Origin of the sequence: Acrocarpospora pleiomorpha, from assembly GCF_009687885.1 — a bacterium.
GTDB classification, from domain to species: Bacteria; Actinomycetota; Actinomycetes; order Streptosporangiales; family Streptosporangiaceae; genus Acrocarpospora; species Acrocarpospora pleiomorpha.
Window position 1 is genome coordinate 55,143 of the sequence record NZ_BLAF01000051.1, and the last position, 46,049, is coordinate 101,191.

General features: G+C 66.9%; 42 protein-coding genes (1 of these 42 only partly in view). 22 read left to right on the plus strand and 20 right to left on the minus strand.

Annotation, left to right across the window (positions count from 1 at the left end; translation table 11 throughout):
- Positions 1 to 1,744: the 5' portion of a xanthine dehydrogenase family protein molybdopterin-binding subunit gene (locus Aple_RS36025; RefSeq protein WP_155349226.1), read on the minus strand. The gene continues 632 nt to the left of window position 1, outside the view; the window shows 1,744 of its 2,376 coding nt (coding positions 1–1,744); the start codon lies at positions 1,742 to 1,744; its stop codon lies off the left edge, out of view.
- The gene (locus Aple_RS36030) at positions 1,741 to 2,361 is read right to left on the minus strand and encodes a TetR/AcrR family transcriptional regulator (RefSeq protein WP_155349227.1); all 621 of its coding nucleotides are present in this window, start codon (positions 2,359 to 2,361) and stop codon (positions 1,741 to 1,743) included. The genes Aple_RS36025 and Aple_RS36030 overlap by 4 nt, the downstream gene beginning before the upstream one ends.
- A gap of 59 nt (positions 2,362 to 2,420) precedes the next feature.
- Here Aple_RS36030 and Aple_RS36035 point away from each other — a divergent pair, with 59 nt between their 5' ends.
- The 7 genes from Aple_RS36035 to Aple_RS36065 are packed head-to-tail and all read left to right on the plus strand — an operon-like array spanning position 2,421 to position 8,854.
- Entirely contained in the window at positions 2,421 to 3,125 is a 705-nt protein-coding gene (locus Aple_RS36035; protein ID WP_155349228.1) for an ABC transporter ATP-binding protein, read from the plus strand.
- Position 3,126: 1 nt separating this feature from the next.
- Positions 3,127 to 3,855, plus strand: a complete 729-nt coding sequence (locus Aple_RS36040) for an ABC transporter ATP-binding protein (protein ID WP_155349229.1) — start codon at positions 3,127 to 3,129, stop codon at positions 3,853 to 3,855.
- Between the two features lie 10 nt (positions 3,856 to 3,865).
- On the plus strand, positions 3,866 to 4,744 hold the full coding sequence (locus Aple_RS36045; protein ID WP_155349230.1) for a branched-chain amino acid ABC transporter permease: 879 nt from the start codon (positions 3,866 to 3,868) through the stop codon (positions 4,742 to 4,744).
- Positions 4,737 to 5,789 carry a branched-chain amino acid ABC transporter permease gene (locus Aple_RS36050; protein ID WP_155349231.1) on the plus strand — a complete coding sequence of 351 codons (1,053 nt, stop codon included), beginning with the start codon at positions 4,737 to 4,739 and terminating at the stop codon, positions 5,787 to 5,789. Before Aple_RS36045 ends, Aple_RS36050 begins: the two co-directional genes overlap by 8 nt.
- 31 nt (positions 5,790 to 5,820) lie before the next feature.
- On the plus strand, positions 5,821 to 7,131 hold the full coding sequence (locus Aple_RS36055) for an ABC transporter substrate-binding protein (protein WP_170321834.1): 1,311 nt from the start codon (positions 5,821 to 5,823) through the stop codon (positions 7,129 to 7,131).
- Positions 7,128 to 8,318, plus strand: coding sequence for a fumarylacetoacetate hydrolase family protein (locus Aple_RS36060; protein WP_155349233.1), 1,191 nt, complete (start codon positions 7,128 to 7,130; stop codon positions 8,316 to 8,318). Before Aple_RS36055 ends, Aple_RS36060 begins: the two co-directional genes overlap by 4 nt.
- 5 nt (positions 8,319 to 8,323) lie before the next feature.
- The gene (locus tag Aple_RS36065) at positions 8,324 to 8,854 is read left to right on the plus strand and encodes a cupin domain-containing protein (RefSeq protein WP_155349234.1); all 531 of its coding nucleotides are present in this window, start codon (positions 8,324 to 8,326) and stop codon (positions 8,852 to 8,854) included.
- A 7-nt stretch (positions 8,855 to 8,861) separates the two neighbouring features.
- On the opposite strand, the gene Aple_RS36070 is transcribed toward Aple_RS36065, so the two are convergent.
- Positions 8,862 to 9,314, minus strand: a complete 453-nt coding sequence (locus Aple_RS36070; RefSeq protein ID WP_155349235.1) for a winged helix-turn-helix transcriptional regulator — start codon at positions 9,312 to 9,314, stop codon at positions 8,862 to 8,864.
- 109 nt (positions 9,315 to 9,423) lie between these two features.
- Between Aple_RS36070 and Aple_RS36075 the strand changes: the two genes are divergently transcribed.
- On the plus strand, positions 9,424 to 9,744 hold the full coding sequence (locus tag Aple_RS36075; RefSeq protein ID WP_155349236.1) for a plasmid stabilization protein: 321 nt from the start codon (positions 9,424 to 9,426) through the stop codon (positions 9,742 to 9,744).
- A gap of 242 nt (positions 9,745 to 9,986) precedes the next feature.
- On the opposite strand, the gene Aple_RS36080 is transcribed toward Aple_RS36075, so the two are convergent.
- Both Aple_RS36080 and Aple_RS36085 read right to left on the minus strand, forming a co-directional pair.
- The gene (locus Aple_RS36080) at positions 9,987 to 11,048 is read right to left on the minus strand and encodes a DUF6461 domain-containing protein (protein WP_155349237.1); all 1,062 of its coding nucleotides are present in this window, start codon (positions 11,046 to 11,048) and stop codon (positions 9,987 to 9,989) included.
- A 127-nt stretch (positions 11,049 to 11,175) separates the two neighbouring features.
- Positions 11,176 to 11,559, minus strand: a complete 384-nt coding sequence (locus Aple_RS36085) for a hypothetical protein (protein WP_155349238.1) — start codon at positions 11,557 to 11,559, stop codon at positions 11,176 to 11,178.
- A 123-nt stretch (positions 11,560 to 11,682) separates the two neighbouring features.
- Here Aple_RS36085 and Aple_RS36090 point away from each other — a divergent pair, with 123 nt between their 5' ends.
- On the plus strand, positions 11,683 to 12,297 hold the full coding sequence (locus Aple_RS36090; RefSeq protein WP_155349239.1) for a DUF6461 domain-containing protein: 615 nt from the start codon (positions 11,683 to 11,685) through the stop codon (positions 12,295 to 12,297).
- 262 nt (positions 12,298 to 12,559) lie between these two features.
- On the opposite strand, the gene Aple_RS36095 is transcribed toward Aple_RS36090, so the two are convergent.
- Positions 12,560 to 13,090, minus strand: coding sequence for a hypothetical protein (locus Aple_RS36095; protein WP_155349240.1), 531 nt, complete (start codon positions 13,088 to 13,090; stop codon positions 12,560 to 12,562).
- Positions 13,091 to 13,406: 316 nt separating this feature from the next.
- Positions 13,407 to 14,030, minus strand: coding sequence for a TetR/AcrR family transcriptional regulator (locus Aple_RS36100; protein WP_155349241.1), 624 nt, complete (start codon positions 14,028 to 14,030; stop codon positions 13,407 to 13,409).
- Between the two features lie 48 nt (positions 14,031 to 14,078).
- Here Aple_RS36100 and Aple_RS36105 point away from each other — a divergent pair, with 48 nt between their 5' ends.
- Positions 14,079 to 14,480, plus strand: coding sequence for a VOC family protein (locus Aple_RS36105; protein WP_155349242.1), 402 nt, complete (start codon positions 14,079 to 14,081; stop codon positions 14,478 to 14,480).
- Positions 14,481 to 14,684: 204 nt separating this feature from the next.
- Here Aple_RS36105 and Aple_RS36110 read toward each other — a convergent pair whose 3' ends face one another.
- Positions 14,685 to 14,975 (minus strand): hypothetical protein, encoded by a 291-nt coding sequence (locus Aple_RS36110; RefSeq protein WP_155349243.1) that lies wholly within the window; start codon positions 14,973 to 14,975, stop codon positions 14,685 to 14,687.
- Between the two features lie 47 nt (positions 14,976 to 15,022).
- Between Aple_RS36110 and Aple_RS36115 the strand changes: the two genes are divergently transcribed.
- From Aple_RS36115 to Aple_RS36125, 3 genes are all read left to right on the plus strand, one after another.
- Positions 15,023 to 15,448 (plus strand): hypothetical protein, encoded by a 426-nt coding sequence (locus Aple_RS36115; RefSeq protein ID WP_155349244.1) that lies wholly within the window; start codon positions 15,023 to 15,025, stop codon positions 15,446 to 15,448.
- Between the two features lie 157 nt (positions 15,449 to 15,605).
- Entirely contained in the window at positions 15,606 to 16,178 is a 573-nt protein-coding gene (locus Aple_RS36120; protein WP_155349245.1) for an SMI1/KNR4 family protein, read from the plus strand.
- Positions 16,179 to 16,279: 101 nt separating this feature from the next.
- Positions 16,280 to 16,771 (plus strand): DUF6461 domain-containing protein, encoded by a 492-nt coding sequence (locus Aple_RS36125; protein WP_155349246.1) that lies wholly within the window; start codon positions 16,280 to 16,282, stop codon positions 16,769 to 16,771.
- A gap of 273 nt (positions 16,772 to 17,044) precedes the next feature.
- Here the strand turns inward: Aple_RS36125 and Aple_RS36130 are convergent, their stop codons facing one another.
- The 4 genes from Aple_RS36130 to Aple_RS36145 all read right to left on the minus strand — a co-directional run bounded on the left by Aple_RS36130 (position 17,045) and on the right by Aple_RS36145 (position 25,250).
- Complete coding sequence (locus Aple_RS36130) at positions 17,045 to 19,867, minus strand: hypothetical protein (protein ID WP_155349247.1); 2,823 nt, start codon at positions 19,865 to 19,867, stop codon at positions 17,045 to 17,047.
- Positions 19,864 to 23,037 (minus strand): DUF7824 domain-containing protein, encoded by a 3,174-nt coding sequence (locus tag Aple_RS36135; RefSeq protein WP_155349248.1) that lies wholly within the window; start codon positions 23,035 to 23,037, stop codon positions 19,864 to 19,866. The genes Aple_RS36130 and Aple_RS36135 overlap by 4 nt, the downstream gene beginning before the upstream one ends.
- The gene (locus Aple_RS36140; protein ID WP_155349249.1) at positions 23,034 to 24,362 is read right to left on the minus strand and encodes an SWIM zinc finger family protein; all 1,329 of its coding nucleotides are present in this window, start codon (positions 24,360 to 24,362) and stop codon (positions 23,034 to 23,036) included. Before Aple_RS36140 ends, Aple_RS36135 begins: the two co-directional genes overlap by 4 nt.
- 147 nt (positions 24,363 to 24,509) lie before the next feature.
- Complete coding sequence (locus Aple_RS36145) at positions 24,510 to 25,250, minus strand: hypothetical protein (protein ID WP_155349250.1); 741 nt, start codon at positions 25,248 to 25,250, stop codon at positions 24,510 to 24,512.
- A 405-nt stretch (positions 25,251 to 25,655) separates the two neighbouring features.
- Between Aple_RS36145 and Aple_RS36150 the strand changes: the two genes are divergently transcribed.
- The 3 genes from Aple_RS36150 (at position 25,656) to Aple_RS36160 (ending at position 27,990) form a co-directional block, all read left to right on the plus strand.
- On the plus strand, positions 25,656 to 26,099 hold the full coding sequence (locus tag Aple_RS36150; RefSeq protein ID WP_155349251.1) for an RrF2 family transcriptional regulator: 444 nt from the start codon (positions 25,656 to 25,658) through the stop codon (positions 26,097 to 26,099).
- 78 nt (positions 26,100 to 26,177) lie between these two features.
- Positions 26,178 to 27,389: a globin domain-containing protein gene (locus Aple_RS36155; protein ID WP_155349252.1), complete on the plus strand. Its 1,212-nt coding sequence runs from the start codon at positions 26,178 to 26,180 to the stop codon at positions 27,387 to 27,389.
- Positions 27,376 to 27,990 carry a hypothetical protein gene (locus Aple_RS36160; RefSeq protein ID WP_155349253.1) on the plus strand — a complete coding sequence of 205 codons (615 nt, stop codon included), beginning with the start codon at positions 27,376 to 27,378 and terminating at the stop codon, positions 27,988 to 27,990. The genes Aple_RS36155 and Aple_RS36160 overlap by 14 nt, the downstream gene beginning before the upstream one ends.
- Positions 27,991 to 28,055: 65 nt before the next feature.
- On the opposite strand, the gene Aple_RS36165 is transcribed toward Aple_RS36160, so the two are convergent.
- Both Aple_RS36165 and Aple_RS36170 read right to left on the minus strand, forming a co-directional pair.
- On the minus strand, positions 28,056 to 29,834 hold the full coding sequence (locus Aple_RS36165) for a GH25 family lysozyme (RefSeq protein ID WP_170321835.1): 1,779 nt from the start codon (positions 29,832 to 29,834) through the stop codon (positions 28,056 to 28,058).
- 95 nt (positions 29,835 to 29,929) lie between these two features.
- The gene (locus tag Aple_RS36170) at positions 29,930 to 31,585 is read right to left on the minus strand and encodes an FG-GAP-like repeat-containing protein (protein ID WP_155349255.1); all 1,656 of its coding nucleotides are present in this window, start codon (positions 31,583 to 31,585) and stop codon (positions 29,930 to 29,932) included.
- 351 nt (positions 31,586 to 31,936) lie between these two features.
- On the opposite strand from Aple_RS36170, the gene Aple_RS36175 reads away from it, so the two are divergent.
- Positions 31,937 to 32,929: a cellulose binding domain-containing protein gene (locus Aple_RS36175; protein WP_170321836.1), complete on the plus strand. Its 993-nt coding sequence runs from the start codon at positions 31,937 to 31,939 to the stop codon at positions 32,927 to 32,929.
- 212 nt (positions 32,930 to 33,141) lie between these two features.
- On the opposite strand, the gene Aple_RS36180 is transcribed toward Aple_RS36175, so the two are convergent.
- On the minus strand, positions 33,142 to 33,519 hold the full coding sequence (locus Aple_RS36180) for a VOC family protein (protein WP_155349257.1): 378 nt from the start codon (positions 33,517 to 33,519) through the stop codon (positions 33,142 to 33,144).
- Positions 33,520 to 33,768: 249 nt separating this feature from the next.
- Positions 33,769 to 34,377 carry a TetR/AcrR family transcriptional regulator gene (locus Aple_RS36185; RefSeq protein ID WP_155349258.1) on the minus strand — a complete coding sequence of 203 codons (609 nt, stop codon included), beginning with the start codon at positions 34,375 to 34,377 and terminating at the stop codon, positions 33,769 to 33,771.
- A 310-nt stretch (positions 34,378 to 34,687) separates the two neighbouring features.
- Between Aple_RS36185 and Aple_RS36190 the strand changes: the two genes are divergently transcribed.
- The 4 genes from Aple_RS36190 (at position 34,688) to Aple_RS36210 (ending at position 37,126) form a co-directional block, all read left to right on the plus strand.
- Positions 34,688 to 35,248 carry a hypothetical protein gene (locus tag Aple_RS36190; protein WP_155349259.1) on the plus strand — a complete coding sequence of 187 codons (561 nt, stop codon included), beginning with the start codon at positions 34,688 to 34,690 and terminating at the stop codon, positions 35,246 to 35,248.
- Between the two features lie 36 nt (positions 35,249 to 35,284).
- Positions 35,285 to 35,449, plus strand: a complete 165-nt coding sequence (locus Aple_RS53765) for a hypothetical protein (protein ID WP_218038675.1) — start codon at positions 35,285 to 35,287, stop codon at positions 35,447 to 35,449.
- A 78-nt stretch (positions 35,450 to 35,527) separates the two neighbouring features.
- Positions 35,528 to 36,472: an immunity 51 family protein gene (locus Aple_RS54940; protein WP_246264994.1), complete on the plus strand. Its 945-nt coding sequence runs from the start codon at positions 35,528 to 35,530 to the stop codon at positions 36,470 to 36,472.
- A gap of 255 nt (positions 36,473 to 36,727) precedes the next feature.
- A complete protein-coding gene (locus Aple_RS36210) occupies positions 36,728 to 37,126 on the plus strand; it encodes a hypothetical protein (RefSeq protein ID WP_155349260.1) in 399 nt (132 codons plus the stop codon).
- Between the two features lie 901 nt (positions 37,127 to 38,027).
- Here the strand turns inward: Aple_RS36210 and Aple_RS36215 are convergent.
- On the minus strand, positions 38,028 to 38,237 hold the full coding sequence (locus tag Aple_RS36215) for a type II toxin-antitoxin system VapC family toxin (protein ID WP_155349261.1): 210 nt from the start codon (positions 38,235 to 38,237) through the stop codon (positions 38,028 to 38,030).
- 128 nt (positions 38,238 to 38,365) lie between these two features.
- Between Aple_RS36215 and Aple_RS56740 the strand changes: the two genes are divergently transcribed.
- The gene (locus Aple_RS56740; RefSeq protein WP_486303366.1) at positions 38,366 to 38,557 is read left to right on the plus strand and encodes a transposase; all 192 of its coding nucleotides are present in this window, start codon (positions 38,366 to 38,368) and stop codon (positions 38,555 to 38,557) included.
- A 168-nt stretch (positions 38,558 to 38,725) separates the two neighbouring features.
- On the opposite strand, the gene Aple_RS36220 is transcribed toward Aple_RS56740, so the two are convergent.
- The 3 genes from Aple_RS36220 to Aple_RS36230 are packed head-to-tail and all read right to left on the minus strand — an operon-like array spanning position 38,726 to position 45,919.
- Complete coding sequence (locus Aple_RS36220) at positions 38,726 to 41,422, minus strand: pPIWI_RE module domain-containing protein (protein ID WP_155349262.1); 2,697 nt, start codon at positions 41,420 to 41,422, stop codon at positions 38,726 to 38,728.
- Positions 41,407 to 44,832 (minus strand): pPIWI_RE_Z domain-containing protein, encoded by a 3,426-nt coding sequence (locus tag Aple_RS36225; RefSeq protein ID WP_170321837.1) that lies wholly within the window; start codon positions 44,830 to 44,832, stop codon positions 41,407 to 41,409. The genes Aple_RS36220 and Aple_RS36225 overlap by 16 nt, the downstream gene beginning before the upstream one ends.
- Positions 44,825 to 45,919, minus strand: a complete 1,095-nt coding sequence (locus tag Aple_RS36230) for a pPIWI_RE_Y domain-containing protein (RefSeq protein WP_155349263.1) — start codon at positions 45,917 to 45,919, stop codon at positions 44,825 to 44,827. The genes Aple_RS36225 and Aple_RS36230 overlap by 8 nt, the downstream gene beginning before the upstream one ends.
- Between the last annotated feature and the right edge of the window lie 130 nt (positions 45,920 to 46,049).

Below are 46,049 nucleotides of genomic sequence, written 5' to 3' on the forward strand. Positions count from 1 at the left end.
GGGAGCGTATGCGGTGTCGCGTCACCTCCAGGTCCGCCCGGTCCGCGTTGAGCATCCGCTCTGCCACGATCTCGAGTTTCTCGCGAATCACCAGGGCGGCGAGTCGCGCGGACGATCCACCGAAGGTCAGGCTTCGCGAGCTGTAGTTGCCGTTGCCGTGCGGCGCCGACTGGGTGTCCCCTTGCAGCACCCGTACCCGATCGAGGTCGGCACCGAGACATTCGGCGACGATCTGCGCGATGCCGGTCTCGTTTCCGCTGCCGGGGGAGGTGACTCCCGTCAGCACCGTGACGTCGCCGCGAGGGGTCATCTTCACGGTCGCCGAATCGGTGCCGTTGAGCAGGGCGTCAGGTCGTGAACTGCCTTCCGGGGTGAGCTCGTGGCCGATACCGATGCCGAGATAGCGGCCATCCGTGCGTGCCGCCGTTTGGCGCGCCGGGAAGTCGTCCCAGCCGATCAGCTCCTTCACCGCCTCCAGCGTGCCCTGGTAGTCGCCGGAGTCGGTCACCCAGCCTGAGGGCTGGATGTACGGGAAGTGACTGGGGGAGATGAAGTTGCGGGTGCGTACGGCATCACGACCGAGTCCACATGCCCGGGCCACATCATCGAGAATGCGCTCCATGAAGAACGCGGCGACTTCCTTGCCGTAGCCCCGATAGGCCTGCCATGGACCCCGATTGCTGACCACGGCGCGCAGCCGGATCGAGACGTGGTCCACGACGTAGGAGCCCGGCATGCACGCCGCGCTCACGATCGCCATCAACCACCCCAGAAACGTGGACTGGGCGCCGATGTCGGCGAGGAGGTCGGCTTTGAGCGCCGTGATCCTGCCGTCGGGCTCGAATCCCACCTCGTAGTCGCAGCGCATGTCACGGGAATGGCCGCCCGCCGAGAGGTACTCGTGGCGTTGTTCGATCCATTTCACCGGCCGGCCGAGCCGCCTCGACGCGTACGCCGTGATCACATCCTCGGGGAACATCGGGATCTTGCCCCCGAAAGCGCCGCCCACCTGAGGCTGAATGACGCGAAGATTCCCCTCCGGAAATGACAGGGCCGCTGACAGGAGCGCGCGCAGCACGTGGGGCGCCTGGGTCGATGCCCAGCAGGTCATGGTCTCGTCGTAGGGGTTGTAGTCGGCGATGATGCCGCGACCCTCCAGCGGAGTCGCGGCGACACGGTTGCATACCAGAGTGCCCGAGGTCCGGCCGCTCGGCGGGGTGGCCGCGAGCACCGCGTCGGCGTCTCCTCGCGCGATCGGGTAGTCGACCATGACATTGTCCGGCCAGCTCTCCTCGACGAGCACCGCGTCGGGTTTCAGCGCCGCGCGGGCGTCGCCCAGGGCCGGGAGTGTCTCGTACGCGACGAGCACGGCCTGGACGGCGGCGTGAGCAGTCACGTAGTCGCGTGCCACGACTGCCACGACGGGCTCGCCGACATAGCGAACCTTGTCCACGGCCAGGACGTAGCGTACGGCGGTCCGAGGCGTGAAGTTGACGTTTGTGCCGCTCGGCTGGATCGCGACGCCGGCGTCCCGGAGTTCGTCGCCGGTGAGGACGAGTGCGACGCCGTCGAGACCATGAACGGCGCTCGTGTCCACCGACCGGATACGGGCGTGGGCGTGCGGGCTTCGCACGACGGCCATGGCCAGGCAGCCCTCGGGTCGGATGTCGTCGATGTAGGTGGCCGCGCCCGCGGCTGAACGACGGTTGTTGCGCCCGGGGATCGACGCGCCGACGTAGGTCATCGCGCTTCCGTCGCCCTGCGGACGAGATCAACGCACCGATCCGGCCAGTCGGCGGGCTGGGGCTCGCCGCCGATGTAGCTTGCGTAGTAGTAGCCGAACATCATGTTCAGCACGAGGTTGACGTCGATGTCCTCGGGGAACTGACCCTCCCTGATACCCCGATCGAGCACGGCTCGCACGCGATTGCGGCGCGCTCGGACGACCTGTTCCCGGTAGAGGGCGATCATCCCAGGCTGCTGTTCCTCGTGCGCGAGCAGCGTGCCGATGATGCTCATGCCGTGGTCCCGGCTGACCGCGCGTTCGAACAGCCGCAGCTCCGTGAGGAGTGCCTTCCACGCATCCGCCTCGGTGGTGGGTGGATCATCGTTCGACATCGTGGCGATCGCTGCGGTCGCCAGTTCGATCTTGGTGGACCACCGACGGTAGATGCTCGGCTTGCTCACCCCAGATCGTTCGGCGACGGCGTCCATGCTCATCGAGGCGAACCCCTCGCGCGAGAGCACGTGCAGGGCCGCTCGCAGGATACGGGCATCGGCGTCGATATCTCGTGGCCGGCCGCGGCCTCGAGGTGCGCTCTCTCGAGGCTCCAATGTCGGCCTTGACCCAGGGATCGTCATGTCCCTACTCTAAGACATCATTTACGATACCGTAACGTAAAGATAATAGGAGCCTCCAAATGCTCAGGGTCGAGCACCTGTCACTCGCTTTCCGAGGCGTGCAGGCCTTACGCGACGTCACGTTCGAAGTCGCCGCCGGAGGCGTCACTGCCCTGATCGGACCCAACGGGGCGGGCAAGACGACGATGTTCAACTGCATCAGCCGCATCCTCACCCCCGACAGCGGAACGCTCAGCCTCGACGGAATCGATCTGATCGGAGTCCGAGCGTCCCGCCTCCCAGAACTGGGAGTCGCCCGTACCTTCCAGCACGCCGCCCTGTTCCCGTCCCTCGACGTGCGCGGCAACGTCCGGATCGGGGCTGATGTCGCACGCCACGCGTCGCGCCCGGCGCTGTCGGTCGACGAGACCTTGGACCTGCTGCAGCTTTCCGCCGACGCCTCTCGAAACACCGAAGGACTCCCGCTCGGCACCAAGAAGCGCGTCGAGTTGGCCCGCGCGCTGGCAAGCGGTCCGCACCTCCTGCTGCTCGACGAGCCCGCGGGGGGCCTGACCCACGAGGAGGTCGGCGAGATGCGCGACACCCTTCTCTCCGTGAAGGAGCGACTCGGCCTCACCATCCTGCTCGTCGAACACCACGTCCAGATGGTCATGAGCATGAGCAGCCACGTGGTCGTGATGTCGTCAGGCGAGGTCATCGCCGACGGAGCACCGTCCGACGTGCAATCCGACCCGCGCGTCATCAGCGCCTACCTGGGGAGCTGAGATGTCCGATCCTCTCGTACCACTGCTCGACGTGGACAACCTTTACGCCCGCTACGGTCAGGCGCGCGTTCTGCACGGCGTCAGCCTGACGGTCCTGCCGGGCGAGGTGGTCGTCCTCCTCGGCGCGAACGGGGCGGGCAAGACGACGCTGCTCCGCGCCATCACCGGTCATGTCGAGCGGACTGGATCGATAAAGTTCGTCGGCACGGACATCACGAGAGCATCGCCGGCGACAATCGTGTCCCTCGGACTCGTCCAGGTTCCGGAAGGACGTGGCACGTTCGCCGACCTGACGGTCCAGGAGAACCTCCGGCTCGGCGCCTACACGCGCCGCGTCACCGCTGCGGCGCTCGCGCTCGAGATCTCCGAGATCGTCGAGCGGTACCCCATCCTCGGCGAACGCGCAGGCCAGCGGGCCGGGCTGCTCAGTGGGGGAGAGCAGCAGATGCTCGCGATCGCACGGGCGCTGCTTGCCCGGCCACGGCTCCTCGTGCTGGACGAACCCTCGCTCGGACTCGCCCCGGCCATGACGCGCGCCGTCTTCGACACGTTGCGTGAACTGCACGACGAGCAAGGGCTCAGCCTGCTCATAGTCGAGCAGAACGCTGACCTGAGCCTCGGCATCGCCGACCGCGCGTACGTGCTCGAAGCGGGAGAGATCCAGGTTGCCGGTCCGGCCGCAGCCATCCGCGACGACGCCGGTCTCCGCCGGGCGTACCTGGGATATTAGGAGCGACACGATGCTGGCTCTCCAGTTACTCGTTGACGGCGTCGGCAAGGGGGCGATCTACGCCGCTCTCGCCCTGGCGATTGTCGTCGCCCACCGGAGCACTGGGCTGGTCAACTTCGCGCAGGGCGAGTTCGCCACGCTGTCGGCGATGTTGACGGTCGCGCTCACCGGCCTCGGCCTCGACGTCTGGCTCGCACTCGCCGTCGCGGCCGCGGCCTCCTTCGCCGGAGGCGCGCTCATCCAGGTGGTGATCGTGCGCCCTACGATGCGCCGTGACCTCGTCCCCGTGGTCATCATGATCGGTCTCTATGTCTGCGCCAATGCCATCGGTCAGCTGACCTTCGGCCAGAACCCGCGCCCCCTCGAAGGGCTCTTTCCCGCCGGAGGGCTCATGCTCGGCGGGATCCGCATCCAATGGTCGCTGATCGGGGTGATTCTCCTGCAAGCGGTGGTGATCACGGCGCTCACCCTCTTCTTCGTCCGGACCAAGATCGGGCTCGGGTTCCGCGCGGTCGCGACCGCCCCCGAGGCGAGCCGGGTCGCGGGGATACCCGTCGAACGAATGCACATGATCGGCTGGGGCATCGCCGCAGCGCTCGGGGCCGTGGCCGGTGTCAGCCTCACCAACCTCGGCGTCTACGTCGAGCCGCACATGATGACGACGGTCCTGGTCTACTCGCTCGCCGCGGTCACGATCGGAGGATTCGACAGCGCACTCGGCGCGATCGTCGGCGGCACGATCATGGGAATCGTGGAGAGCCTGGTCACCGGCCTCGTACCGGGTGTCTCAGGAGATGCCGGAATCCTGGTCTCACTCGCGATCATCACCCTGATCCTGCTGTCGCGACCACAGGGACTCTTCGGCCGAGAGCGGGTGACCCGTGTCTGAGTCACGCTCGGTACGCGCGGCCCAAGCGGGCAACGCCGCACTTGTCCTCGCCCTCGTGCTCGTCCCGCTCTTCTTCGAGCCTTTCAGGGTCACCCAGTTCACCCAGATCCTCGTCGTCGCCATCGCGGTGGCCGGGCTCAACCTCCTGACCGGCTTCACCGGGCAGGTCTCCGTCGGGCACTCGGCCTTCTTCGGGATCGGCGCCTACGTGACCGGTGTCCTCATCGTCCATGCCGCCGTTCCGATGACCGCCGCGATCATCGCAGGCACCCTCTCCGGCGGCATCGCCGGAGCACTGTTCGGCGTTCCTTCCCTGCGGATCAAAGGCACCCACCTCGCGATTGTGACGTTGGTGCTGGCAGCATCCCTCCCCGCCGTGCTGAGCACGTTCTCCGAGATCACCGGCGGCACGGAAGGGCTGCGCGTACCCCGCATCACACCACCGCGCGGATCGTTCCTCGCCGCCGACCAAACCCGCTACTACGTCGTACTCGGTGTGCTGCTCCTCATTGTCCTCGGCGTCTTCATGCTCGACCGCAGCCGGACCGGGCGTGCACTACGCGCCCTCGGCGACAACGAGATCGCCGCGGTTACGTACGGCGTACGCCCCATGCGGCTGCGGATCGGCGTATTCGCGGCGAGTTCGACGATCACGGCCCTAGCGGGCGCCCTTTTCGCCGTCACGAGCGGCTTCATCTCCTCGACCACGAGCTACATGACGATCGTCGGATCGATCGTGTTCCTCACCGCACTCGTGATCGGGGGACGCGCGCTACTCGCGGGACCGCTCGCCGGTGCGGCGATCGCGGAGCTCCTACCAGCCCAGATCAGCCGGCAATCCCCGGAATGGGCGAACTTCGCCTATGGCGCGATCCTGATCGCCCTCCTGCTCCTCGCGCCCGAAGGCATCTCCAGCCTCCGCCCCAGGCGCTGGCTGTCACGCACGGCTCCTGATGTCCTCCCCACCCCCCTTCAACAGGAGGAAGCACCTCATGACACCGACAACACCCACGACCAAGCGACGTCCACGACGCATATTGGCTAGCACAGGATCACTCCTCGCCACTGTCCTCCTCGTGACAGCTTGTACGGCGCGAGTCGGCGACGGCGGCGACCCCGCAGCATCAACCGACGGCAGCCTCAATCTGACCGCCGACTGCCTCCACTACGACCCGACGGCAGGCGTCACCGCCAGCGCGATCAAGCTCGGAACCAGTCTGCCGCTCACCGGGCCACTGGCCATCCCTGGCACGTTCCACTTCGGCCTCGAAGCCCATCTCGCAAAGATAAACGCAGAAGGCGGCATCGACGGCAGAAAGATCGAGCTCACCGTACTCGACGATGGCTACGACCCCGCCAAGACCGCCACGAATGTCAACGAACTTGTCAACCGGGACAAAGTCTTCGGCATCGTCGGAATCCTCGGCACCGCCACCGCGCTCGCGGTACAGCAGGATCTGCAGGACAGTTGCGTACCCAACCTGTTCATCCAGACCGGGGCCCCCGTGGTCGCCGACCCCGCGCAGACCTGGTCGCAGATCCAGTTCCCGACCTACACCCTGGAGGCGCAGGCGCTCGCCCAGCGCGCCATCAACGCGGGCGTCAAATCAGTGTCGATCATCAGCCAGAACGACGCCTTCGGAAAGGCGTACGTGGACGCCCTCGTCGGCCCGCTCCAAGACGCCGGTGTCAAGGTGGGCACCCGGGCGACCTACGACCCCGGCGCCCCCAGCGTCGAAACCCAGATCACCCAACTCGCCGCTGATGGTGCCGACGCGGTGTTCATCGCCGCGCTCGGCACCAAGTGCCCACAGATCCTCAATGGCATCAAGTCGTCTCGCTGGAACCCGCTGCTGCTCAGCGTCAACTTCTGCACGTCTCGTGGACTGCTCGGGCTCCTTGAGAACGGCGCAGGAGACGACATGATCGGTACGACCTGGTACAAGAGCCCCACCGACCCGCAGTTCGCGGACGACGCTGCTCTTGCGGCCTACCGCGAGGCGCTCGCAAAGTACGCACCCACCGCCGATCCCGATGAGGATTTCGTGCTCGACGGTTGGCTGGTAGGCCAACTCCTCATCAAGGTCCTCAAATCGGCCGAGACACTCGATCGCGCGTCGGTGATGCGGGCCGCGCACGATGCCAACCTGCACGTGGACACCATGCTCGACGGCGTGCAGTTCGCCGCCGCGGGGACTACGGAGCCGATCGGTCAAGTTCAGCTGCGCCGCTACGACAGCGCAAGCAAGACGTTCCTCTTCATCGATCCCAAGTCGGGCGACGACCTGCCGGCCGGAAAGACGAGACTGATCATCCGCAGGACGAACCTGCCCCCGAGCGCTGACGTCCGAGAGACGACGGCAGCTCCATCTGAAGGCAAGCCATGACCTCAACCGATGACGCGCTCTACGGACTCGACGCCCTCCCCTACGGTGTCTTCGATCCAGGTCAAGGCCCTCGGGTGGGCGTTCGATTCGGGCCGGGAGTCGTTGATCTCGCAGCTCTGTCCGCTGCTGCTCACTCACCGCTGGTGGAACTGTTCGACCAACCCTCCCTCGACGCTTTCCTTGCGGCGGGCAGGACGGTGTGGTCGCAGGCTCGGTCGAAAGTCCAGGAATGGCTGTCGACGACACCGAGCGAGCACGGCCATCGCCTCGCGGACGTCGACCTTCATCAGCCCTTCACCGTCGCCGACTACGTGGATTTCTACTCCTCTCGAGTGCATGCGGAGAACCTGAGTCAGATCTTCCGGCCTGGTCAGCCGCCGTTGCAGCAAAACTGGCTGAGCCTTCCCGTCGGCTACCACGGTCGGGCCGGCACGATCGTGCCATCCGGTACGCCGGTCGTTCGGCCAAACGGCCAGCGGGCGGGAGCCGGTGCCGGCCCTTCGGAATTCGGTCCAACCCGAAAGCTCGACCTGGAGGTCGAGCTCGGTTTTGTGGTAGGCCGCGGGTCCACGCTCGGAACTCCTGTCCCGGGCGGGGACGCCCGCGAGCACATCTTCGGCGTCGTGCTGGTTGACGACTGGTCCGCTCGCGACATCCAAGCGTTCGAGTACGTCCCCCTGGGACCGATGCTCGGGAAGTCGTTCGCCACCTCGATCGGGCACTGGGTACTGCCGATCGAGGCGCTCGACGCCGCGCGCATCCCGCCACCACCGAGAGAACAGGCGCTTCACCCCTACCTGACCGGCTGGAACGATATGGGACTCGACATCGACTTCGAGGTCCGCCTCAATGGGCACCTGATCAGCGCGCCACGCTACCGCGACGTCTACTGGACGCCCGAGCAACAGCTCGCGCACCTGACCATCAGCGGCGCCTCGCTCCGATCTGGTGATCTGTTCGCGTCCGGAACGGTCTCGTCGATTGGGAATCCCGGTTCGTTGATCGAACTCACCCTGGACGGCCGTCGGCAATTGGCGCTCCCGGACGGCCGGCAACGGACCTACCTCGAAGACGGCGACGAGGTCGTCATCACCGCGACGGCGCCTGGTCCCGGCGTCGCACGCATCGGCCTCGGAGAAGTGCGCGGAACGATCTACCCGTCACCGATCGAACAGGAAGACAACTAATCGCTATGCAGGACATCAAACGCGTTCGTGTGGTCGTCACGGGCGATCGCGACGGCAGGTCGTATATCAGCTCGGATGCTCCCGCGCTGGGCGCTCTCGTGCAGCCGGGGCGACCGACGGCCCTCACGGATGTGTGGCACGTGGCGGGAGTACCCGCCGACCCGACGGACTCTGGGGAACCGCCGACTGACCGGCCGTTCACCCTGGCACCGCCGGCGAGCGGAATCGTGTTCCGAGTCGTGCAGTTCGATCCGGTGAGCGCCGACGAAATCGCCGCGATGGACGGTCGGGAAATCTTCGCGGCGATGAATGCCAGTGCTGACCATGTGGGTGGAGAGACCAGCCCGTTCATGCACAGGACAAGAAGTCTGGATTTCGGTCTGGTCCTCGAAGGGTCACTCACGATGCTGCTCGACGACGATGTCACCGAGGTATCCGCAGGCGACATCATCATCCAGCGGGCAACCAGTCACGCTTGGGAGAACCGTGGCTCGCAGCGCGCCTTGGTGGCGTTCGTCCTTGTCTCCGCGATGTAGTACCAAGTCACACGGCTGCGCCGGGGCCTGGCAGCGGGTCGACGTCGTTTGCGTGCATCGGCTCGCCGCAGTGGGCGCAGCGCAGGTCGACACGGCTGATCTCGCCGCACGCGTGGTGGCGGTAGAGCACTGGTGGGCCGGCCTCGCCCGCGAGCCATTTGTCTCCCCAGCCGGCCATGACCATGAGCAGGTCGACCAGCTCGGCGCCCTTCTCCGTCAGAACGTACTCGTAGCGCGGTCGCCGGTCATAGGGACGGCGCTCGAGCACGCCCTGGTCGACGAGGTGGTTCAGCCGCTCGGTCAGGACCTTACGCGAGATCCCGAGGTCGGCCTGAAGCTGCTCGAACCGGGTGAGCCCGACCCATACGTCACGCAGAACCAGCGGCGACCAGGGCTCCCCGATGACATCGAGCGTACGCGCGATCGAGCACGCCATCTTGCCGAAGTCCGTGCGCTGCATGGCACCAGTCTACCAACCAGAGTTCCCTTAGGAAACTGAAGCTGCCACCCTGCCTGTGTCAGCAGGGACATTGTGGGTATGCGGCAAGAAAGACGGTGAGGTGAGGACAATGCCACAGGGTTCCAGCCGTAAACGGGAACGCCAGTACGAGCACATCAAGGACAGTGCCAGGAAACGCGGCGAGAGCGAGAAGCGCGCCAAGGAGATCGCCGCCCGCACGGTGAACAAGGAGCGCGCCCGCTCAGGCGAGGCCAAGACCAAGAGCCGCACCTCCCTCGACGACATCTCCTCCTATCGCCGCGGCGGACTCCGCTCACATTCGGGCGCCGGCGGCCGCACCAAGCAACAGCTGTACGCCGAAGCCCAGCGCCGCAACATCAAGGGCCGCTCTTCCATGACAAAGGCGCAACTGGAGAAAGCACTCGGGTGAGATGCCCTGTCAGCGCTCATCCGGGTGGCGTGGGCCCCGGCTGATGCCACCCGGATGAGCGCGGTCCAACGCCGTTCGGAGCCCAGCTGAGATGGACCTGGACGGCAACCGGACCGCGCCCGTCGAAGTGGCGGTAGGCGTCCAGGACCCGCCCGGCATCCGGGCCGCCGACGGTGATCAGACCGTCCGTCTGCCACTTACGGCCATGAAGACGGCCGACCCCGTTCAAGCCGATGGCTGTTCTAATCCCCTTCCAGAAAAACGGCGACCTCCCCGAGTGCGTGGTGTCGGGCAATGTCACCGTTCTCCTCGCTGAGGTAGGTCCCACCGGCCGTGTTCACGACCTCCAGGGCCATCGCGGGCAGGTCGGCGTGCGGGTCCAGCGTCAGGCCCAGCGCCTGCGCCGCAACCGACTTGATCACCCACCGGCCGTACGTGGTGTCATGACCCGGCCCGATAGAGTCGTCACGGGTCTCAGGAGGCGAGGCGTGGTAGGCCTCCCACGCCCGCGCGGTGAAGCCTTTCTCCAAGTCGCGCAGCCGTAAGACCACCTCCCTGGAACGAGAGCCCTCCGCGATCAGGCCCAGCGCCTCCTCGACCAGAGGTCCGTCGATGCCCGCAGTCGTCACAGCCATGTCGGCGGCGATGCGGACGATCTCCGGCAGCTTGTCCGGCGTCGGCTCGGCGATGATCCGCGCGATCCTGGGGTCGGCCGCGGCGATGGCCCTCATCCGCTCATCAACCCGCAGCCTCGGCGCCGTGCGGGTGAAGACCGGGCGGCGCAACTGGTAGAGCGCGTGCCGGCGGGTCAGCCACTCCTCGTCGATCCTGACCCCGGACAACTCCTCGCCCACGGCGAACGCGGTGGCCTGCCAATCCGCCCGCCAGTCCGCCTCACTTACCGACAACTCGTCCAGCCACTCTCTGCCGGTCGCGCCCTCCAGGTCGAAGGCGTCGAACAGGGAGACGACCTCGCCGTGGCGGACATAACAGATGGAGGTGACCATATTGACGTTCCAGGCGACACGGTACGCCTCCCCGGAAGCCGTGATCGCGCCCAGCAGCGCCAGGTTGCCGCCGCGGAACGCGAACGGTTCCACGAGCACGGCCCACTCGCCATGACGGGCCACCAGCACGACCCCGCTGGCGTCCTCGTCCAGGTCCTCGTACGCGATGCCGAACAGCCCGTCGACGGTCTCCTCCGCGCCCGTGTCCGGATCCCCTCCGAAGACGCGCACCACCTCGTCGAGGTCACCGGTTCTGACCCAGGTGACGCAGGCGTTCTCAGCGTCGATCTCAGCCATGCAAATCCTCTGAATAGGTGAACGGGGAAGGTGAGGGCGACTCAGCATGCCGCCCTCACCCTGGTACCGGTCTGACGATCAGGAAACGAAGGGACAGATGTTCGCTCTGCGACAGGTGGTGTTTCGGTCAGCTCCAGTAGTCCCTCGCCGAAAGTCTGACCCATATGTCGGGTGGGCCAGTGATGGCCCGGGCGTCGGTCAGCCGCAGCCCCGCGCGGGCGCAGCAGTACGCCACGGCTTGACCCTTATAGAGGTACAGGGCGAGAACCTTCTCCGTCGAGTCCCCGCAATACACATCGCCACGAGTGTCCCGCTCCTCGATGACGCCGTCGCGGGCCACGGCGGCTGCCTCGGCGGCGGACAGGGCGACGTCGACGGGATCAGGGGTGAACAGGTCGGGGGTGGGAGTGGCCAGGCTGAGCCGTCCGGGGGACCAGACGGGTCCAGCGGGTGTCTTGCGCGATGTTGGTGAAGTTGAGCAGGCGTACGCACCGATCGCGTAACTGCGCATGGTCGTCAATATGGACGGCGCGGAGGCTAATGATGATCGGTTCTGGGTGAGTGTCAAGGGCACACCATCACCCTGATTCGCCGAACTTGACCAGCAGATAATTCAGCCAGGAGACTGATCGACTTGAAGGCGACCGAAAGGCTGTACCACCTACTTCGTTCCTATGACGACAGCGATGTTTCGATGCAGCAGTTTTACGCCGTCTGGTGTGAAGGGATCGCTGTCGAAGAGGCCCTGTCCATTCTGGACGCCGATCCGGACAGCGGCGTCCCGGACAGTTTCGGTGGGTGGGGATCCGGTTCGGACGGGAGTGGGGGCGGTGGTCTGCTGGTGGGGACAACCGGCGCCTGGCTGGTGCTCATCGGCGATTACCGCTGCACCGAGGATGAGATCTTATGCGCGCTGTCTCAGCCTGACAGACCGACCCTGGCCATCAGCTGGGATTTGCACGGTGCCAACGAGCTGAAATACGCCAGGGCCGGTGAGCTGATCACTACGATCGATATTTGCGACACGAACTACCGATCCGGCAGCGACCCAGCCGCGCTCGACCCTTACCTACACGACTTGCGCTTCAACATTGACGAGCACATCCCAGGCGAGCCCATGGTCGATCCGCGGGAGAGCTTCACCTCCGCAATGATCGCCATTGGCAGGATGGTGGGCGCCGACCTCGACAAGGACTGGCTGGACGCCACGCACACCTCCTATGCCGTACGAGCGGACTCAGAGTGGTGAGCAGATCCCATCGAACTCAAGATGGTTGTCCGGTGCCAGAACTGGTGCCGAGCGGTTGACCTGGCCTTCTAGGCTCGGCGCCCGGCTGTGGCGTCGGCTCAGGGGCGCTGGCCAGGCGTAACGGCGCGGGTTCCGCCTGGGCCGGAAGGGGCGAGAGGCCCACTCCCAGTGTCACAGAAGCCGCCAGGACGGGGATGAGGAGGCCGCGGACAGCGGCTCGATTGAGGCGGGAGGTCTGCCAGGAGCGGCACGGTGCGGGGGATCATGGGACGGGTGATCGTGTGGCGTCGGCGCCGGTTTTGGTGGTGGTGAGGGTTGCCAGCAGGTAGGAGGCGAGGGCGTAGGCCGGGGCGTACAGGAAGAACGGTGTTGCCCCGGCGCCCCGGTAGCAGGCGGACTCGTGGTCACCCAACGGCGGGCATACCGACAAATCCGAGAAAAGGGCGACCAGGTTGGCGCCGAGATTGGCCACTGCGAGGACGGCCAGCAGCCAGACCACGGTCCTGGCGAAGTGACGTTCCCGCCACAGCAACGCGGCGACGACCAGAACCACCGGCAGCGCCAAACCGATCGTGACAACCTCCACGTGCAGTACCGCCACCGCCACATCGAAGACCGCCGACCCCAGGTACCCGACGCCCAGCCCCTGCGCCAGCGAGAAGATCCCGATCCCGTCAAGCACAGATATGTCGTAATAGAACAACCCCGTGCTCGCGATGAGCGCTCCCCCGACATATGCCGACACCGTCGGAAGCAGCACGAACACCACGGCAGCCGACCAACGCATCCACATGCGTCGCAATCCTAGATCCGTTCCGCTGCTCCGCCACGCTCCGGCCCGAAACCGACTTATCGCCTTAGGGCGTTAATACCTAGCTGCGGGCGCGGAAACGGCGGCCCGGATTCTGCCGTCCATCGTGTGGGGCTCAAGCACTCGAATCACTTCCAGCGCAGAGTCCTTCATCTGGTGGGACGATCGCCCATCGGCAGCAGCGCGGCGAAGCGTTCGTGTGCTCGCGAGGTACGGCTTCGCGACGAGCTCCTGAAGAACGGAACCAGCTTCCGCGGCCTGGCATTTGCGGCGCTCGCAGGAGCCCCGGACCGTCACCTCAGCCGTTCAGTAGGGCATGGGCCAGCTGGTCGGCGGCCCACTCCTCCCAGCGGGCCGTGTCCCACCCGCACTCCCGCTGCAGCACCAGGAACAGGTCCGGTGACAGAAGGCCCACCGTGACGTCGGTCGCTCGCTCCTGGTCGAGTCCTGGACGCAGTGCGCCGAGCCCTGCCAGGATGCCGACGAAGGTGTTGTGCGCGGTCCGCCGCTGTTCGGCGTTCACTCGCCACTGCTCGGCCATCTCCGCGTCCCCTGACGCCGCGTCGCGGACCACCGCCAGAATCGCCGCCACCCGGTCGAAGATGATCCCGCTCGCGTGCACCCACCGCACGATCGCCTCGCGGGGGTCGGCCAACGCGCGCAGCTCGGTGAACCACGGGCGTTCCAGCAGCGGGACGGGCTCGTCGTCGCCCGCCGAGGCCACATCGACCACGTGTTTGAGCAGCTGGCTCTTGTTGCCGTAGTGGAAGTAGACGGTCTGCACCGACACCCCGGCCGTGTCGGCCACCTCCTGGAAGGTGGTGCCCGCGTAGCCCCGTACGGCGAACAGCTCGTGCGCCGCCCGCACGATGCGCCGCCTGGTGGGCGCGGAGCGTCGGTTCCGGGTGTTGACGTCAGTCACAAAATTAAAGTATCACTTTAAAGTACCACTACAAAGCAGGAGAGGACGTTGACCGTTCTCCACGGTTTCCACCACATCAAGCTGCCCGTGTCCGACGTGCGCAAGAGCGCGGACTGGTACGAACGGGTGCTGGGCCTCGACGTGGCGATCGAGTTCGTCGAGGAGGGCGAGCTGCGCGGTGTGGCCATGCGGGACGCCGGGCATAGCCTCATGATCGCGTTGCGCCAGGAGCCCGGGCGGGCGGCCGCCCTCGGGGGGTTCGATCCCCTGGCGCTCGGTGTGCCCACTCTGGACGCGCTGCGGGCGTGGGCCGCGCGCCTGGACGACCTCGGCGTGCCACACTCGGGCATCGCTGAGGGCAGCATCGGCTGGCTGGTCGGAGGCGTGACCGATCCCGACGGCATCGAGATCCGCCTCTACACGTTGCAGCAGCGAATGGAAACCCCATAAGAACTCCGGCCACCCACGTCGCCGGCGGCTGGCCTGGGGGATGCACGGACGCCCAGGATCCCGGACCCGCGTCGACAAACGCGGGAACGTAGCACCCATCCCCACGTCAAAGGCCACCTCCCGTGATGATCAGGAAGTGGCCTTTCGATTTCGTACGGCAGCACAAAGGGCGGACCGGGCCGGGCCACCAGCGCTCCCGGAGGACTATCCGGCGATGTAGAGAGTCTGCCAGGTGCCGTCGGCGAGGCAGCGAAGCTTCGTGGTGAGGGGTTCGGCGCAGATCAGCATCTCCACCTGGCGGACGTACTGTTTCCTCAGTGCGACTTTCTTGGGGGTCAGGAACGTGCAGGTACTGATGTGCTCATATGACGAATAGCTCGGGCTGTGGGTGAAGCGGAAGACAGCCCGGGCACAGGTGTTGACCACTGTCACTTCCGACGAGGTCAGGTCGCGAATCGCGCCGTCGATCCTCACCCAGAACAGGGAAGTCCGCACGAAAAGCTGTCCTTCCGGTGAAGGGGGTGGGCGCGCGACAAGGAATCGTGGGCCCGCTGGCTGACCCAGCTGAGGCAGTCGAGAACGGCGACGACCGCCGCGTCACCATGAACACCGAAGTCGGGCTCATGGAAAAGCGCAAATGTTCCGATGCGACTGGGCGAAGGTTCGGCTTTGGAGGGGACGTGCACACCGGAGGATGCGTCAACTACGCGGCCAGCCGGGTCTTCGTGATGCGAAGAGCAGGGACACCCGGTTTCCCCGAAGTCATCAAGCACATCGAAGAAGCGCTGAACCCAGCCACATTCCCGCCGCTGCGGGACGGGCACGACTGGGACGAACCTTCCTATCCGCCCGCCAGGCTACCCGCGAATGGGAAGCGCAAGGACATTCCAGAGAACTGGGCCGAGCCGGAGAACGAACCTCTGGTGCGCGTCGCCTCGGAATCCGAGGCCAAGCAGAACCGTGGTTAGTTCTCCAATCGAGAGTTGATGCTGGACGCAGGAACTCCCGCAGGCAGTTATGCTCGTGCCGGTATTATTGACATCGTCAGTCATCGGCTATTTCCCGGTCTCCGCAGGGGATTCGCTGGTGAGCCTTTCTTGATCGCATGCCCGTAGAATATGTCCCATGAATGCCCCCGATACTCCCCGCTACCCTTGGGCTGAGCGTCTCCGTACCGCCTATGCCGGGCCGGACGCTCTTCCGTATCCGCCTGATTGGGTGGGCATGGATCCCGCGAGCGAAGCCGAGATCCGTCGGCAGGAGGAGCGTCTCGGTCGGCGCCTGCCACCGAGTTACCGGGAGTTTCTCCAGGTGAGCAACGGCTGGGATGAACAGTCCAGCACCAGTCTTCACCTGTTGCCTATAGCCGAGGTCGGCTGGACTCGCGACGTCGACCCGCATCTCGCAAAATGGGGTCCCCCGCCGGGGACCCCGATCCGCGAGATGCCCAGCGATTATTTCTTCGACTATGACGCGCCGCAGGACCCGGATTACTTCGAAGTCGGGGACCACATTCCGCACACGCTGCACATTTCCGAGGACGTCGAGGGTCTCATCTACCTGCTCGATCCGTACGTCGTCACCTCCGGCGGTGAGTGGGAGGCGTGGTTTCTCGACACCACATCCGCGATCGGCGGGACCCGCTTCCGGTCGTTCTGGCATTTGATGGAGGACGCGTTCCGCGGCCACCCGTCCTGACCAGAGATTGGTGTGTCATCCGTGTTTGATTCCTGGAGTGGTGTATTGGAGTGACCGTGCGCGTTCACGGTTTTTGGAATGAGGCCATCATCAACACCGGGATGGCCCCCATTTTCTGCGGTACATGGACACGAGGGCTGCCGGTGGCCGAGGTCGCCGAACGTTTCGGCGCCGACGCCTCGACACGGAGGATCATGAGCTGGGACGACGTCTGGTCGGGATGGGTCCTGATCGGCGGTTTCGGTGAATGGCTGCTCGCGCTGGAGTGCCAGACACACCGGGGTGGGGACGAGGGCTTCCTCGCGTCGATGTCCCGCGGTGGCGCCGAGGCTGTCAACTACCGATGGCACATCGACGGCATCAGTCCTTTCGAGTACGCGGCCGACGGAGAACTGATCACCGGTTTCGACGTCGCCAACGGCGGCGGCGCGTTGCACAACTGGTACGGCCGGGACATCCACGCGCTCGATCCCTACCTCGAGGGTCTGCCGTTCCCCAAGGACGACTCCGCCCGGGGCGACGAATACCATTTCCGGTCGCACGGCTTCGCCGTCATTGAGCGCATGACCGGAGGACGCCTCGATCCTCAATAGCTGGAGACCGTCCGCGACGCTTACTACTTCGGCGACGGGACTCCCTGAGCGGAATATCGCCTGTGGGATGCCCACAGGGTTGATAAACGTGTACCGGAGAGCAGCCTAGGGATTTTGTGAAACACCAGGGTGGAGCCGGTGCGCGAATTTTGGCACGGCAGACGGCTGGCAGGACCGCATGCCCATCCTGCGCGAACTCCTCAGCATCGTGGCCCACCGCGACGACGACCAGGTCCGTCAGGCCGTCGTCCCCTTTCGCCGTCGCTGAGCCGATCAGGCCTCCCGGGTCAGGAACTGGTGGAGGCTCCGGCAGACCCGGATCAGCGAGGTCGAACCGCGCTTCTTCGCGTGCGCGGCCACCTCGGGGATCTCGCCCCGCGCGTCGGCCCATGTGGCGATGTCGATGGCCAGCATGACGGCGTCGGTGTGCAGACGCTGGGCCCGCTCGCCCTCCCTCGGAAGGAAGACGGCCAGGAAGTGGCGCAAGATCGTCCATACCTCGGCATGTGCGCCCTGCTTGGCGGCCAGCTCCAGTGAGGGCAACGCGGGGTCGGCCTCGTAGCGGGTGCGGCGGCCGAACAGGCCCAGCAGGCGGCCTGTCTCGGCGGCGGGGAGTGCGCCCTTGGCCGCCAGCTGAAGCAGTGGGGGCACCGCGTCGTCGCCCTCCACGGTGAGGAAGTAGGCCAGGACCAGGGCCGTCGCCGGGCCGGACGCGCCTTCGGCCAGGGTCAGGTTGCGGAGGTCGTCGATCGTGATGTCGGGCGGGTCGAAACGGTCGATCAGGCCGATCGCCAGATGGGCCGCCGCGAGCTCCCGGTGGTGGGGCGTCATGCCGGGCCAGAAGTGACGTGACACGCGCCGGAACGGGCGCATCTCGGGCGCGGTCAGCAGGGCGTCGAGGTGGGCGAGACCGGCGGGCTCCACGGGTTGCCAGCTCACGTTGGCGATGCCGCGCTGGTCGAGGACATGGTCGTCGTAGGGCACGACGCGGGAGCCGAGGTCGAGGGTCCAGGTCACCTCCACCTCCGGAGGTGGAGGCGCACCGCGCTCGAACCAGCGGGCCACCACCGCAGCGGCCGCCGAGCCGATGCCCTTCGCGCGTTCGGCCAGGTCGGGGGCGGGGTTGGGCGGGAGGCGTAACAGGGCCTGTTCCAGGTCCAGCGGGAGCGGTTCGCAGCCGGATTCCGCGCACACGGCCAGGCGGTTGAGCAAGGTCTCGGGGTCGAGGTGGCCGTCGGCGCGGGTGGGGGTGGCCAGCAGCACCGGGGGCAGGGCTCCGGCCTTCGCCGCGCGCAGGAGTTCGTCGAGGCGGGACAGGAGGAAGGCGTGGGGGCGGGCGCACTCCCGCAGGTGGGGGAGGCGGTTCCAGGGCGCAGGTTGCGCCTTCGGGTCGTAGAGGTCGGTCTGGACGTCGATCGCCCGCAGGATCTCCTCCTGTACGTAGTCGGGCATCTCGTGGAGCGGGACGACCGTGCGGAGGCCAGGGAACAGCTGGAAGGCCGTGGCCGCGACGTTCACCATGCCGTCGTACAGGGCCTGCCCGAGGTCGCCGGACAGGCCGGGGAAGGCCTGCTCCGCGTCGGCCATTGTCTTCCGGTACGACGGGCGCTGCCTCGGCGGACGGGACATGGGCGGCCCCGGATCTTCGCCGGGGTTGACCAGTTCCCTGGCCAGCGCGGTGCACCAGTCACGCGGGGACTGCCACGTCGGAGCGTCGTAGAGCACCGGCCGCAGGTGTTCGCCGAACCGCCGGGCCAGCGTTTCCTTCAGGGAGTCCGGGTTCGTATGTGCCTCCCGCGTGATCGCCGCCAGCCACGCCTCGACGTCGATCCAGCCGATCTCCTCCGGCGGGCCGCTTTCCAGGCCGGAGGTGGGGAACGGGCCGGGGATGGTGGCCTCGGGCAGGCGGCCGGGGGTGAAGTCGCTGGTCCAGCCTTCGGTGAAGCGCTCGAAGAGCTGCCGGGCTGACGCCGGGGGCAGCAGTTCGGCCGCCTCCAGGATCGGGGCGGGGTCGGTGAGGTGGTCGGCGTGCTTGAGGGTGAGGGTGACCGCGCGGTCGCGCACCTCGTGAGAGGCGTGCCCGTACGCGTTGGTCAGCGCGGTGACGTGGTCGGCCACACGTTCCGGTGCGGTGGCGAGGTCGCGGTCGAGCCAGGTCAGGCCCTTCACGGCGAGCTTGGCCTCGCGGCGGAAGGTCATCGCCTCGATGGCCTCGGCGACGTCCGCCGGGTCGAGCCGCGCCTGGCGCACCTGCTGCCACGCCAGCTCGGCGACCGGGCCCGGTGCGGCGGGCAGTAGACGCAGGTAGTCGCGCAGCCGCCCGGCCGACTCCTCTGGCGTGGGCGCCACGAGCGTGTGCAGCCGGACGAAGAAACGCAGGTCCTGCGCGTCGCCGCCGAGCAGGAAACGGCTCACGCAGCCGGTGATGATCTGCTCGCGCGGCAGCGTGCGGGCGGCCAGGGCCAGCCAGCGGGACGGCTTCGGGGTGAGCGTCTCGTTGACCAGCGCCCGGCCCGCGCCGGCCGCCTCGAAGATCTTCGGAAGCAGGTGGGGCGTGAGCGGGTCCTTGGCCACGCCCACCGCCGACAACCAGGCCGCCACCAGCGGCTCGTGGTCGGGTGGGGTGGCCTCGACGTCGCGCAGCAGTGCCAAGGCCGGCGGCACGATCCGGTCGTCGGGACGGCGGATGCGGCGCGCGAGCCGTACCGCCAGATCGGCACGCCAGGCCACCGGGCGACCGGAGACCGCCTTCACCAGCCGGTGCGGGCTCGGCGCGCCGGACCAGCGGGGATTGAGGTCGCGCTTCATCAGCCAGGTGGCCACCCCGGCCGGGCCGGGAATGGTCGCCGCGCCCACCATCATCAGCACCTCGGACGGGCCGGTGACCTGGTCGTCGGCGGTCCAGTCGAAGGCGTCCCAGCCGACGGTGGCGGCCAGCAGCGGGCTCTCGCGGAGCTCGGCGAGCAGGCCCGGCAACTCGGCGGCGACGGTGGCGCGCTCGGCGTCGGTGAGCTTCGGCAACCGCAACGCCAGACCCTCGGCGTCGTGGTTGAGCACAAGATTCCTGATCTCGGTACGGATGCCGTCAGAGGTCATGACGTGGCTCCGGTGAGCTGGGCGTGGAGGCGCTTGCACTCGTGGACGAAGCGGATCGTCCGGCGGCTCCGCGCGAACTCGCCGACGACCGAGATCTCCCCGCGCGCGCCGGTCCAGCGTGCCACGTCGCCGGCGAAGGCGACGAGTTCGGCGTGAGTCACGGTGATGCGCTGCCCCTCGCCCGGCAGCATCCCGGGCAGCAGGGCGCGCAGGATGCGCCACACCTCGTGGTGGCCGCCGGCGTCGGCCAGTTCGGTCAGGGCCGCGATGGCGGGGCGGGTCTCCCGCCAGGTGCGGCGCAGCACCAGCGCGAGCTGGCGGCCGATCGCCTCGGCGGGCAGCTCGCCCCTGGCGGCCATGCTCAGGACCAGCGGGATCATGCCGGGCACGCTGTCGGCCAGGAGGAAGGCAAGGATCACCGCCGTGGACTCGCCCATCGGGCCCTGGGCGATCTCCAGGCCGGTGATCTCCGTCGGAGCCACCCACGCGCCCCAGCGGCCGCGCAGCAGGAAGGGCAGGAAGTTGACGGCCACGACCTCGCGGTGCGAGGGCAGCATGGCGGGCCACGCCCGGAGCGTGCCGCCGAACTCGTCGGCCGCCCACTCGAACGGCTGGCGCAGCAGCACCTCGTCGATCAGCCGATGGCCGGTCGGGGCCGTCACCCGCAACACCGGCTGCAGCCTGACCTCGGTGAAGTGTTCCGGTTCGCCGTCGCCGAACTCGACCATGGACGCGCCGACCATGTGGCGCCACACGTGGCCGCACTCGGGATCGGCCATTCCGTCGCCGGCGAGCCAGCGGGCGGCCGAGCGCGCCGCCTCCGAGTCGACCTTGGCGGCCCGGTCGGCTGCGGCCCGGTGGCAGCCCCGGGGCAACCGCAGCAGCGCCTGCGCCAGGTCGGCAGGGGGTGGCTCCACGCCGGCGGCGGCGCAGGTCTCCAACCGGTCGATCAGCACATCGGGGTCGAGGTGGCCGCTCATCCAGGTCGGCGTGGCCAGCAGCACCGGCGGCAGGGTGCCGTTGCGGAGGGCCTCGGCGAGTTCCGCGTAACGGTGCAGCAGGAAGTCGTGGAGCGGGGGGACGCGATTGGGGTGGGGCAGCTGGTTGCGCCGCCGCCATTCGTCGTGCTCGGGCAGCTCCTTGGGCATGAAGGAACGCAGCCGGGGCGGGACGAAGACGACGGTCACCTGCACGAGCGGCTCACCCGGGCTCGGCGGGGGCACCTGCTCCGCTGCCCGCATCGCCGCGATCCGAACGGGGTCCACACCGAGCTCGGCCATGTGCTCGTAGGCGCGGTCGAGGATGAAGGACGGCATGGCCTCCACGGAGTCGTCGTACAAGACGCCGGGCTTCGTCCGCACCGCACGGAGGCGATCCGGCAGTCTGTCGTCGCGGATCTCCTCGTCGTCGGTGGGGGAGCCGTTCAGGTGGATCCGGCCCCTGGCGAAGGGGATCTGCCGATCGCCCTCGTGGGCGACCGCCCGGTCCGGGCCGTCGTCGCTGGTCCAGGTGATGAAGAAGGCGCGCAGAGGGGTGTCGTCGTCGAGGTAGCGGCCAGGCCGGTAGGTGCCGCCCACCGTGATCCGCCGGGGTGACGCCTCCGTGTCGGGCTCCTCGCCACGGGTGAGGGCACGCACTCTCACGGAGTGGCTGGCGTCGTCCCAGAACTTCTTCGGCCCGATCGGCGGTAGCTCCGGCACGCTGCCGGGGGTGACGAGCTCGGCGGACAGCGCCGACTGCCAGTCGTCGAGCTCGAGGCGCACCTTCCTGGACCGCCAGTAGCCTTGGTCCTGCTCGACGTGGGGCTTGAGCTTGCGGCGCAGTTTCGCACGGTCGTCGGCGATCCCGGCGACGAAGGCCGCCAGCCAGCGCTCCTGGCCGATCCAGCGCTCGTGGTAGTCGGGGAAGATCGACGGCTCGGGGAACCGCCGCGACTCCGCCAGCTCGGGCAGCGGCGGGAACTCCTTCTGCTCCAGCAGTTCCTCGACCGGGGCCTCCCCGCCGAACTGCTCGGCCAGCTTCGCGCCCAGGTCGGCGGGGAGGTGGCGGACGCCGTCGAGGATCGCCTCGGCGTGGTCGGCGAACAGGTCGGCGTATTTCAGGGTCAGCTCGACCGCGCGGTTGCGCACGTCGAAGGACTTGTGCGCGTACGCCGTGGTCAGCGCCGTCACGAAGTCGGAGGCCGCCTCGGGCGTGGCCCGGATCGTCTGGTCGAGCCAGCGCAGGCCCGTGGCGGCGAGCTTGGCCTCGTCCCGGAAGGTGAGCGCGTCGACCGCCTCGACCAGGTCGGCGCGGTCGAGCGGCATCGCCCCGCGCACCTGCCCGGCGGCCAGCTCGGCGACCGTGCCCGGAGCCGACGGCAACAACCGCAGGTAGTCGCGCAGGCGGGCAGCGGACTCCGCGGGCGTGGGGTCGAGGAGCGTGTGCAGCCGGACGAAGAATCGCAGGTCCTGCGCCTCGCCGCCGCGCAGGAAACGGCTCACGCAACCGTCGAGCACCTGCTCCTTGGGCAGCTCGCGGGCGGCGGCGGCCAGCCAGCGGCTTGGCCGGGGCTCCAGCCGCTCGTCACGGAGGGCGCGGCCCGCGCCGTCGGCATCGAAGACACGAGGCAGCAGCACGGGGGTCAGCGGGTCACCGGCCACGCTCGGCGCGGCCAGCCAGGCGGCCACCAGCGGGTCGTGGTCGGGCGGCACGGCGCCGGACTCGCGCAGCAGCGCCACGGCCAGCGGCGCGATGCGGTCAGCGGGACGGCGCACCCGCTGGGCCAGCCGGACCGCGACATCGCGACGCCACTCCCAGGGCCGGGTGGCCGCCACCCGCCACACCTGGGCGACGTTGGGGTCCTCGGCCCAGCGGCGGTTGACGTCGCGGCTGGTCATCCACGTCACCGCGGCCGCCGGGCCGGTGATGACGCCGACACCGGTCAGCAGCAGCGCGCTGGCCAGTTCGTCGAGCAGGTCGCCGACCTCCCAGGAGGCCATCTCCTCGAAGTCGTCGGGATGCTGGGCGCGCACCTGCTCGGTGCGGGCGCGGCGCAGCTCCTTGACGAGGCCGGGCAACCGCCCGCCCAGCTCGGCGCGCTCCTCCTCGGTGAGCGTGACCAGCCGGTCGGCCAGGCGGGTGACCTGGTTGCGAGTGACCAGGTCGCAGATCTCCGTCCAGAGGGTCATCGGGAGACCTCCACGGCGGCGCGGGCGACGATCCGGGCGGCCAGCACGTGTTTGCACGGCCCACGGGAGCCGCGATGGTCCCACCACCACTCGCAGGTGCAGGAGCCGTCGGTCAGCGAGACCCGGCGCGCGCCGCCCGAGGTGCGGACGGTGGCCAACTCGCCTTCGAGGTGTACGGCACCCGCGTCGACGAGCTTGCGCGCCTTGGCCAGCCGCGGGTTGAGCAGGATCACGTTGTCCTTGTCATAGGGCAGCTCACGGTGGAAGTGGGCGGCCTCCGACAGGTCGTAGCCGACCCGGCCGGCGACGCCGAGCTGCGTCAGCGCGGCGCGCACCCGGTCGGCGGGGATGCCCGCGCGGTCGGCCAGCAGGCCGATCTCGACCTCGGGTTCGAAGTTGAGCAGCATGCCCACGACGTCGGCGTCGTTCTCGGCCTCGTCGGTGGCCAGGTCGTCGAGCACCGCGCCCTCGCCGGAGAAGCCGCGCCAGCGCTCGGGCGAGAGGGTGAGCGTGTAGCGCATGCCCGGCAGCTCCAGCTCCCAGGCGCTGGAGGCGGCGTCGGCCGGGCCGTACATCCGGAGGGACTTCGCGAAGCGCAGCAGCGGCAGGAGGGTGCCGAGCCGGTTGGGGCCGGCGAGCTGGACCGAGCCCGGAACCTGACGGTCGGAGACCTTCAGCTCACGCCCCGCTTGCGCCACCCACACCGTGCCCTTCTTGGGCAGCCCGCGCAGGAACCGCACCGCCGCCATGCCGGTCAGCTCACCGCGCTGATCCATGCCCGAGGCGATGACCTGCACCTCGGCGAATCCGCGTAGCCAGCGCTCGGGCAGCGGCACCTTCTTCTCCACCACCGCGCCGTCCATCGTGGTCACGACCAGCTCGTCGAGGCCCACCCCCAGGTGCAACGGGTCACGCGCGCCGATGCGCGCCAGCGCCTCCCGGAGCGGCGCGTTCACGTCGACGTTGGTGGTGCCCCGGTCGAACACCTCGCCGTCGAGCGAGCCGTTCAGCAGATCAAGCCGGGCATACACCCCGCCACAGGCCGAGAACGACTCGAACCGCAACCGGTCTCCGTTGCATGTCACCACCGGGTCGCGCACCCAGCCGGGCCGCGCCTGCGGCTGGTGGTAGCGGGCCAGCGCCACGTCGGCGACGCCGAGCAGGGCCGCGGCGGCGGGGGCCGCCTGGGTCACCACGCCGCTGAAGAACCGGGGGGCCACGGCCGGGCCGGACAGGGCCCGCCCGCCGGAGGTCGCCAATCCGAGACGACCGTCGACAAGGGAGGAGGGCGCGGCGTACGTGTACGCCTGCGTCGCTGAAGTCATGGCCGGGACACTAGATCGCCCCACCGACAAAACCAGCGCGGCCGATGTCGAGGAGATGAAAAGATCCTTTTGACCATCCACGTGCCGAGCTCGCCCGGCCTGGCGGTTCGACGCCAGGTCAGGCGAGCGAGCGAGATCGGCCCGATCTCAGGACCCTGACGTGGCCGTCGGCTCCGGCGGTGCGCCGGCGTCCCCGATCTTCTTCATGATGTTCGATGGCACGGGTCCAGCAGGGCTGATCATCAGCATGACCTGCCCAGGTGCGTACGGCTCGATGCTTGTCACCCGCCACGTCGGGTCGACCTTCGACCGAGGTGTGAGATCCCCATAGCCCCGCCCGTCCGGAAGAGACCATTGGACGTTGTAGTGCGCGATCGTCAGGTGCTTCTGGGCGATCAGCCCCTCCACCTCGGCGACGGTACGCCCCTTGACAGAGACGCCCTCCAGGGCTTCGCCCTTCGCCGTCGAGGCGTTGGTGGAGGTGTACGGCTCACCGGGTCGGGCGGCGCGCCCGAGGACCACCACGGCTTTGCCGGTGAACCCCGCCTTGATGCGCAGGCCGATCGGGCACTGAGCGCCGCTCGCCGTCCTGCAGGAAGGATCGTCAATCGATGCGATCTTCTGGTTTCCTTCCATCATCACGATTGTCCCTACCACGCTGGGCGAGACGGGGACCAACTTCAGGTCGATGTCGAAGCCGCACGTGCGGAAGTCGTCCCTGAGCCGCTTCTGGTCGGCGAGCGGATCCATGATGCGGGCGACCACATAGTCATGGTCTTTGGAGCAGGTCACGGCGGCTTGAGCCGTGGACGCGTTCTGTCCGAGCATCGCGGTCCCCGTCACCACGGCCACGGTCACTGCGGCGGCTCCGATCGCCAGGCGATCCATCACACCGAGTCTGTGTCGGCGGCCGAGCGCAGGTTCCCGAAATCCACCGACATTTCCTGCACCCGGCCGTCCGCACCTGCCGCCGCGATCCTCCCTGTTCGACTCTTCCCTACCCTGAGATTCCCTCCATGTGCACAGAAAGACGTCAGAGCGTAAGATCCGCGATCCCAGGGGACAGCGGCTCCTACGGACCCGTGACGCGGGACCCGCTACGGCGATGCCATCGCCCTGTTCTACCGTCGTGCGGTGGCACCGCGATCCGATGAAACGGCGTCTTGCTCGTGCCTGCGTGCCGAAACAGCGCAGGCGCCCACCCACGATCCGTTCCATCCGCGCCCTCGTCCCGGGTAGCCCTCGGCACCCCCAAATAAGAGTCTTAGATGCAACTTTGATACGGTTTCCACTGTGAGGCTGACGAAGTTCACCGATCTCGCGTTGCGGGTCACTATGCGTTTGGCGGTCGTCGACGGGACGACGACGCCCACGTCGAGGGAAGTGGCCGAGTCGGTAGCCGCCTCGTATACCCACATCGCGAAGGTGGTGAGCCGGCTTCAGCATCTCGGGGTGGTGGAGGCGAAACGCGGGCGAGGTGGTGGGCTTGAGATCACAAGCGCCGGTCGGCGGGCGTCTGTCGGCTGGCTGGTGCGCGAACTCGAAGGACCGGGAGATGTGGTCGGTTGCGAAGACGCGCCGCCCTGCCCCCTACGCGGAGCGTGCCGTCTGCGCGGCGCACTCCGCGAGGCGCAGGAGGCGTTCTACGCCGCGCTTGACCCGCTGACCATACAGGACCTCGTCAGCGGGCCCACGCGACCGGTGCTGGTTCAGTTGCTCACCCCCTCTCGCACGTAGCGAGATCAACTCTGACCCACGTCAGCTGGGGGTTTGCGGCCAAAAATACGAATCTGATTTGCATATTTGGGAGATACAATGCTGTCTGAGCAGTCCGCCGGCGTCGTCCGCGCCACCCTGCCGATCATCGCCGAGACGATCGACCAGATCACCCTCGCCTTCTACCAGAGGATGTTCAGCGCTCACCCCGAGCTCCTCCGAGACCTGTTCAACCGGGGCAATCAGGCAAACGGCACCCAGAGCCGCGCACTGGCGGGCTCCATCGCGGCCTTCGCTTCCATGCTGATCGACTATCCCGAACACCGTCCCGACCAGTTGCTCGACCGCATCGCCCACAAGCACGCCTCGCTGGGCGTCACCGCGGAGCAGTACACGATCGTCCACCGGCACCTGTTCGCCGCCATCGCCAAGGTGCTCGGCGATAGCCTCACCGACGAGGTCGCCGCCGCGTGGAACGAGGTGTACTGGCTGATGGCCGGCGCACTGATCGCGCGGGAGTCGCGCTTGTACGCGCTGACGGGGATCGCGGACGGAGATGTCTGGCGGCCCTGGCGGGTGGTTGGCCGTATCGAGGAGACCTCTGATGTGGCAACCTTCATGCTGCGCCCCGCCGACCGCGGCCCGATCCCGCCGTTCCAGCCCGGCCAGTATATCTCGGTGCAGGTCGAGCTCCCTGACGGGGCACGCCAGATCCGGCAGTACAGCCTGTCGTGTGCGCCTGACGGCACCGACCGGTGGATCGCGGTGAAGCGGGTCACCGGCGCACCTGAGGGCGAGGTGTCGAACTGGCTGCACGCCAACATCCGTGAGGACGACGTGCTCAGTGTGAGCGCGCCCTTCGGCGACGTCGTACTCGACGACGAGGACTGCCCCGTGCTGCTCGCCTCGGCGGGCATCGGCTGCACTCCGATGATCAGCATGCTGGCCCATCTGGCCGCCGTCGGCACCACCCGGCCGGTGACCGTGGTTCACGGCGACCACTCGGAGCGCACCCATGCGTTCCGCTCCGACCTTGGACTGCTCACCGAGAAGATCCCCCAGGCGGCCACCCACGTGTGGTACGAAAACCCCCAAGGGCCATGGCCGGCAGTACGCACCGGCCTGGTCGACCTGTCGGGTATCGAAATCCCCGAAGACACCCGCGCCTACCTCTGCGGACCCGTGCCGTTCATGCGCTCGGTGCGCGCTCAGCTCCTCCAGTACGGCGTTCCCGCCTCCCGCATCCACTACGAGGTCTTCGGCCCCGACTTGGGCCTCGACCTCCCAGCGGGAGTCGATGCGGCGCGGTGAGGTCGGCGACGCCATCCCCATCTGGAGTGAGCACTTCGTGCCTGTCTTCCCGGCCGAAAATCAGCGGCGTATCCTGCTCGAACACGGACTCTATGACTCCTTCATGGCCCAATGGGTCAGCATCGAAAACGTCCATGAGGTGGCCCGGCGGCTGCAAGTCGCAATGGAGACGACAATCGCGTGCGACTTGCAGGCCGCCATGAGATCGTACGGCACCAGGTCCAGAAAACCATGGCGAGCTTGGATCGCCCGCCTTGCTCCCGGCTGGTCTCTGGTCGTTTATCTAGATGGCTGGATGTCAGATTCGGATCCGCTCAGCCTCGGCGGGCAGCGCGTTTTCGACGTCTCATGCATCAGCGGCATAGAAGAAATCGAAGAACTTTTCTACACCCATGATGGGGTATGCACGGGCACCATCTACGACGAGGAAGAATACCGCATTCACTGGTCGGATCTGAAATACGATCTAACGTCGGTGGAAGGACAGCTGGAGGAGTATCTATGCATCTTGGGAAGAGTCGCCGGACGCTTTCTCGACCATGACTTGTTCTCCTCGCAAGGACTGCTGATCGAACTCAGCGCGAATCGCCAACCAGTTTGAGTTCCGTGTGAGTAGCCCGATAGGCCGTCCGGTTGAAGATCGGACGGCCTAGCGAGCTTGGCTGGTTACTGTGCGGTGGGGATGTGGCTGATGGTGCTCCACTGGGTGCCGAGGTCGGTGTACGGGTCGAAGGACGGGACAGCGGTGCCCTTGCTGCGCCAGGCGAGCATCTGGTCGGTGCCGTTGAGGCCGAGCAGGTCGGTCTTGCCGTCGCGGTCGTAGTCGGCGACCAGGAAGGTGGTCACGGTCTTCCAGCCGTCGCTGACGGGGATGCTCTGTCCGCGTGCGGGGGCGCCGGGGGTGCTGGTGTTGGGTACGACCCAGAACTGGTCGCCGGTGGCGGCGTTGACGCCGGCGATGTCGACTTTGCCGTCGGCGGTGAAGTCGCCGATGACGATCTTGGATAGGGTGCTCCACTGGGTGCCGAGGTCGGCGTACGGGTAGAAGGAGGGGACGGCGGTGCCCTTGCTGCGCCAGGCCAGCATTTGGTCGGTGCCGTTGAGGCCGAGCAGGTCGGTCTTGCTGTCGCCGTCGTAGTCGGTCACCCAGAATCGGGTGACGGTCTTCCAGCCGTCGCTGATGTGCATGCTCTGTCCGCGTGCGGGGGCGCCGGGGGCGCTGGTGTTGGGTACGACCCAGAACTGGTCGCCGGTGGCGGCGTCGACGCCGGCGATGTCGACCTTGCCGTCTCCGGTGAAGTCGGCGATGACGATCTTGGACAGGGTGCTCCACTGGGTGCCGAGGTCGACTGCCGCCGTCGCTGACGGATGGCCGGGGGAGCTGGTGTTGATCCAGGCCAGCATCTGGTCGGTGCCGTTGAGGCCGAGAATGTCGGTCTTGCCGTCGCCGTCGTAGTCGGTCAGCCAGTACTTGGTGACGGTTTTCCAGCCGGTGCTGATGGGGATGCTCTGTCCGCGTGCGGGGGTGCCGGGGGAGCTGGTGTTGGGGATGAACCACATGTCGTCACCGCTGGCGCCCAGGCCGAGGAAGTCCGGTTTGCCGTCGCCGTCGAAGTCCACCAGCCGTCCCGCCTGCGGATCCACCACCGGCCTGGAAAGGCCGGACAACTGGTCCAGGTACGCCTGCGTGCCGTTGAAGACGTTCTTGGTGACATTCGTGGTCGGGACTCCGGGGACGGAGCCGACGTCGGCGTACTGCCACATGAGCCAGGAGCTCCAGCCGGGCGGAACGGCGGGCGTGGTGTGGCTGCTGATGTAGTCGGCCACCTGCAGGCCGTACGAGCCGAAGGCGGTGGTGCTCCCCATGCAACTCGTCATGAACCCATTCGCCGTGTAGATCCACGGCTTGACGCCGAACGCCGCCTGCACCCTGTCCAGCCAGGTCCGCGCGAAAGCCACGGTGGTGTACGGCGGGCAGGAACTGGTGCCGTCGTCGGTCCACTCCAGGTCCAGGATCGGCGGCAGTTCGCCCGCCCGGTGCCCGGTGTAGCCCGCCGCGCGCACTGTGCTGATGAAGAAGTCCGCCTGGGCGACGGCGTTGGAGCTGGTGCCGGTCAGGTAGTGGTACGGCGCGGTGGCGATGCGCTGCGCCAGGGCGGCGCCGAGATCGCCGCCGAAATAGGGATTGGTCTTGTTCGTGCCGCGGGTGGCCTTCAGCGTGGCGAAGGTCACTCCGGACTGCCGGATCTGGGACCAGTTCACCGAGGCCCCACCGGGGTGCTGGTATTCCGTGACGTCCACACCCTTGATGGGGTACCTGGCCGGGTCCGGGTTGGCGGACGACGCACTGGCCGGCTGGGCGAGCACCCCGGCGAGCCCCACGGCGACGGCGGCCGCGGCGATGAGCCGGCGAGCCAATCTCGGCCGTGTCTGTATTGCGGACATTTCTGCTCCAAGGTTGAGAGATATCGAGCGCTGGGACGCACCCGCCGGCCGGACCGCACCCATCCGGTGCGGTCATCGGCCGGCGGTCGAAGTGGCTACTGTGCGGTGGGGATGTGGCTGATGGTGCTCCACTGGGTGCCGAGGTCGGCGTACGGCTCGAAGGAGGGGACAGCGGTGCCCTTGCTGCGCCAGGCCAGCATCTGATCGGTGCCGTTGAGGCCGAGCAGGTCGGTCTTGCCGTCGCGGTCGTAGTCGGTGACCAGGAAGGTGGTCACGGTCTTCCAGCCGGTGGAGATGAGCATGCTCTGTCCGCGTGCGGGGGTGCCGAAGGTGCTGGTGTTGGGTACGACCCAGAACTGGTCGCCGGTGCCGGCGTCGACGCCGGCGATGTCGACCTTGCCGTCTCCGGTGAAGTCGGCGATGACGATCTTGGACAGGGTGCTCCACTGGGTGCCGAGGTCGACGTACTGGTCGAAGGACGGGACGGCAGTGCCCCTATTGCGCCATACGAACATCTGGTCGGTACCGTTGAGGCCGAGCAGGTCAGTCTTGCCGTCGCCGTCGTAGTCGGTCACCCAGAATCGGGTGACGGTCTTCCAGCCCGTGCTGATTTGCATGCTCTGTCCGCGTGCGGGGGCGCCGGGGGCGCTGGTGTTGGGCACGACCCAGAACTGGTCGCCGGTGCCGGCGTCGACGCCGGCGATGTCGACTTTGCCGTCTCCGGTGAAGTCCGCGACGACGATCTTGGACAGGGTGCTCCACTGGGTGCCGAGGTTGACCGCCGCGCTCGCTGAGGGGTGGCCGGGTGAGCTGGTGTTGATCCAGGCCAGCATCTGGTCGGTGCCGTTGAGGCCGAGTACGTCGGTTTTGCCGTCGCCGTCGTAGTCGGTCAGCCAGTACTTGGTGACGGTTTTCCAGCCGGTGCTCATGGGGATGCTCTGTCCGCGTGCGGGGGCGCCGGGGGCACTGGTATTGGGGATGAACCACAGGTCGTCACCGCTGGCACCTAAGCCCAGGAAGTCTGGCTTGCCGTCGCCGTCGAAGTCCACCAGCCGCCCTGCCTGCGGATCCACCACCGGCCGTGGAGCCGGGTCGTCGGTATCACTCGCACCCACGGGGCTGGAGTAGCCGACGATGTCGATGTTGGTGCGGGAGTAACTGTTCTCCTTGACGCGATCGCCGCTGTTGCCTTCGATGGTGTAAACCGTGCTGCTGTTCGCCGACTTGACGATCCCGACGTGGTCGATGACGCCGTTCTGGTCCCAGTCGAAGACGAGGGCGTCGCCCGGCTGCGGTGTGTAGCCGCTGCCGCGGGTGTGCCAGGTGCCGTGCGTCGTGCCGTAGTCCTTGAACGAGCTGGCCCAGCCGGTGAGCACGCCTCCACTGGTCTCGGGCACATCGGCGTACGGCACTCCGGCGTTCTTCCATACGTACTTGGAGAAGTCGGCGCACCAGTCGCTGTCACGCCACTGAACTCCGTCGGTGGCGGGGCAACCGCTTGAGGGCTTCCAGGTTCGGAAGTAGCCGGTGTAGTAGTTGCAACCGCTCCCCAGCGGCTGCTCGTGGTTGCGCGATGAGTTGTTCAGCTGGCTTTGCGCGACCGAGACGATGGAGTCGCGGGACACGGCAGCGGCCGGCGTCGTGGTGATGGCGATCAATCCCGATCCCAGGACAGCCGTGGTGGCCAGCCCGACGCTGAGGCGGCGGGCGAATCGCAGGCCACTCTGTGCTCCTATGCGGGGGAGTTTCATGGGGATCCTTCCGGTGGAGGATGGTGTTTCGTGCTGACACCGGAAGGTTCGAAGGGGCTGCTGAAACTTCGCTGAAAATCCGCGGCGTGCGGTTTTCAGCGCATGGCGGCCTCGGCGGCCGGCGAGCTCGTCGTATTCGCGGGCGAGGTCGCGTTCGGTACGGGCGTGCCACAGCGGGGCTGTGTCTTCGAGCGGCGTAGCCGCCTACGGGATTCACCGCCCAGCGAGCTGAATGTTTCAGCTACCCAGGTGAAGTCCCACCAGGTCTGCGCAACGGTGAATCAAGTCGTGCTGTACATCCGCGCGAAACAGGCTGAATCTGAGAGCCCTTCCGCGCTCGGAGGTGCGGCCATGAGAACCCTACGCGCATGGGCGCTGTCCACCGTTACCGCGCTGCTGGCGGCGACCGGGGTGGTCATCACTCCCATCGCCGCACACGCGGACATCGCGTGCTCGGTCTGGTATCCACCGCCCTGGGACAGCGGCGGCAGTTTCGGCACCAACATCACGATCACCAACCTGGGCGACCCGGTGAACCCGTGGACCCTGCGCTTCACCTGGCCCGGCACCCAGCAGGTCGCCGTGGGCTGGAACGGCACCTGGACTCAGTCGGGACCGGCCGTGACCGTGAACGCCCCATCGGTCGCACCGGCCCTGGGCACCGGGCAGAGCGTCACCATCGGCTTCTACGGGACCTACACCGGCACGAACGCACCTCCGACGTTGTTCACGCTCAACGACGTGCCCTGCACGGCGAATACAGCGCGTTCGGTCCGGCTGACCTCCCCCGTCCACGGCCAGGCCTTCACCGTACCCACGACCATCCGCCTGTCCGCGACCACGACTCCCGCCAACTGGGCGGCCAGGGTCGACTTCTACTCGGGCACGACGCTGCTCGGCAGCGCCACCAGCGCGCCGTACGTCCTCACCTGGTTAGGCACCCCGCCGGGCAACTACACCCTGTCGGCCAGAGCCATCGACGTCAACGGCATGAGCTACGCCTCCAACGTCGTCAATGTCGGCGTGATCGTGCCCACGGCTGGCCCCTTCGTCGCTGTCATGCCGACGTGGCTGGGCGTCGCTCCCGGTGGCACCACCCTCTTCTCCGTCCGCCTCTCACGGGCTCCGACGAGCGACACTACTGTCACGGCCGTGCGAATCAATGGCGACCCCGACCTGGCCATCCAGTCGGGCGCGACCCTGACCTTCACCCCGGCCAACTGGAACATCTCCCAGACCGTGAGGGTGGCCGTCGGACCGGGCGCCACGGTCGACGACTCCGCCCAGTTTCGCGTCTCCGCGCCCAACCACCAGCCGAGCATATTCACCGTCACGGTGATCTGACCGGCTCCTGACCCCCTGTAGGACTTAAGCGCTGATGCCCCTTTCGCCAGTAGGTTGGGATAGGTCGGCTGGTCGGAGCCGTTCGGGCTATGGGCACGGCTGGGTGAACAATCCCGGCTCGGTCTCGACGAGGATGCCGCGGCCGACCAGGCGTTTAGGACGCCCTTGACTATTCCGGAACTCGGCGTGAAGATCACGCGTGGATTCCGTGCTCACCCTCCGTACGGGCGAGTGATGATCTCCAAGTTGTGGTCGTTGGGGTCGGACCAGTACAGGCCGCGACCGCCGTCGTTGGTGTTGATCTGACCCGGCCGCTGGTGGAACGGGTCGGCCCAGAAGGTGAGTCCGCGGTCCTTGATCCGGCCCCAGATCTGGTCGAACTCCTCCTCGGTGACCAGGAAGGCATAGTGCTGGGGATGCACGGGACCGTCGGCCCCGGCGACGTCGAGGGACACCTCGTTGCCGAGGTCGACGACGAGGAACGGCCCGAAGGCCGTCGCGGGCGGCAGACCGAGAATCTCCACCAGAAACGCGGCGGTCTCCTCGCGGTCACGGGCTGCCACGATCGTGTGGTTCAACCGCACTGACATGTCGATCTCCTTCCCACAGGGTCCCCGACCGCGGGGGGGATACGACAGGGGCCGCGATGTCTTTTGCCTCCTCATCTCCATGGTAGGAGCGGCCGTCAGACCGGGTGGTACTAGCCGGAGCGGCGGCGCATGGGCCGAGCGTTCGATTTCGGCGGCGGCCCAGCCGGTACCGTCGCCGCGCCGTGGGATCCGGCCGGCAACCGCCGGCAGGGGCTCGACCGCTTCATTCCTGAGTGGAAGCCTGCGGCTTCAGGCGCCCGCCGGTCCGCTGTAGTCGGTGGCGGCATAAACCTGCAGGAGCCTCTCGACTCCGCGCAAGAAGGTCTCGCAGATCAGCACCGGGTCGAACAGGCAGCCGGCGGCCATGGCGCCGTCGCGCATCATCACGAAGTGGCGGGCGGCGGGCTCGGCGCCGGTCTCCTGGATCTTGGCCAGCAGTTCCGTGACGGTTTCCAGGAACCATTGGCGGTGGGCGAGCACGGCCGTGTGCACCGGGGACTCGGGGTCGGGATACTCGGCGGCGGCGTTGAGGAAGGCGCATCCCCGGAAGCCGGGGGACTGGATGCTTTGGGCGATGGACTTGCTGAGGGCCCGGATGGTGTCGGTGGCCGGTAGTCCGGCGGCGACGGCCTCGTCCGCCTGACCCCGCATGGCTCGGTCGACCTCGTTCAGGTAGGCGAGGACAAGGTCTTCCTTGCCGGGGAAGTGCCGGTAGAGGGTGGCCCGCGTCACCTGCGCTTCGGCGACGATGCGATCGATGCCGACGGCGTGGATGCCCTCCGCGTAGAAGAGCCGGGTGGCCGTGTTGAGCAGCCGGGACCGCGCTTGTGACGGCCGGCCTTCGGATTGGCTGGACATACGGCCATCCTAGTGGATAGAACGTTCGGTCTTGACAGTCTCTGCCGCAGGTTGCCATGCTGGGCCAAGACAGAACGTTCGGTCTGGCGTCGTACGCACCAGTGGCTGCCGCGACCTGGGCCGTCGCGCACCGCCATCCGCCGGGAGCGCCTCCACCGGCACGAGCGAGGCGGCGGCCTGGCAGACCATCCCGTCCTGGTACCTGGTCAGCAGGCAGGACCAGGCCATCGCTGGTCGCCCACCTCGAGAAGGCCGACCGCGGGCCGCGCTGAACCGCTCTCCACATCGCTCATCCACCGAGAGGATCATCATGAGCACTATCGCTGCTTCGCCCGGTATCTCCGGGACCGCGTTCGCACTGCGGCGGCTGTACTTCGTCCGGTTCGCGTTCGCCATCGTCTGGGCCCTCGCGATGTTCACGACCGCCTCGAACCTGGGTCCGCTCGCGGTCACTCTGCTCGTGCTCTACCCGCTGTTCGACGTGGCCGCCGCCATCATCGACGCCCGCGCCTCGCGCACCACCGGATCACCTTCCCTGCTGTACGTGAACATCGCGGTCAGCCTGATCACCGCCATCGGCGTGGCCATCGCCTGCGCGTCCGGTATCCCGGCTGTGCTGCGCGTGTGGGGTGCCTGGGCGGTCGCGGCCGGCCTGGTCCAGCTGATCGTGGGCGTCATCCGCCGCAAGATGGGCGGCCAATGGCCGATGATCATCAGCGGCGGCATCTCCGTACTCGCCGGTGCGTTCTTCATCGTCGGCGCCTCCGCAGCCAGCCCGACGCTGACCAACGCGGCCGGCTACGCCATCCCCGGCGGCATCTTCTTCCTCATCTCGGCCTTCCGTCTCGGCCGCGCCGCGAAGGGAAACTGACATGGACAGCAACACTTACGACGTCGTCGTCTTGGGGTGACCGCCAATCCTGACGGCGCCTGGGTAGCCCAGCAGGCCCATAACCTCCTCATCGACTTGGGCGACCGTGCGACCGCAATGCGATTTCTGGTCCGCGACCGGGACGTGAGTGAGGAGCTCGGGGACACCGGCTGGTGGTTTGAGAAGTCGCCGGACGACTGAGCCGACCAATCCGGACAGGTTGCTGGAACCGGTGGCATCCGGCCGGGGATGAAAGTGCCGGGAAGTAGCCTTCCCGTCATGCTGATCGAGAAGGAACGGCACGACGGCATTCGCAGCGGTGCCATCACCCTCCTGTTCCGCCGCTGGCGGCAGCGTCAGGCGAGTGCGGGGAACGTGTACCGCACCGCGCTGGGACGGGTGGCGGTCGAGGCGGTCGACGTCGTGACCCCGGAGCAGATCACTGACGCCGACGCGGCGGCGGCCGGATATCCGTCGGCCGCCGCCGTCATCGACGATCTTCGCGGGCGCTCTGGCGACCACGTCTACCGGCTCCGCATCAGGTTCGTCGACGAGCCGGATCCACGCGACGAACTGGCCACTACCGGCGACCTCGCCGCGGAGGAACTGGAGGCCGTCGCGGCCAGGCTCGCCCGGCTGGACCGGGCGAGCAAGACCGGCCCGTGGACCGAGGCGACCCTGGAGATCATCAGCCGCCGGCCCGCGGTACGGGCCGGTGACCTGGCCGCCGAACTGGGCCTCGACACCCCTCAATTCAAAGTGAACGTCCGGAAACTCAAGAATCTGGGGCTCACCATCAGCCTCGAGACCGGCTACCGGATCTCTCCGCGCGGCGCGGCCTACCTTGCCACTTCGCTTCCGGGGCGCCACGCTTCGCCGATGAGGTTGATCGAAACCACGCCCGGGAAGTTCTCATTGTTACTGGACGCGGGGACGACGCAGGTAGATGCGCTCGTTGAGCAGCTCGGTCACGAGCCGAACGGGTACTTCTGGGAAGGTGTCGCGCAGTTCCTGGTGGGCATGGAGGCCCCGGCGCTTGAGGGGCGATTCTCGTATGACCCGGAAGGTGGCATGTTCTGCGCCTACGGCGAGGACCGAGCTGCGCTCCAAGAGCTGGCCGCGCTGATGGGCGCCGTCGCCGCGGACGGCGATCGCATGCGGAAGCTCATCGCCTCGGCTGAGGCCAGCGGCTTCGAGTTCGACGACGGCGTTCATGGCGGGTAGCAACTGGGCACCGGTCTTCGGTCCGGCGGCACGACCCGGCCGTCGCGTTCAGGGCAGCGGTTCTCGCAACACGGAGTCGCTCAGGCGCACCTTCCAGCCAGCGCCAATAACGCCTCCGAGCGGGCGCTCAAGGAGCTGAAACGCCATCAAGCGGTCTCCGGCTACTGGCTTGGAAAATCTAATCAAGGCGCTGATTTGACATCTTCCGGCGAGAGATTCCAGAACGCCCTCTTGGATCTCGCGAGCAGCGGCCGCATGGGCACCATTGTCCCAGGCGTGCCGAAAGTCGAAGTCCTGGCACACGTCGGGGAGTTCGACTGGTGCCAGGAGCAGCGAGGGCCCGACCCATATGTATGCCTTGCCGGCGACGTGGAGTTCTGTTTCACGACTGCGGACATTCTCTTCTACATAGCGGTGGAGCCGCCCTATCCAGTCGCCCGGCTGGCCATGGGGGAATCGGGTCGCACCCCATCAGGAACCGAATTCACCAGGCTGCTCCTGGACCGGGGCGAGACCCTGGAAGAATGCACCCCGTACACCGATTCACAAATATGGCTGCGTATCCTCGGTTCGGGAGTCCTGATCGATATCACAGAAGAAGATAGAATAAACTGCATCATGGTGTCGCTGCCGGAATTGCCGGCGGGGGGATGAGGCGTTCGTAGTATGCGGGCAGGTCCTGCCACGGGTTGAGGCAGGCGCAGTTGGTGACATAGGTCGTTCAGGCCAGTCGGGTCGTGCCGCGTTGCACGAAACGGCAGGCCCAGCTGGGGCACCGCCGTACACCAGATGGCAGAACTTTCGGGAAGCAGCCGCGCCCAGGATGGCGCTCCCAGCGCACGGTAGGAGCTCCCCGAGCCTTCGAAGGTGATCAGCAGGTCAGCGATGGCGGCGTAGCCGGGGTCGGGGTAGACGCCGGGGTTGAGGGTTGACCAGGGCGCGAGCCATGGGGCACAGATCGGGACCGCACAGTTGTCGTTCTCCGCATGGGACGCCCAGACCCCGCTGCTGATCGGTGCGGCAATGGCCGGGAGCGTTGACGGGGTCCGGGTCTACCAGCGACCGCTGATTTCGATTGGAGTCGCCGATCTGGTCACTCAGCCTGAGGCCGTCCAGGAGGCGGCGAGTTCCATCGAGGCCGCTTTCCGGGTGTTCCCATGGTCGTTGGGTGGGTCTGACTTGGTGCGGGAGGCCCTTAGCGATCATGGCGGTGCCCAGACCGTGCCTATGAGCAGCCAACGAGCAACCGCTCGTGATTTCGCCTCGACGTCGAGGCCCCAAATCGGGAGGAATCGCAGGTCAAATGGGGTCAAAGGTGGTGGGGCGCCAGGAATTCGAACCCTGAACCTACGGATTAAAAGTTGGTAGCCGGGGTGTCATCCAGTGCCGCGCCGTACCGAATCGTATTGCTCTTCCCGCTGTTGTCCCTATGCCGTACCGGCGCGTGACGGTGTCTGACGTGCCGTACCGCGTACAGGCGAGCAACCACCGAGCAACCATCGGCTACCCCACCAGGCTTTGTCGGGCCTCCAATACGCGCCCTCGACCCAAATTTCTACGCCGAACGCTCCTCCCGTGGACTCTCCACGCGGGCACCCGTTCGGGCCAGGTGCTTGGTGTTGCGGGTGGCCAGTGTCCAGTTGTTGGCCACGGCGGTCGCGCCGATCAGGGCGTCGGGCGGGTCGATGCTTGTCCCGCCGCTCTTGAGCGTCTTATGGATGGCCAGGTACGCCCTTGCCTCCCGCTTGTTAGACGACTTCAGCATCGACACAGGCGCCGGCACGGTCACCTGTCCCGCCGGGCACACCGTCCCACTCGCCGCCCCGGCAGGCCGCTACCAGCAACGCCGCGCAACCTTCACGGCTTATGCGCCGCATGTCCCCTCCATGATCGCTGCACCACCGCCAAGACCGGACGCATCCCCACCGTCGCCCTCACGACGATCTGCAGGCCGCCGCCCGCCGCCAAGCCGCCACCGACCCCGTCTGTCAGGACGACTACCGGCGCTGGCGGCCCATGGTCGAACGCGCTGTGGCCTGGCTGGTCGCCCGCAGCAACCGCCGTCTGCCCTACCGCGGCACCTAAGCCAACGACCGCTGGCTCCACCATCGCGCCGCCGCTCTCAACCTTCGCCGCCTGGTCAACCTGGGACTCATCTACATCAGCAACACCTGGACACTCACGCCCACCACCCCGTGGTCGGCGGACGGGCCGACTCATGCCGACCCACCCACCAAGATCTTCAGGACACTCCTAGTCGGATGCCTCCCACGAGGACAGGACATACTCCTCAGCCAGCGCGGCCAAATGCTGGGCGAGGGGGTGCGACAGCGGCTGATGGTCATCGTGGAACCGCGACTGATGGACAATCGCGGCCCAGGTTGCCGGGTCATCGGGGGTGACATTGTCGAGTCCCGCCTCGCGGAGCACCTCCGGCGACCGACATCCGACTACGGCCAACTCCAGCGCCTGAGGATTCCACGCCTTCTTGCCGACAGCGTCGGGCCACTGGGGGTCCGGGATGAGCTTGCGCATCCCCCGCCTCAGCGATCTGACAATGGGTGGCACGTCCGTAGTGCTCGTGAATACCCGATTGTCCGGCTCGGCGTTCTCCGGTCCCCAGAGACCAGACGCGAATCCAGGTTCGCCCTGCCCGATCGCGAACCACTGGGCCGTTTCCTCGCGGCTGTTCCGATCCCGGATGAGCACGAGACGGAGATCAGGTCCATACGCAGCGATCCGCTGACGCCGGTCCCTGCCGAATTGCAGTGTGTCTTTGACCAGCCTGCCATTGGCAAGCGACGGCCAAGCCTTGCGGAGATTCCCGGAGTTCACCATCAGGAGGGTGGGCTGGTCACGCACCTCGTAGAGCAGGGTACGGACCCGCCGCCGTATCGCTCCGGCGAGTTGTTCGTCGACGAACATCTCGTCCTCGGAAGGCGGTTCCCATCCGATCTCGTCCGGTTCCGTCTCCCTGGCCAGGGTCAGCAGGAGTTGAGGGTAGGTAATCCACTCGCATTTGTTCTCATCCCAGCCGCACACCGGCCACTCTGCCGCACCCGGCCGAAGGCGGACGGCGATGAGCCGACGCGCGGCCTGTTTCGTCGGCCCTGTAACGTTCCTGCGAACCATCCACAGCCCGACGTACTGGAGGTCTTCGGGAACGTCGGCGATACCCCGATGCAGCGGGAGCGTGTCGGCTCCCAACTGCCGGAACGCATCTAGGACAGCTGACTTGGCGCGGATCTCCAGTGGAGCTTCGGCATGGTCGGCGTCCTGGATGAACTGGGTCAGTCGGCCCGCATGGGCGAAGCCGAAGCGCAGCGCGTGCTTCGGATCCGCATCCGCCGAGGGGAAGAGCTCCCGCTTACCAATCTCCACGAAAGCCAGGCGGGGAACAGTTGGCAGCTTGTTCTGGCCGGTGATGCCAAGGCGTGCGAAGATCTCTTCGCGGCGTGTCAGAACAGCCTGCCGCAGCGCCTCACGACGATTGCCCTCGCGAAGTTCGAGAGGCGCGCCCAGTTCGCGCAGTTCCCTGCTGCGGAGCCGGACATCGAGCCCTCCGATCCGCCAACTTCGATCATGGTCTCCAGGCGTAGTCTCGTCGGAGGGAAGGCCGAGCGACTCGCGGATCTCCCCAACCAGGTGATCCCTCGTCTTCTCCTGCTGCCAGAAGATCTCAATCTCCAGAGGTGCGCCGCGGAAGGTCGCACGCAGCGCCGCCCGGCGCGCGTGAATCCGCTCCCGCAGGTTCTGTGCGTACTTCTGCGGATTCTGGCGCAGATCTCCGGAGCGGAGCTCGGGGAGAAGCGCCGGTTTCGAGGAGCGGTGGACACGGACCAGATCCGGAACCCGTCGGAAGTATGGAGCGAGCCCTTCCTCGACCCAGGCATCCAGTTCGGCGCGTTCTCCGGGCATCAGACCGGTGGCCACTTGGTGCGGGCCCATCCCGTAACTGAATACGATTCCTGCCGCGAGACCCTCATGCCCCAGCAGATAGCGCTCCGGGTGCGCGGCGAGTTCAGCGGGCTCAGGATAGGAACGGACGAGGTCGAGGCTCTTGAGAAGCCCTGCCGGCCCTTCATTCCGCCAGGCGAGCCGCTTCAGTATCGAGCTGTACCCCATCGCGTTGGGGACCAGCCGTGATCTCTGCGTCACCAGATCGGGCCAGGGCACAGGGACGTCGAAGAGAACCGTCGCGCCACGCCTCCGCCGGGGGCGTACGCCGTCGGTCGTCGCCCATCGCCTGATGTGGCTGGAGGCGTGAACCCGGAAGCTGCCGGCGAAAGGCACCGTCTGAACGGTTATCGTAACAACTGCTGAGTAATACCAGGTACGCCCTTGCGACATGTACCGTTGCGGCGGCCAGGAAACAAGTTCGGTGCCCTGACTCTGGCTCACGACCCGGAAGCGCAGCTCACCACCTGTGGTTCGGTACGGGCGTTTCGCGAGCCGCGCCGCCAGCCATTCGGTCAGTAGAGCGTAGAGACGCCTTTCGGGTTCAACTGTTCCGCCTGGGGAAAGGTGGCTCTCCAGCAGGTCCACTGGCTCGGTGGACCAGACAAGCGGATTTGCCTCCACGGCATTGAGCACACGTTCCAATTCGTCCTCGGCTCCCTGTTCGGGAGCCAGCGTCGGCACCCAGGCGAGGAAGAGGGCCATGGCCACGTCGGTCGGGATTTGGTGACGAGCGTAGAACCAGGGCATGTCGGAGGTCGCGACCGGTCCGCCACGCCTGCCGGTGGCGATCAGACCGGGCACGATGGCCTGGGCGAGTCTGTTCAGGCCACGCACGGGCAGACTCGGAGCTGCCGGCCACCGGCGGCGGTAGAGACGCAGGAGTTCGTTCTGCCAAGTGTCGCCGAAACGGAGCATCTGATGTGTCTCCACCCACGGGCTGTGAGCTGGATCGGGCTCGTAGGCGGAGCTGCGGATCAGGGAGTGGGGCATGATGTGGTTCCTTCCTTGGCGTGGCTCAGGCAGCGATCCAGACCGGTCTTCAGAGGCCGGAACAGGGCTTGAACGATCTCCCTGTCGTGCGGCGATACGTCGGTTTCCTCATCCGGTTTCAGGAAGTACGGCTCAAGTACTTCGCGCATGCTGTGCAGCAGGCTGGTCTCAGGGGTGTCCGGAATGGCGGAGCGGGCCGCGGTATTGGGTGCGAAGGCGGCGTCGACGAAGACCACACGAGCGGGTACGCCGCCCCGGAGCAGACGCCCTATCACCTGCCAGATGAGGACGAGCATGTCCCAGGTGACGCTGACGCGGTCGTCGCCGAGCCTGCTCCAGGCGAGGCTTCTAGCCAGCAACCGGTACCAGTGTGATCGGCCTTCGCCACGAGCCTTGAGGGCACCGTTGTCGAGGCTGTTTTCGCCCCTGACCCAGGCGGAGAAATCGCCGCTCTCCATGGCGCGGACCACCCAGTCGTTGATCGCATGGATGGCGAGGCTCAGGTCATCGGGGCGAGGATTGGGACGGGCCAGGAAGTAGACGGAGCCGATGGCCGCCTCCATCTTCTCGTTGAGGATGTTGTGCCCGCGCTCGACCGCGAGCAGCGGGGCTACGAGGATCTCCCCGGGGATTCTGGCCAGGGTGTCGATATCGCCCCGGCGGAGCACCCGGGCGCGATACTCATCTCCATCGGCGTCAACCCCACCTGAGTCGAGTTCGTCATCGTCAGCAGCCAGACGGATGACCCGTCCCTTCCAGGCGGGGATGGCGTGCAGCGTGTCGGCGACCAATGTCGCCTCGGCGTAGCTGCCGACCAGGAGCATGATGTGCCTGCGCTCCTCCTCCAGGCTGGCCAGTTCCGTGAGTAGCTTGCTGCCTTCTCCTTCCTCGTTGTCCGCGCCGAGTTCCGTGGCCATCTGCTTGAGGATCTCGGGACGTTGCTCTTCCTTCGCACCCGAGACGGTGAGCGGACCGTTCCGGCCAAAAAGGAACTCCATCCGGAACTCGCTCTTTTCGCCTATGGTCGCCGTGACCCCGGAATGCGGCTTGAGGATGGCGCCAACGGGAACCGCGATGTGGTATCGACTGGACTCTCCGGCCCAACTGGTCCCGGACAACAGGAGAACGTTGGTGCCAGGTCGGCCGTCCACCGTTGGCAGCTCGGGCATCGCGCGCAGGAGTTCTCTCCCCACGCCACTGCACCGGAAATAACGGAGCTCGCCGCTGCGGACGCCGCCCTTGTCTGGGCCGTCCACGAGGAACTGAAACCCGAGCACGTTACCCATGGGTGATTCCGGAACCATTGGCGCGTAGTCGCGGGGGATCCCGTACATCTGGTTGAAACCGAGCCTGAGAATCGCCTCGACCCTGGGCCAGAGAACGTTCATCAGCGTCAGCTTTGGTTCCAGGGCCGAAAGCAGGAGCGTGAACTCGAAGCGGCGCGCGACATCCTCCAGCCAGTCGTCAGGAGACGGGGGTACGTTCTTCTTGTTTTTCGTGCCTTTCTGGCTCTTGGTGTCACGTTCCTGCTCATAGGCGACTCGCTTGGCTTTTACTATTGGCGCTAGTTGGAACAGGCGCACCATGCGTTCGATGAGGCGCTCGCGCGTTCTCGCCGGGAACTCGGTGTGCAGGAGTTCCCCGACCAGGCGAACCAGTCCTGCGGGCTCCCCGCGTGGCTGTTTCTTGTCGCCGAACGGGTTGTCCCGGAACTCGTCCAGCACCTCGGTCAGCTTCCGGCGGTTCCGTTTGTCGGGGTCTGTGGTCACACCCTCGGCGGGAGGCGGGTAACGCTCCTCAATCAGCCGGAGCTGCAGGGTCCAGGAGTTGAAGTACCGGCCTCTCACCCAGCCGCGAAGTGCCGGATCGTTGACGAGCATCGCATAGAGCCGATTGGTTGCCGCGGTGACGGTGTTGACGGCCGCCGACCAAGTCTCCACATCGCGGCTGGAGAGCTGTTCCTGCCGGCCTTCCGCCAACTCGCTCAGCTTGCGCTGGTTCACGTTGAACAGGAACGATCCTCCGTGCGCGCTTCCTTCGAGTGGTACGGCGGGAGCGAACAGCTGATCCATCTGCATCTGGACGCGATCGGCCTCATCGATGATGATCAGATCGCTCCGCCTGCAGGCGAGTTCCAGGTAGCGAATTCGCTCCGCGTTCTGCGCCCAGGGAACAGAGGCGCTGATCAGACTCTGCGGCGTGGCGACCCAGATGGGGGCTCTGACGAGATGTTGCTCATCCTGATGACGCGGACAGGCCGCCCAGAATGGACACACCCGTCGCCCTCCCTTGTCCGCACGCAAGTGGGTGCAGGGAGCTTCGCCATAGGGAAGAACTGCCCCTTGGGGGTCCTCCACCCAGCGCAGCGCGTTGATCACACATGAGGTGCTCAGATGGTCGAAAGCCGGGTCATCGTGGGCGAGAAGATTTGGACTGACACGGCCGGACTGCCGGCGGTGGAGCCGCTGGGCGTGCAGTTCACGGCTGGATACGCCGATCACCGGTACGGCGGAGTCTCTCGCGTACGTGTTGTAGGACTCGATCAGCTTGAGAAGTTCAGCCACGTCGCCGACCACGACCGTTACCCGAAGATCCAGTTGCTTGACCAGGTGGACGGTCAGAATGTCACGTATCGTGCTCTTCCCGACCCCGACGATACCGAGCATGTTCAGAATCCCGGCGATCGTGAATTCGCTGTCGCGGGAGAAACCTCGTCCGCGTGAGGTGAACAGACGAATTCTCGACAGCCGCCCTTCCCAGTCGCCGTAGCGGATGGCGTCCATTTCCACCGCGGTCCGTTCGAGGGCATCCCATCGCAGCGTCAGAAAGCCTTCTCCCCGGCGGGGGAGAGCCAGATCATGACCGAGGGGAAGGCCCAGGCCGGTGATCTTTGGCAGTGTGACGCCTGCTCTGTCCCGGCCCAGTTGAAATGAATGCCTGCCTTCTTCGGCCACCGTCAGCGGGTCGCCCTCGAATGGTGGCGCCGACGCGAGCAGTTCGGCGTAGCGGCGCCAGCGGTGTGAGGCGAGCCAGGGCGCACACCGACGGGCCGGGCGGCTCGCGTCGGGCACGTCGTATCCGCGGAGCAGGGAATCGTGCTTCTGGTATTGCTCCAAGGCGTCCAGCCAGGCCTCTCTTCGCCGGAAGCCCCACAGCGTGTACCGGGCGATGCGGAGGGTCTGTTCCTCCTGCGGCGAGGTGACGGCACCCCATGCCTTCGCGAACGGATAGCCGCTGAACAGAGCCCACGCCTCGACGGCTGGGGCGGATTCCATGAACCGCTGCTGGAGGAACAGTCCGATCTCGACCTCGCACAACGCCTTCAACTGGCCATGCTTGAGGCCCTCGGCCACTGATGAAGAGCCCAGTTCGAGCAGGACCTTCTCCAGAACGGTGGAGACGCTACGCATGCCCTTTTCCTTCCTGCCACTGCCGGGAAAGGCCGATGACGTCGCCCAGATCCGCCTCGGATGACAGGAGCAGCTCCTGGTCCTCGGGCAGATGGGAGGCGAGCAGTTTGAGAAAGTCGGGTTGGCGAGCGATGACTCGATCCGGGATGACCGCGATCCGGTGTTCACCGGTACGAGGGAGGTCAGCGGTGAGACAGGCCGCCAGAAGCGCGGGCTGCTCGCGGTCATAGACGCGTAGCACGCCCGGCCTTCCCTCGGGATGCGTGAAATGCCACACGCCCAGTCCGCTGGGCGCCAACGTTACCGAGACGCCGACTTTGGAGAGGCGGCGCAGGATGCCTTGCTCAGCGCTCCCGGGAAGGGCCAGGAAGAGTCTCAGCGACGTCGGCAAGAGACGTGTACCGTTCCGGTCGGCACGCACAGGGGTCTCGGTGATCCCGCAATAGCCGCTCTCGCATACCCAGCGCTCATCCGGCAACGGGAGAGCCGGGAAGCCGCATTCCCGGCAGATGGCGAACCACTGGGAGCCCATTTCTCGGGTGATGTACGCGGCGGGCACTTCCTCGTACAGCCCCCTGAGACGCTGCCACGCCAGCGAATTGCGAACGTCCGCCATGAGGCTCCGGTCCGCCTGTGGGCTAACGGCCACGTTAGTGATCAGAAAATCGCGGTATGTCCTGAAGTACAGAGCCGACGGGCTGAAATCGGCGATCTCATTCAGAATCCGTACCGCTGCCTGCTCCACCGCGCCGTGCGGACCTGCCGAGGCGAGTTCCGCACAGGTCCTGGTCGGCAGCCGGGTCAGGTCGTCGACAAGTGCCGACGGGGAGACCAGCCAGTCCGGCAACGCCAGCGGGGACTCCATCTCGTCGCCCACCACAAGGCGCCGCACAAGATCGGGAACGCTTGCCGGAGGAGGCGCTCCGCGCCTTAGGCAGTCGAGGACAACCCGGTCCAGAGCGAGTTGGACATTGGGTGGGTACGGCAGCCTGAAGGACTCGGTCCGGCGCTGTCCGACGAGCTCGAAGAAGGAACGGGCGACGGCGTACAGCAACTCCGGCGGGTTTCGGTCGAGTGGCGTGGTCACTGGGCGGCTCCGTCCATGGAACGAGCGGAGCACCAACGAGCAACCTCGCATTCCGCGCATTCCGGCCCCGGGCGCGGGGCGGCCAGGCCGTCGGTGTACCAGTCGCGTATGTGGTTGTGGATGACGGCTC

Bases quoted from the DNA above. Each gene is read 5' to 3' on its own strand.
- Aple_RS36065 (WP_155349234.1), top strand. From the start codon at position 8,324: ATGCAGGACATCAAACGCGTTCGTGTGGTCGTCACGGGCGATCGCGAC.
- Aple_RS36190 (WP_155349259.1), top strand. From the start codon at position 34,688: ATGAGCACTATCGCTGCTTCGCCCGGTATCTCCGGGACCGCGTTCGCA.
- Aple_RS36060 (WP_155349233.1), top strand. From the start codon at position 7,128: ATGACCTCAACCGATGACGCGCTCTACGGACTCGACGCCCTCCCCTAC.
- Aple_RS36135 (WP_155349248.1), bottom strand. From the start codon at position 23,037: ATGACCCTCTGGACGGAGATCTGCGACCTGGTCACTCGCAACCAGGTC.
- Aple_RS36155 (WP_155349252.1), top strand. From the start codon at position 26,178: ATGCTGTCTGAGCAGTCCGCCGGCGTCGTCCGCGCCACCCTGCCGATC.
- Aple_RS36160 (WP_155349253.1), top strand. From the start codon at position 27,376: ATGCGGCGCGGTGAGGTCGGCGACGCCATCCCCATCTGGAGTGAGCAC.
- Aple_RS36035 (WP_155349228.1), top strand. From the start codon at position 2,421: ATGCTCAGGGTCGAGCACCTGTCACTCGCTTTCCGAGGCGTGCAGGCC.
- Aple_RS36040 (WP_155349229.1), top strand. From the start codon at position 3,127: ATGTCCGATCCTCTCGTACCACTGCTCGACGTGGACAACCTTTACGCC.
- Aple_RS36170 (WP_155349255.1), bottom strand. From the start codon at position 31,585: ATGAAACTCCCCCGCATAGGAGCACAGAGTGGCCTGCGATTCGCCCGC.
- Aple_RS36085 (WP_155349238.1), bottom strand. From the start codon at position 11,559: ATGCGCAGTTACGCGATCGGTGCGTACGCCTGCTCAACTTCACCAACA.
- Aple_RS36030 (WP_155349227.1), bottom strand. From the start codon at position 2,361: ATGACGATCCCTGGGTCAAGGCCGACATTGGAGCCTCGAGAGAGCGCA.
- Aple_RS36210 (WP_155349260.1), top strand. From the start codon at position 36,728: ATGGGCACCATTGTCCCAGGCGTGCCGAAAGTCGAAGTCCTGGCACAC.
- Aple_RS36225 (WP_170321837.1), bottom strand. From the start codon at position 44,832: ATGCGTAGCGTCTCCACCGTTCTGGAGAAGGTCCTGCTCGAACTGGGC.
- Aple_RS36070 (WP_155349235.1), bottom strand. From the start codon at position 9,314: ATGCAGCGCACGGACTTCGGCAAGATGGCGTGCTCGATCGCGCGTACG.
- Aple_RS36045 (WP_155349230.1), top strand. From the start codon at position 3,866: ATGCTGGCTCTCCAGTTACTCGTTGACGGCGTCGGCAAGGGGGCGATC.
- Aple_RS36125 (WP_155349246.1), top strand. From the start codon at position 16,280: ATGGCCCCCATTTTCTGCGGTACATGGACACGAGGGCTGCCGGTGGCC.
- Aple_RS36180 (WP_155349257.1), bottom strand. From the start codon at position 33,519: ATGTCAGTGCGGTTGAACCACACGATCGTGGCAGCCCGTGACCGCGAG.
- Aple_RS36075 (WP_155349236.1), top strand. From the start codon at position 9,424: ATGCCACAGGGTTCCAGCCGTAAACGGGAACGCCAGTACGAGCACATC.
- Aple_RS36080 (WP_155349237.1), bottom strand. From the start codon at position 11,048: ATGGCTGAGATCGACGCTGAGAACGCCTGCGTCACCTGGGTCAGAACC.
- Aple_RS36120 (WP_155349245.1), top strand. From the start codon at position 15,606: ATGAATGCCCCCGATACTCCCCGCTACCCTTGGGCTGAGCGTCTCCGT.
- Aple_RS36140 (WP_155349249.1), bottom strand. From the start codon at position 24,362: ATGACTTCAGCGACGCAGGCGTACACGTACGCCGCGCCCTCCTCCCTT.
- Aple_RS36145 (WP_155349250.1), bottom strand. From the start codon at position 25,250: ATGGATCGCCTGGCGATCGGAGCCGCCGCAGTGACCGTGGCCGTGGTG.
- Aple_RS36095 (WP_155349240.1), bottom strand. From the start codon at position 13,090: ATGTGGATGCGTTGGTCGGCTGCCGTGGTGTTCGTGCTGCTTCCGACG.
- Aple_RS36165 (WP_170321835.1), bottom strand. From the start codon at position 29,834: ATGTCCGCAATACAGACACGGCCGAGATTGGCTCGCCGGCTCATCGCC.
- Aple_RS54940 (WP_246264994.1), top strand. From the start codon at position 35,528: ATGCTGATCGAGAAGGAACGGCACGACGGCATTCGCAGCGGTGCCATC.
- Aple_RS36175 (WP_170321836.1), top strand. From the start codon at position 31,937: ATGAGAACCCTACGCGCATGGGCGCTGTCCACCGTTACCGCGCTGCTG.
- Aple_RS36220 (WP_155349262.1), bottom strand. From the start codon at position 41,422: ATGCCCCACTCCCTGATCCGCAGCTCCGCCTACGAGCCCGATCCAGCT.
- Aple_RS36130 (WP_155349247.1), bottom strand. From the start codon at position 19,867: ATGACCTCTGACGGCATCCGTACCGAGATCAGGAATCTTGTGCTCAAC.
- Aple_RS36215 (WP_155349261.1), bottom strand. From the start codon at position 38,237: ATGCTGAAGTCGTCTAACAAGCGGGAGGCAAGGGCGTACCTGGCCATC.
- Aple_RS36185 (WP_155349258.1), bottom strand. From the start codon at position 34,377: ATGTCCAGCCAATCCGAAGGCCGGCCGTCACAAGCGCGGTCCCGGCTG.